The 54,285-nt window shown below is 63.7% G+C and carries 60 protein-coding genes (2 of these 60 running past the window's edge); 27 read left to right on the top strand and 33 right to left on the bottom strand.

What is annotated here, in order from left to right:
* The 5 genes in view from NKI22_RS19320 to NKI22_RS19300 are tightly spaced (at most 22 nt apart) and all read left to right on the top strand, a layout consistent with a single transcriptional unit that may run on beyond the window.
* Positions 1-1,090 carry the 3' portion of a bifunctional alpha/beta hydrolase/class I SAM-dependent methyltransferase gene (locus NKI22_RS19320; protein WP_352816534.1) on the top strand. 698 nt of this gene lie to the left of the window's left edge, so only the last 1,090 of its 1,788 coding nucleotides appear in the window; the start codon falls outside the window, past its left edge; the stop codon is at positions 1,088-1,090.
* A gap of 2 nt (positions 1,091-1,092) precedes the next feature.
* Positions 1,093-2,436, top strand: a complete 1,344-nt coding sequence (locus tag NKI22_RS19315; RefSeq protein ID WP_352816531.1) for a phosphatase PAP2/dual specificity phosphatase family protein — start codon at positions 1,093-1,095, stop codon at positions 2,434-2,436.
* Positions 2,433-2,861 carry a hypothetical protein gene (locus NKI22_RS19310; RefSeq protein WP_031195380.1) on the top strand — a complete coding sequence of 143 codons (429 nt, stop codon included), beginning with the start codon at positions 2,433-2,435 and terminating at the stop codon, positions 2,859-2,861. The genes NKI22_RS19315 and NKI22_RS19310 overlap by 4 nt, the downstream gene beginning before the upstream one ends.
* Before the next feature lie 8 nt (positions 2,862-2,869).
* Positions 2,870-3,532 (top strand): lysophospholipid acyltransferase family protein, encoded by a 663-nt coding sequence (locus NKI22_RS19305; protein ID WP_352816528.1) that lies wholly within the window; start codon positions 2,870-2,872, stop codon positions 3,530-3,532.
* Between the two features lie 22 nt (positions 3,533-3,554).
* Positions 3,555-4,490 (top strand): phosphatidate cytidylyltransferase, encoded by a 936-nt coding sequence (locus NKI22_RS19300; protein ID WP_352481711.1) that lies wholly within the window; start codon positions 3,555-3,557, stop codon positions 4,488-4,490.
* Between the two features lie 131 nt (positions 4,491-4,621).
* Here the strand turns inward: NKI22_RS19300 and NKI22_RS19295 are convergent, their stop codons facing one another.
* The gene (locus NKI22_RS19295; protein WP_502897704.1) at positions 4,622-6,619 is read right to left on the bottom strand and encodes an AI-2E family transporter; all 1,998 of its coding nucleotides are present in this window, start codon (positions 6,617-6,619) and stop codon (positions 4,622-4,624) included.
* 272 nt (positions 6,620-6,891) lie between these two features.
* Between NKI22_RS19295 and NKI22_RS19290 the strand changes: the two genes are divergently transcribed.
* The gene (locus NKI22_RS19290) at positions 6,892-7,185 is read left to right on the top strand and encodes a hypothetical protein (protein WP_352481646.1); all 294 of its coding nucleotides are present in this window, start codon (positions 6,892-6,894) and stop codon (positions 7,183-7,185) included.
* A 103-nt stretch (positions 7,186-7,288) separates the two neighbouring features.
* On the opposite strand, the gene NKI22_RS19285 is transcribed toward NKI22_RS19290, so the two are convergent.
* Positions 7,289-7,642, bottom strand: coding sequence for a cupin domain-containing protein (locus NKI22_RS19285; RefSeq protein WP_023722949.1), 354 nt, complete (start codon positions 7,640-7,642; stop codon positions 7,289-7,291).
* Between the two features lie 166 nt (positions 7,643-7,808).
* On the opposite strand from NKI22_RS19285, the gene NKI22_RS19280 reads away from it, so the two are divergent.
* Positions 7,809-8,030: an alkylphosphonate utilization protein gene (locus NKI22_RS19280; protein WP_023722948.1), complete on the top strand. Its 222-nt coding sequence runs from the start codon at positions 7,809-7,811 to the stop codon at positions 8,028-8,030.
* Between the two features lie 198 nt (positions 8,031-8,228).
* Positions 8,229-10,196 carry an acyltransferase family protein gene (locus tag NKI22_RS19275; RefSeq protein WP_031195376.1) on the top strand — a complete coding sequence of 656 codons (1,968 nt, stop codon included), beginning with the start codon at positions 8,229-8,231 and terminating at the stop codon, positions 10,194-10,196.
* Positions 10,197-10,447: 251 nt separating this feature from the next.
* On the opposite strand, the gene NKI22_RS19270 is transcribed toward NKI22_RS19275, so the two are convergent.
* Positions 10,448-10,648, bottom strand: coding sequence for a hypothetical protein (locus NKI22_RS19270; protein WP_023722946.1), 201 nt, complete (start codon positions 10,646-10,648; stop codon positions 10,448-10,450).
* A gap of 296 nt (positions 10,649-10,944) precedes the next feature.
* Between NKI22_RS19270 and NKI22_RS19265 the strand changes: the two genes are divergently transcribed.
* Positions 10,945-11,262, top strand: a complete 318-nt coding sequence (locus tag NKI22_RS19265) for a hypothetical protein (RefSeq protein WP_031195373.1) — start codon at positions 10,945-10,947, stop codon at positions 11,260-11,262.
* Positions 11,263-11,505: 243 nt separating this feature from the next.
* Positions 11,506-11,808: a hypothetical protein gene (locus NKI22_RS19260; RefSeq protein WP_352457316.1), complete on the top strand. Its 303-nt coding sequence runs from the start codon at positions 11,506-11,508 to the stop codon at positions 11,806-11,808.
* Positions 11,809-11,852: 44 nt separating this feature from the next.
* Here NKI22_RS19260 and NKI22_RS19255 read toward each other — a convergent pair whose 3' ends face one another.
* The 3 genes from NKI22_RS19255 to NKI22_RS19245 all read right to left on the bottom strand — a co-directional run bounded on the left by NKI22_RS19255 (position 11,853) and on the right by NKI22_RS19245 (position 13,450).
* A complete protein-coding gene (locus tag NKI22_RS19255) occupies positions 11,853-12,452 on the bottom strand; it encodes a DUF6456 domain-containing protein (protein ID WP_352937681.1) in 600 nt (199 codons plus the stop codon).
* A gap of 58 nt (positions 12,453-12,510) precedes the next feature.
* Positions 12,511-13,143: a GcrA cell cycle regulator gene (locus tag NKI22_RS19250; protein WP_352958693.1), complete on the bottom strand. Its 633-nt coding sequence runs from the start codon at positions 13,141-13,143 to the stop codon at positions 12,511-12,513.
* Between the two features lie 67 nt (positions 13,144-13,210).
* On the bottom strand, positions 13,211-13,450 hold the full coding sequence (locus NKI22_RS19245) for a hypothetical protein (protein ID WP_245278786.1): 240 nt from the start codon (positions 13,448-13,450) through the stop codon (positions 13,211-13,213).
* Between the two features lie 208 nt (positions 13,451-13,658).
* Here NKI22_RS19245 and NKI22_RS19240 point away from each other — a divergent pair, with 208 nt between their 5' ends.
* On the top strand, positions 13,659-14,354 hold the full coding sequence (locus NKI22_RS19240) for an XRE family transcriptional regulator (RefSeq protein ID WP_023722940.1): 696 nt from the start codon (positions 13,659-13,661) through the stop codon (positions 14,352-14,354).
* A gap of 222 nt (positions 14,355-14,576) precedes the next feature.
* Here NKI22_RS19240 and NKI22_RS19235 read toward each other — a convergent pair whose 3' ends face one another.
* Positions 14,577-14,873, bottom strand: coding sequence for a hypothetical protein (locus NKI22_RS19235; RefSeq protein WP_031195369.1), 297 nt, complete (start codon positions 14,871-14,873; stop codon positions 14,577-14,579).
* 185 nt (positions 14,874-15,058) lie between these two features.
* Here NKI22_RS19235 and NKI22_RS19230 point away from each other — a divergent pair, with 185 nt between their 5' ends.
* The 3 genes from NKI22_RS19230 (at position 15,059) to dinB (ending at position 17,593) form a co-directional block, all read left to right on the top strand.
* A complete protein-coding gene (locus NKI22_RS19230; protein WP_031195368.1) occupies positions 15,059-15,421 on the top strand; it encodes a hypothetical protein in 363 nt (120 codons plus the stop codon).
* Positions 15,422-15,490: 69 nt separating this feature from the next.
* Positions 15,491-15,949: a GNAT family N-acetyltransferase gene (locus tag NKI22_RS19225; protein WP_023722937.1), complete on the top strand. Its 459-nt coding sequence runs from the start codon at positions 15,491-15,493 to the stop codon at positions 15,947-15,949.
* A gap of 402 nt (positions 15,950-16,351) precedes the next feature.
* Complete coding sequence (dinB, locus tag NKI22_RS19220; RefSeq protein WP_023722936.1) at positions 16,352-17,593, top strand: DNA polymerase IV; 1,242 nt, start codon at positions 16,352-16,354, stop codon at positions 17,591-17,593.
* A 25-nt stretch (positions 17,594-17,618) separates the two neighbouring features.
* Here the strand turns inward: dinB and NKI22_RS19215 are convergent, their stop codons facing one another.
* The 3 genes from NKI22_RS19215 to NKI22_RS19205 all read right to left on the bottom strand — a co-directional run bounded on the left by NKI22_RS19215 (position 17,619) and on the right by NKI22_RS19205 (position 20,853).
* The gene (locus tag NKI22_RS19215; RefSeq protein WP_352937705.1) at positions 17,619-19,136 is read right to left on the bottom strand and encodes an FAD-dependent oxidoreductase; all 1,518 of its coding nucleotides are present in this window, start codon (positions 19,134-19,136) and stop codon (positions 17,619-17,621) included.
* 197 nt (positions 19,137-19,333) lie between these two features.
* The gene (locus NKI22_RS19210) at positions 19,334-20,212 is read right to left on the bottom strand and encodes a DUF2182 domain-containing protein (protein WP_352640952.1); all 879 of its coding nucleotides are present in this window, start codon (positions 20,210-20,212) and stop codon (positions 19,334-19,336) included.
* 8 nt (positions 20,213-20,220) lie between these two features.
* Positions 20,221-20,853: a DUF1326 domain-containing protein gene (locus NKI22_RS19205; protein WP_029351172.1), complete on the bottom strand. Its 633-nt coding sequence runs from the start codon at positions 20,851-20,853 to the stop codon at positions 20,221-20,223.
* A gap of 540 nt (positions 20,854-21,393) precedes the next feature.
* On the opposite strand from NKI22_RS19205, the gene NKI22_RS19200 reads away from it, so the two are divergent.
* A complete protein-coding gene (locus tag NKI22_RS19200) occupies positions 21,394-22,551 on the top strand; it encodes a sulfite oxidase (RefSeq protein WP_352640954.1) in 1,158 nt (385 codons plus the stop codon).
* 331 nt (positions 22,552-22,882) lie between these two features.
* Here the strand turns inward: NKI22_RS19200 and NKI22_RS19195 are convergent, their stop codons facing one another.
* Positions 22,883-23,758 carry a sigma-70 family RNA polymerase sigma factor gene (locus NKI22_RS19195; protein ID WP_352640956.1) on the bottom strand — a complete coding sequence of 292 codons (876 nt, stop codon included), beginning with the start codon at positions 23,756-23,758 and terminating at the stop codon, positions 22,883-22,885.
* A gap of 44 nt (positions 23,759-23,802) precedes the next feature.
* Positions 23,803-24,114, bottom strand: a complete 312-nt coding sequence (locus NKI22_RS19190) for a hypothetical protein (protein WP_352640957.1) — start codon at positions 24,112-24,114, stop codon at positions 23,803-23,805.
* Positions 24,115-24,258: 144 nt separating this feature from the next.
* Here NKI22_RS19190 and NKI22_RS19185 point away from each other — a divergent pair, with 144 nt between their 5' ends.
* Positions 24,259-24,624, top strand: a complete 366-nt coding sequence (locus tag NKI22_RS19185; protein ID WP_352481659.1) for a VOC family protein — start codon at positions 24,259-24,261, stop codon at positions 24,622-24,624.
* 231 nt (positions 24,625-24,855) lie between these two features.
* Positions 24,856-25,080: a hypothetical protein gene (locus NKI22_RS19180; RefSeq protein WP_352640959.1), complete on the top strand. Its 225-nt coding sequence runs from the start codon at positions 24,856-24,858 to the stop codon at positions 25,078-25,080.
* Between the two features lie 23 nt (positions 25,081-25,103).
* On the opposite strand, the gene NKI22_RS19175 is transcribed toward NKI22_RS19180, so the two are convergent.
* From NKI22_RS19175 to NKI22_RS19135, 9 genes are all read right to left on the bottom strand, one after another.
* A complete protein-coding gene (locus NKI22_RS19175; protein WP_352640961.1) occupies positions 25,104-26,345 on the bottom strand; it encodes an MFS transporter in 1,242 nt (413 codons plus the stop codon).
* Positions 26,342-27,718 carry an FAD-dependent oxidoreductase gene (locus NKI22_RS19170; RefSeq protein ID WP_352641027.1) on the bottom strand — a complete coding sequence of 459 codons (1,377 nt, stop codon included), beginning with the start codon at positions 27,716-27,718 and terminating at the stop codon, positions 26,342-26,344. The genes NKI22_RS19175 and NKI22_RS19170 overlap by 4 nt, the downstream gene beginning before the upstream one ends.
* Before the next feature lie 49 nt (positions 27,719-27,767).
* Complete coding sequence (locus NKI22_RS19165; protein ID WP_023722924.1) at positions 27,768-28,100, bottom strand: ArsR/SmtB family transcription factor; 333 nt, start codon at positions 28,098-28,100, stop codon at positions 27,768-27,770.
* 99 nt (positions 28,101-28,199) lie between these two features.
* Complete coding sequence (gene arsH / locus NKI22_RS19160) at positions 28,200-28,928, bottom strand: arsenical resistance protein ArsH (protein WP_502896916.1); 729 nt, start codon at positions 28,926-28,928, stop codon at positions 28,200-28,202.
* 93 nt (positions 28,929-29,021) lie between these two features.
* Entirely contained in the window at positions 29,022-29,444 is a 423-nt protein-coding gene (arsC, locus tag NKI22_RS19155) for an arsenate reductase (glutaredoxin) (protein WP_352640963.1), read from the bottom strand.
* Positions 29,441-30,127 carry an aquaporin gene (locus tag NKI22_RS19150; protein WP_352640965.1) on the bottom strand — a complete coding sequence of 229 codons (687 nt, stop codon included), beginning with the start codon at positions 30,125-30,127 and terminating at the stop codon, positions 29,441-29,443. The genes arsC and NKI22_RS19150 overlap by 4 nt, the downstream gene beginning before the upstream one ends.
* A gap of 1 nt (position 30,128) precedes the next feature.
* The gene (locus NKI22_RS19145) at positions 30,129-30,635 is read right to left on the bottom strand and encodes an arsenate reductase ArsC (protein ID WP_352494408.1); all 507 of its coding nucleotides are present in this window, start codon (positions 30,633-30,635) and stop codon (positions 30,129-30,131) included.
* A 14-nt stretch (positions 30,636-30,649) separates the two neighbouring features.
* Positions 30,650-30,982: an ArsR/SmtB family transcription factor gene (locus tag NKI22_RS19140; protein ID WP_352640967.1), complete on the bottom strand. Its 333-nt coding sequence runs from the start codon at positions 30,980-30,982 to the stop codon at positions 30,650-30,652.
* A gap of 347 nt (positions 30,983-31,329) precedes the next feature.
* On the bottom strand, positions 31,330-31,953 hold the full coding sequence (locus tag NKI22_RS19135; RefSeq protein WP_502895819.1) for an NAD(P)H-dependent oxidoreductase: 624 nt from the start codon (positions 31,951-31,953) through the stop codon (positions 31,330-31,332).
* Between the two features lie 337 nt (positions 31,954-32,290).
* On the opposite strand from NKI22_RS19135, the gene NKI22_RS19130 reads away from it, so the two are divergent.
* A complete protein-coding gene (locus tag NKI22_RS19130; protein ID WP_352716222.1) occupies positions 32,291-33,034 on the top strand; it encodes an SDR family oxidoreductase in 744 nt (247 codons plus the stop codon).
* Positions 33,035-33,075: 41 nt separating this feature from the next.
* On the opposite strand, the gene NKI22_RS19125 is transcribed toward NKI22_RS19130, so the two are convergent.
* Positions 33,076-33,666 (bottom strand): DUF922 domain-containing Zn-dependent protease, encoded by a 591-nt coding sequence (locus NKI22_RS19125; RefSeq protein ID WP_023722916.1) that lies wholly within the window; start codon positions 33,664-33,666, stop codon positions 33,076-33,078.
* Positions 33,667-33,781: 115 nt separating this feature from the next.
* Here NKI22_RS19125 and NKI22_RS19120 point away from each other — a divergent pair, with 115 nt between their 5' ends.
* The 3 genes from NKI22_RS19120 to NKI22_RS19110 all read left to right on the top strand — a co-directional run bounded on the left by NKI22_RS19120 (position 33,782) and on the right by NKI22_RS19110 (position 36,794).
* Positions 33,782-34,546 carry a pseudouridine synthase gene (locus NKI22_RS19120; protein WP_352640973.1) on the top strand — a complete coding sequence of 255 codons (765 nt, stop codon included), beginning with the start codon at positions 33,782-33,784 and terminating at the stop codon, positions 34,544-34,546.
* A 101-nt stretch (positions 34,547-34,647) separates the two neighbouring features.
* Positions 34,648-36,039, top strand: coding sequence for an NfeD family protein (locus NKI22_RS19115; RefSeq protein ID WP_023722914.1), 1,392 nt, complete (start codon positions 34,648-34,650; stop codon positions 36,037-36,039).
* Complete coding sequence (locus NKI22_RS19110) at positions 36,036-36,794, top strand: slipin family protein (protein ID WP_023722913.1); 759 nt, start codon at positions 36,036-36,038, stop codon at positions 36,792-36,794. Before NKI22_RS19115 ends, NKI22_RS19110 begins: the two co-directional genes overlap by 4 nt.
* A gap of 41 nt (positions 36,795-36,835) precedes the next feature.
* Here the strand turns inward: NKI22_RS19110 and NKI22_RS19105 are convergent, their stop codons facing one another.
* Positions 36,836-37,765: a LysR family transcriptional regulator gene (locus NKI22_RS19105; protein ID WP_352549412.1), complete on the bottom strand. Its 930-nt coding sequence runs from the start codon at positions 37,763-37,765 to the stop codon at positions 36,836-36,838.
* Positions 37,766-37,871: 106 nt separating this feature from the next.
* On the opposite strand from NKI22_RS19105, the gene NKI22_RS19100 reads away from it, so the two are divergent.
* Positions 37,872-38,882, top strand: coding sequence for a zinc-dependent alcohol dehydrogenase family protein (locus NKI22_RS19100; RefSeq protein WP_023722348.1), 1,011 nt, complete (start codon positions 37,872-37,874; stop codon positions 38,880-38,882).
* 229 nt (positions 38,883-39,111) lie between these two features.
* On the opposite strand, the gene NKI22_RS19095 is transcribed toward NKI22_RS19100, so the two are convergent.
* Genes NKI22_RS19095 through NKI22_RS19085 form a run of 3 tightly spaced genes read right to left on the bottom strand, consistent with a single transcriptional unit; the run spans position 39,112 to position 42,892 of the window.
* On the bottom strand, positions 39,112-41,433 hold the full coding sequence (locus NKI22_RS19095; RefSeq protein WP_023722349.1) for a xanthine dehydrogenase family protein molybdopterin-binding subunit: 2,322 nt from the start codon (positions 41,431-41,433) through the stop codon (positions 39,112-39,114).
* Complete coding sequence (locus NKI22_RS19090) at positions 41,430-42,410, bottom strand: FAD binding domain-containing protein (RefSeq protein ID WP_352816521.1); 981 nt, start codon at positions 42,408-42,410, stop codon at positions 41,430-41,432. The genes NKI22_RS19095 and NKI22_RS19090 overlap by 4 nt, the downstream gene beginning before the upstream one ends.
* On the bottom strand, positions 42,407-42,892 hold the full coding sequence (locus NKI22_RS19085) for a (2Fe-2S)-binding protein (RefSeq protein WP_352816518.1): 486 nt from the start codon (positions 42,890-42,892) through the stop codon (positions 42,407-42,409). Before NKI22_RS19085 ends, NKI22_RS19090 begins: the two co-directional genes overlap by 4 nt.
* 672 nt (positions 42,893-43,564) lie before the next feature.
* Here NKI22_RS19085 and NKI22_RS19080 point away from each other — a divergent pair.
* Positions 43,565-44,197 carry a TetR/AcrR family transcriptional regulator gene (locus NKI22_RS19080; protein ID WP_023722352.1) on the top strand — a complete coding sequence of 211 codons (633 nt, stop codon included), beginning with the start codon at positions 43,565-43,567 and terminating at the stop codon, positions 44,195-44,197.
* 18 nt (positions 44,198-44,215) lie between these two features.
* On the opposite strand, the gene NKI22_RS19075 is transcribed toward NKI22_RS19080, so the two are convergent.
* A complete protein-coding gene (locus NKI22_RS19075) occupies positions 44,216-44,656 on the bottom strand; it encodes a lipid-binding SYLF domain-containing protein (protein ID WP_023677323.1) in 441 nt (146 codons plus the stop codon).
* A 285-nt stretch (positions 44,657-44,941) separates the two neighbouring features.
* On the opposite strand from NKI22_RS19075, the gene NKI22_RS19070 reads away from it, so the two are divergent.
* On the top strand, positions 44,942-45,877 hold the full coding sequence (locus NKI22_RS19070; RefSeq protein ID WP_023722353.1) for a hypothetical protein: 936 nt from the start codon (positions 44,942-44,944) through the stop codon (positions 45,875-45,877).
* Between the two features lie 30 nt (positions 45,878-45,907).
* On the opposite strand, the gene NKI22_RS19065 is transcribed toward NKI22_RS19070, so the two are convergent.
* Together NKI22_RS19065 and NKI22_RS19060 are read right to left on the bottom strand one after the other, a co-directional pair.
* Entirely contained in the window at positions 45,908-47,431 is a 1,524-nt protein-coding gene (locus NKI22_RS19065; protein ID WP_502896280.1) for a serine hydrolase, read from the bottom strand.
* 164 nt (positions 47,432-47,595) lie between these two features.
* A complete protein-coding gene (locus tag NKI22_RS19060) occupies positions 47,596-49,029 on the bottom strand; it encodes a coiled-coil domain-containing protein (protein ID WP_352481675.1) in 1,434 nt (477 codons plus the stop codon).
* Positions 49,030-49,231: 202 nt separating this feature from the next.
* Here NKI22_RS19060 and NKI22_RS19055 point away from each other — a divergent pair, with 202 nt between their 5' ends.
* Positions 49,232-50,215, top strand: a complete 984-nt coding sequence (locus NKI22_RS19055) for a DUF930 domain-containing protein (RefSeq protein ID WP_352851131.1) — start codon at positions 49,232-49,234, stop codon at positions 50,213-50,215.
* A gap of 166 nt (positions 50,216-50,381) precedes the next feature.
* Positions 50,382-51,182, top strand: coding sequence for a class I SAM-dependent methyltransferase (locus NKI22_RS19050; protein WP_352816513.1), 801 nt, complete (start codon positions 50,382-50,384; stop codon positions 51,180-51,182).
* A gap of 109 nt (positions 51,183-51,291) precedes the next feature.
* On the opposite strand, the gene NKI22_RS19045 is transcribed toward NKI22_RS19050, so the two are convergent.
* The 4 genes from NKI22_RS19045 to NKI22_RS19030 form a co-directional block, all read right to left on the bottom strand.
* Positions 51,292-51,867 (bottom strand): dihydrofolate reductase family protein, encoded by a 576-nt coding sequence (locus NKI22_RS19045; protein WP_292662105.1) that lies wholly within the window; start codon positions 51,865-51,867, stop codon positions 51,292-51,294.
* A 101-nt stretch (positions 51,868-51,968) separates the two neighbouring features.
* A complete protein-coding gene (locus NKI22_RS19040) occupies positions 51,969-52,502 on the bottom strand; it encodes an SRPBCC family protein (RefSeq protein ID WP_352592691.1) in 534 nt (177 codons plus the stop codon).
* The gene (locus NKI22_RS19035) at positions 52,499-52,888 is read right to left on the bottom strand and encodes an ArsR/SmtB family transcription factor (RefSeq protein ID WP_023722360.1); all 390 of its coding nucleotides are present in this window, start codon (positions 52,886-52,888) and stop codon (positions 52,499-52,501) included. Before NKI22_RS19035 ends, NKI22_RS19040 begins: the two co-directional genes overlap by 4 nt.
* A gap of 147 nt (positions 52,889-53,035) precedes the next feature.
* Complete coding sequence (locus NKI22_RS19030; protein WP_031195087.1) at positions 53,036-53,671, bottom strand: ankyrin repeat domain-containing protein; 636 nt, start codon at positions 53,669-53,671, stop codon at positions 53,036-53,038.
* 229 nt (positions 53,672-53,900) lie between these two features.
* Between NKI22_RS19030 and NKI22_RS19025 the strand changes: the two genes are divergently transcribed.
* A protein-coding gene (locus NKI22_RS19025; RefSeq protein WP_031195088.1) for an aldo/keto reductase crosses the window boundary here: on the top strand, positions 53,901-54,285 show its 5' portion. Its footprint extends 470 nt past the window's final position; 385 of the gene's 855 nt are visible here — the first part of the coding sequence; its start codon is at positions 53,901-53,903; its stop codon lies beyond the right edge, outside the window.

The following is a 54,285-nucleotide window of genomic DNA, read 5'->3' as shown; positions in this document are numbered from 1 at the left end:
ACAGCTTCTGATCTCCGGCAGCGACTGGGTGGTGCGGCATGGACCGCAGCACGAGTTTTTCGTCAATCTGGCGAGCCCGGCCAAGGAGCGGCATGTGCTGCCCGGCTTCTTCCACGACACTTTGGGCGAGCGCGACCGCCACAAGGCACTCGACCTGATCAGGCCTTTCCTCGAAAAGCAGTTCGCGGCGCCGGAAAAGCCGCTCGACCTGACCGGGGCCGACCGCGCCGGCTACACACGCGACGAGGCCGACCGGCTGGCCTCGCCGCTGCCGCTACTGTCACCCAAAGGTCTCTACTGGGCAATGAGCCGCGCCTCGATCCGCATGGGCGCATGGCTGTCGTCCGGCATGAAGACCGGGATTGCCACCGGCTTCGATTCCGGCTCGACGCTCGACTATGTCTACGAGAACGATGCGCGGGGCATCGGCCCCGGCGGCCGCATGATCGACCGCACCTTTCTCGATGCTATTGGCTGGCGCGGCATCCGCCAGCGCAAGCTGCATCTGGAAGAGCTGATCGGCAGTGCCGCTGAGACGCTGAAGGCCGCCGGCCGGCCGGTCCATATCGTCGATATCGCCGCCGGCCATGGCCGCTACGTGCTCGATGCTGTGCAGAAATGCGCCGAGCCGCCGGCCAGCGTGCGGCTGCAGGATTTCTCCGAGCTCAACATCTCGCTCGGCCGCAAGCTGATCGCCGAGCGCAAGCTGCCGGCGAGCGTCTCGTTCCATCAAGGTGACGCCTTCGACGCCACGATGCTGGCCGGCCTCGACCCGGCGCCGGATCTCGCCATCGTCTCGGGGCTCTACGAATTGTTTTCCGACAATGCCATGATCGCCCGCTCGCTCGGTGGACTGGCCGGCGCCATGCAGCCCGGAAGCCTGCTCGTCTACACCAACCAGCCCTGGCATCCGCAGCTCGAGATGATCGCGCGCAGCCTGACCTCGCATCGCGGCGGCCAGGCCTGGGTGATGCGCCGGCGCACGCAGGCCGAGATGGACCAGCTGGTGGCGGGCGCCGGATTCGAGAAGCTCGACCAGCGCATCGACCAGTGGGGCATCTTCACCGTTTCGATCGCCCGGCGCGTCTGAGCATGGACTTGCCTGCCTCTGCCTTGCCTCGCGATGCCCCTGCCCTTCCGGCCTTGCCGCGCGAGCCGTATCCCGGGATAGTCCTGCGCGCCGCGCTGTGGCTGGCATTTCTGGCGCCGTTCTTCTACTCCACCTACGGCTTCGCCGACTGGCTGGCGTCGCGGCGCGACGATGTCGGCAGCATCGTCTTCGGCTGGGAGCATGGCATCCCGTTCCTTGCCTGGACGATCGTGCCCTACTGGTCGATCAATCTATTCTACGGCCTGTCGCTGCTGTTGAACAATTCGAAGAACGGCGTCGACCGCCTCGCCGGCCGCTATCTGACGGCGCAGATCATCGCCGTCGCCTGCTTTATCCTGTTCCCGCTGACGGCGACCTTCGTGCGTCCGCAGACAAGCGGCCTGCCCGGTTTCATGTTCGCCGTGCTCGGCGGCTTCGACAAGCCCTTCAACCAGGCGCCGTCGCTGCACATCGCACTACTGGTCATCATCTGGGACCATTGGCGTCACAGGTTGACCGGCATCGCCGGCGCCGCCTGGCATGTCTGGTGTTTCCTGATCGGCGCCTCGGTGCTGACGACGTGGCAGCACCATTTCATCGACATTCCGACCGGCGCGCTGCTCGGCCTTTTCGCTCTGTGGCTGTTTCCGCGCGACGGCGAGCTGCCATTCGACGGCTTCCGCCTGAGCGTTGACCCGAAAGCGCGGCGGCTGGCGCTGTTCTATGCGCTCGGCGCAAGCCTTGCGCTGGCCAGTGCCGCTGCCGGCGCGTTGGTCTCGGCGCTGTGGCTCATCCTGTTGTGGCCGGCACTGGCGCTGGCCATCGTCGCTTTCGCCTATGCCGGCGCCGGCGCCAAAGTGTTCCAGAAAACAGCTGATGGCCGCGTGTCGCTGGCCAGCCGTCTCCTGCTTTGGCCCTACCGCCTTGTTGCCAGGGTCAATGTGTGGGCGTGGACGCGAAAGCTTCCAGCGCAGATCGTCATCGCCGACGGTGTTTGCCTCGGCCGTTTTCCGACCGCCGCCGAGGCCGACGCCTTCGGCACGGTGGTCGATCTTGCCGGCGAATTGGAAAGGCCGCGTGGCGCCTCGATCCGCTGGGTGAGCCTGCCCATGGTCGACCTTTTGCCGCCGTCTCGCGAGGCGCGTGCGCAAGCGGTGGCGGCGATCGAGACGGCGCGGGGCCAGGGCACGGTGCTGGTCTGCTGTGCGCTTGGCTTCCAGCGCAGCGCCGCCGTCGTCGCCGAATGGCTGGTCGCCAGCGGCCGGGCCGACACGCCGGCTCAGGCGCGAGGCAAGCTCGCCGCCGCGGGCCGGCCGGTGCATCTTGGCGTGGACGCACCGGCATGACCGCCTTTCGAGATAGGGCCGAGACGTTCGCCGCCGGGCTGATGGTGCAGGTGGCATGGCCGCTGCTGCTGGTTGCCGCTGCCTTGCTGGCGGCGCCGGTCGTCGGCCTGGCGGCAGTGCCGCAAACATCGTCGCTGTCGGCGGTAGCCTGGCTGATCGCCGCAGCGGGTGCCATAGCCACAATCATTCTCTCGGCCCTGCTTTTGTTCGACGCGCTGCTGTTCCGGCTGATGGCCAGCCACGCCAGCGAGGCAGGCGGCGGTGCCGCGGTCGACGATGTGCTGGCGCGCATGCGGCTGAAACCCACGGCGGCCGGCGGCCGCTCGCTCGACCAGCGGATAGCCGGCACGCGCCGCCTGCTTGCCAAGCAGCGTATCACGTTCGGCCTGTTCGCGGCGGCCTCGGTCGTCGCGGCATTCTTTTGAGCCCGTACATGACAAAGCTTCGTGTCAGCACCTATACCTTGCTGCAGACGGTGACCTCGGTCGGCCTGTCGGCGCTGGCCTGGGCGGTCACCGGCGTGCGGCCGATCTGGAACGGCAGCCAGCCATCGGACCGGCAGCGCATCTACTTCGCCAACCATGCCAGCCACGGCGATTTCATCCTGCTGTCGGCCTGCCTCAGCGAGAAGGAACGCGCCAGTACCCATGCGGTGGCCGCCGCCGATTATTGGGGCAAGACGCGGCTGCGCCGTTTCATTGCCCAGGACATGCTGTCTTCCGTGCTGATCCACCGGCAGTGGACGGATGAAACGCAGCACCCGATCTCGATCATGCTGTCAGTGCTCGATCAGGGCCATTCGCTGATCCTGTTTCCCGAAGGCACGCGCAACATGACCGACGAACCGCTGCTGCCGTTCCGCTCCGGCCTCTACAATCTGTCGATGGCGCGGCCCGATGTCGAACTCATCCCGTGCTGGATTGAGAACATGTCGCGGGTGCTGCCCAAGGGGCAATTCGTGCCGGTGCCGCTGCTTTGCCGTGTCGTCTTCGGCGCGCCGATCGCTATTCAACCGGGTGAGGAACGCCGCGCCTTTCTCGACCGTGCCCGCGAAACGCTGCTGGCGCTGAACCCCCGGCCGCAACGAGACGATTGAGGACCAAGGCAAAATGCTGCCGATGATGCACGAAACCCTCATTCTGATTGTCGGCCTACTGGCGGTGCTGATCAGCGCCAGCGTCGTCGCCGGCGTCTTGTCATGGCGCGCGCCAAAACCGTTGTCGCCGACGCTGGTCAACCTCACCCAGCGCATCAATGCCTGGTGGGTGATGGTGGTGGCGATCACCGTTGCCTTCTTCTTCGGCCGCCCCGGCATGACCATCCTGTTCGCGCTGATTTCCTTCGCCGCTCTGCGCGAATTCGTGACGCTGACACACAGCCGCCGCAGCGACCACTGGGTGCTGCTCGGCATGTTCGGCATCGTCATCCCGTTCCAGTACTGGCTGGTGTGGACCGCCTGGTACGGGCTCTTCACCATCTTCATCCCGGTCTACTGCTTCCTGCTGATGCCGGCGATCACCGCACTGCACGGCGACACCGAACGCTTTCTCGAGCGCGTCTCGGCGCAGCAATGGGCGGTCATGATCTCGGTCTACTGCGTCAGCCACGTGCCGGCGCTGCTAACACTCGAAGTACCCGGTTTCGAAGGCCGCAACCTGTTGCTGATCGCCTTCCTGATCGTCACCGTGCAAGGCAGCGACGTGCTGCAATATATCTTCGGCAAACTGTTCGGCCGCCACCTCCTGGCGCCGACGGTCTCGCCGTCGAAGACTTGGGAGGGACTGGTCGGCGGGCTGGCGGCATCGAGCCTGCTCGGCGCGCTGCTGTCGTTCCTGACGCCGTTTTCGCCGCTGCAGGCGGCCGGCGTCGCTCTGGTCGCCTGCCTGATGGGATTCTTCGGCGGGCTGGTCGCCTCCGCCATCAAGCGCGATCAGGGCGTCAAGGACTGGGGCCACCTGATCGAAGGCCATGGCGGCATGATGGACCGTGCCGACAGCCTGGTCTTCGCCGCCCCGGTGTTCTTTCATACGGTGCGCTATTTCTGGACAGTATGAGGGTTGGCGCCGTTTGCCGCGGCACCGTCCGGACGGTTCAGCGCGACTTTGCGAAGATAACCTGATCCGTTTCGTTATTACCGTTTTCGCGAAAACGGTAATAACCCCACTGCCGCGGTCGTTGGCCGCGCTCATTTTGCCGCGGCGAGCGGCTCTTTCTTGCGCGCCTGCGCCAGGCGGCGCATGCGGCGTTTGGCGGTGGTCTTCAGCGCCACCGGCGGATTGCTGGACAACGCACCGAGCACCGCACCGACCATTCCGTGTGCGACGAAATCAGCGTTGATCTCATTGGCCAATTTGGCGGCTGCCTCCTGGTTGTCACTGTCGGGTTCCGACCACAACACGATACCCACCCGCAACCTTGGTTTGGCGCGTTTCAGCCGACGGACCAGGAACCGGCCGTGCTTGACGGAATTCCGGTTCAAAAATCCGACGACGGCGGTATCGATAGCGTCGAGCTCAAGGCGGCGAATGCTCCCCGGTTCCATATCGGCGAAGCTCGCTCTCAACACCGTGGCGCCCTGGACTTCGAGCACCTGTGCCAGCATGGCGGCAGCCGCGTCGTCGAGTTCGCCGCGCCCTCCGGCGCACAGCACCGACATGTCCGTGCCATCCGGTAGTTCGGTGTCGTCCCCGCCCTGAACCTCCCCCTGAACCTGCTTGTCCTCGCGTGAGCCGTTGTCCTCGGCCGCGGCAGTGTCGCCCGCTTCCGCCTCCTCCTGCGCGCTGTCGTCGAGGTTCGCCACCATCGTCAGCGCGCTGCCCGCGACCTGCTGTCGTTGCTCATCGCTCAACACACCACGCACACGGTCCTGCTCGCCGAGCAGAAGTGCGGGAATCGCGACCTTGTCGTAGAACTCGACCAGATATTCTTCCTCCAGCATCTCCTCGGCATGGTCCGTCGCTTCCTCGGGATCGCCGGCCAGCAGCCGCTGGTAAAGCCGGGCGTGCGGTTCGAGCACGGGTTCGTTGCCGAACAGAACGTCGAGGAATTCGAACTGCGGCACATGTCGGCCGAGCACGACGAGGCAGACCGTGAGCGGCGTCGACAGAACGAGGCCCAATGGCCCCCAGAGCCAGGTCCAGAAGATCGCCGCAACGATAATAGCCAATGGCGACAGCCCGGTGCGCGAGCCATAGAGCCAGGGTTCGATCACGTTGCCGGTGATCAGTTCCACCACCACGAAAAGCCCGGCGGTCCATAGCACGAGCGACCAGCCGGGCGCCACGGCTAGCGCCAGGAACAGAGGCAGCAGCGTCGCGATAACCGGGCCGATATAGGGAACGAAGCGCAGCGCCAGCGCCAGCAAACCCCACAGCAATGGATTGGGTATGCCCAGCAGCCAAAGTCCGATTGCAATCGGAACGGCATAGACGATGTTCACGACCAATTGCATGAGCAGATAGCGGCCGACGCGCTTGCCGGCATCCTGCAGCGCCTCGGTGGTTCGATGCAGATCGCCGTAGCCGACGAGGCGTATGAAGCGATCGCGCAGGTCCTCCCGCTCAAGCAGCATGAATATGACCACCACGACGATCAGTCCGGCCGATGCCAGCGGACTCAGCAGCGGGCCGATCAGATTCTGGAGAACCTCCAGCGGTCGTTCGCGCGCGACGATTTCGACCGGGATCGGCTCCCGCAGAGGCTGATCGGCGGCGGGTTGCGCGGGTTCCGGTCTGTCGAGTTCCTGGCCGACGCGTTCGATCACCCGGCTCAATCTGGAAACGATGCCTCCGCCGACGCCGGATTCCTTGAGCGACCGGACCTTGGCCAGGATATTCGCCTGGTAAAGCGGGATGTTCTGCGCCAGTTCACTGACCTGCGTGGCGACTATGAAGGAGAACAGCGCCAGCACCGTGAATGCGCCGAGCACGCTGGCGATCACGGCAGGAAGACGCGGAATGCCGGCTCGCTTGAGTGCCGACACCATGGGCACAAGCGCAAAGGTAAGCAGCAGGGCGATTGCGATCGGCAGAAAGACCTCGCGCCCGAAATAGAGCGCCGCGACGGCCGTCACGACCGACGCTACGCTGGGCAACGATGTGCGCGGAAGCGCCCTGGCCGCGGTAACAATGCTCGCTCGCCGGGTCTCCGACAGGTGCGCGCCGTTTCGACTATTTGCCGCCACTTGATACCTCCGCCCCGCCATCGCCATGATCGGGCATATTGAGCCGGCGTGCAACTTCGCAGCCTCTCCTACAGCGAAGCTTTGATTTGCCGTCGTTTGGCTTGCTGCCGGCAGCGCGGCAATTCCGTCACGGTAGAATTTTTTGCATAAATGGCGGCACCAGCAATCCTGTTCCATGCTTGCGCCAGAACGTGGAACTTTTGGGTCAAAACGCCGTTCCTTCGTAGATCGCTAATGGACAACCTCAAGGCAGCAGCTCAGGAGGAATGATCATGAACATCAAGATGCTTTGCATGGGCGCGATGGCGCTTTCAATGATGACCGGCGCAGCGCTTGCCGCCGGTGCCACTGGCACTTCGGCGCTCGACGATCCGCAGAAAATGTCGCCCTTCTTCACCGATGCCGGCATGAAGACCATGAAGCCGGCAGCCGAATTCAAGACCGCATGGATGGCCATGTCCAAAGAGGACCAGGCGATGATGATGAAGGAATGCGGCGACGAGGCCATTGCCAAGGAGCATGACGATTTCTGCAAGATGACCAAGCAACTCGGCGGCGCCAACTAGGCAGGTCGGTTCAGCACAATCGCAGTGGCGGGCAGATGCCCGCCATCTTCATTTTGGGACCTTCGGTTCAGTCGGGCGCAAACGTCAATCGCACTATTCGGCGTCAGCCGATCCTGACGACGAAGTGCTTGGTCACCGGCTCGATGATCTTCCACGTCCCCTTGAAATCGGCTTCCACCACGAAGGCATCGCCGGGGCCGACTTCGACAGGCGCGCCGCCGTCGGGCGTGATGACGATACGGCCGGCTATCATGTGCACGAACTCATAGTCGCTGTAGGTCGCGTGATAGGTGCCCGGGCTCGCCTGCCAGGTCCCCGACATGACCTTGCCGTCCTCGGTAATGTGCTGGACGGCGGTCTTCATGGTCGGCTCGCCTTCGACCACGACCCATCCCGCGAGATCGCCGGTCTCGGCGTTCTCGACGGCGCCGAATTTGAGGATGGTCTTGTCTGTCATGGTCGGCTCCGTCTTGAATTGTGCCGGGATGGCTGCCGGTCAATAGCTGATGCACCTGACCCCGGCAACGCGGCTTGACCCGGCCGCTTGACCTCCCCGCCAACCGTGGGATAGGCCGGGGACTGGCCCAACCACCTCCGCACCGGAGCCCCGCGAAAGACCTGCCATGACGGACACGATCGTAAGAGACAGCAATGGCACGGCGCTGCACGAGGGCGACTCCGTGACCCTGATCAAGGATCTCAAGGTCAAAGGCACCTCGGAGACGATCAAGCGCGGCATGCTGGTGAAGAACATTCGCCTCACCGGCAATCCCGGCGAGATCGAATGCAGCACCAGGCAGGTAAAGGGCCTGGTGCTGAAGACCGAGTTTTTGAAAAAGGCGTGATTGCCTCGGCACCCTTCGCTTCGCTTCAATATCAATCGCTCTCATGACTGAACCGCTCATGTGAGTGAATCGCCCACGCCAGGAGTTGGAGGAGCCGCGCCCTCCCCCTATGTTGCACTGCGTTAGATTTGTTGCATTGCAATATCAGCGCATCGGGTCGAGCCTCTGCGAGGTGGGTATTCCTTGCACGAGGTGACTGTGTCGGCATCATTTCGGCCTGACATCGAAGGGCTGCGCGCGCTGGCGGTGGCGGGTGTCATTGCCTTTCATTTTGGTCTCTCCGGTCTGCCCGGCGGCTTTGCCGGCGTCGACATCTTCTTCGTCATCTCCGGCTACCTGATTACAAAACACCTGGTTACGGAAATCACCGAAACCGGGCGGCTGAATCTCTGGCGCTTCTACGCCCGGCGCGCCCGGCGCCTGTTGCCGGCGGCACTGTTCGTCATCCTCGCCACGCTGTTCGCGGGTTATTTCATCCTGTCGCCGGAGGAACAGGCGCTCTATTCGAAAGGCGCCATGTTCGCCTCCGCCTACATGATCAACCTCTGGCTGATCCGCTGGTCGTTTGACTATTTCGCCGCCGACGCCACCAACAACCCTTTCATCCACTTCTGGTCGCTCTCGGTCGAGGAACAGTTCTACCTGGCATGGCCGGCGCTGCTTCTTGCCGCCGCATGGCTGCGCCCAGGCAAGCGCACCGCTATAATCGTCATCGGCGTCGCAGGCCTAGCCTCCTTCGCCGCCTGCGCCTGGCTGACCGAAGTGTCGCAGCCTTGGGCCTTTTACTTCTCGCCGCTCAGGGCCTGGGAATTCGCCGCCGGCGGCCTCGCCACCATGGCGCCAGCAAGGATCTGGCGCGACCGGCCGCTGCTGGCCACCCTCCAGGCATGCCTCGGGCTGGCGCTGATCGCGTGGGCCTATCTGATGCTGGACGAAGACTCGCCCTTTCCCGGGGTGAATGCGCTGGCGCCTGTCGCCGGCACCGTGCTGCTGCTGCTCAGCGGCAGCGGCCGCAACCTGCCAAGCGCCGTGCTGGCGCTGGCGCCCCTGCAATGGCTGGGCCGGCTTTCCTATTCGCTCTACCTCTGGCATTGGCCGGTCATCGTCTATGCGGCGATGATGGTTCCCAACCTGTCCACGCTTGACCGGCTTGCCTGCGCGGCGCTGACGCTGCTTCTGTCGATGTTCACCTATCATTTCATCGAGAACCCGATCCGCCGCAACGGCTGGCTGATGGCCGGAGCGGCGCGGGCGCTGGTGCCCGCCGTCGCGCTGACCGGCGCCGGCGTGGTCGCGGCCTATGGCAATGCGCGCTTTGCCGAGCACAATCTCAGCCCCGAACAGCACGTCATCGCCGACAGCGCCGCGCAGCTCTCCACCGTGCGCGCGAGCGACGGCGGCTGCGTGCTCGATTTCGAGACCGTCAAGCCGAAACCCTGCATGTTCGGCCGCAAGGACGCCCAGCGCTCGGTCGTGCTGTTCGGCGACTCGCATGCCGACCATTGGTCGACGCCGCTGATCAAGGCGGCCGAGAAGAACAACTTTCGCGTCGTCACCTTTCTCAAATCCTCCTGCCGGGCTTCGCGGGTGACGACCTGGAATTGGCGGCTGAAGCGCGACTACACCGAGTGCGACCAATGGCGCCAGCAGTCGGTCAAGGACATCATCGCGCTCAATCCGCAACTGGTGGTGATCTCGGAATTCTCGATCGGCAATGTGATCAAGGAATCGCCCGAGGAGTTAAAGCACGCCGATTGGCAAGAGCAGTGGCGGACGGGCCTGACCTGGACGCTTCAAGCATTCAGCCAGGCCGGCATCAAGGTCGCGGTCATCAGGGACGTGCCCTACAATGCAAGCTACGCCGACAAATGCGTGGCGCGGGCGCTGTGGCGGGGACAGACGCCCGCGACATGCGATACGCCGAGGATCATGGCGGCAAATGACGACATCGCCACGATCGAGCGCGACATCGTGCGCTCGACACCCAACGCCAGCTATATCGACATGACCGACCGCTTCTGCGACCAGACCACCTGCCACGTCTTCATCGACGGCAAACTCGCCTTCCGCGACCGCCACCATCTGGCAACGCCTTTTGCCGAGACGCTGGAGCCGGCGGTGGAGCGGGCGCTGTTTTCGGATGTGATGGCAGCGGCTGTGAAGTAACGGCGCCGGCAGCCTTTCCCTCCGAAATCCTTCAGGCGGGCTTTGGTGCCACGTTGACCGACACGGCAACCATGCGGGGTTAGCTAAGGATGAGACCCGCCAGGAAAACCGTAAGGATAAGCGACAGCGGAACTGCAAGAAGGCAGCACAGCTCGAAAGTATTGGCTCGCCAAGAAGTCATTGGTCGCTTTTCCATGTTGGCCTCCTCCCTCAACGGCCAGACCGGGATGGCGGTTCCGCTTAGATGGTGCTCATCCCCACCACTCATCATGCAATTGGCGCAACTCGTTCCGCTTCCTGGTTATCCATCGTGCACGCGCCAGATGTGTCGCCCACGCCCGGAAAGCCCTGTCCGGCTCCTGCTCCGGATCAATGTGCAGAACGATGCGGGCGACCTCACGCCAATCGGTCCCTTCAGCCGACGCGTCGAGCAGCCTGATGTAAGTAAGCATGCGATCTTCGTCATAACCGGTCGGCACTGAAGACGTCGGCGCTGCGTTCGCGATATGAGAGTTTGGCTGCTTTGGCATTGCGACCTACCAGCAATGGCGCACCGTAGCAGCCTATGAAGAAGCCGGCGCCCTTTGATCGGAGGATGCGGATCGAGATTCGCCTCGACGGTCGGCAAATGCGGGCCTCAGGCGGGAGTTCGCCGCCCAGGAGGGCCACGCCTCATCACATCGCGATTGGGTCGATGCATTCCATGTATTTTAGTGGAACCTAATTTAGTTGGCGCAATTATGCATGCGTGAAAAAGCGTGAAATCCAGACTGTCACTGAAAGCTGGCTATCGCGAGATCAGTTGGCCGATGATCCAGTGATTGCCGTCGATTTGACCGAACGAATATTACAGGCGGCCGAAAACGACAGGATCGTCTGCCTCGTCGTGGCAACGGAGCAGCTGGAAACCGACGGCATCGAGAAAGCGGAACCTCAGGAGACCAGGATTGCCGCAAGTTTCGTCCGGGACTTTGAGGTGATGCTGCTTGTTCTTTATGCGGCCTACGCCCTCGCTGTGCTGGGCGCGACGGCTTTCGTTTTGCTGGAACTGGGCCATGTTCTGTAGATCGGCAAGGTGACGGGACTGGCGCTGGCCAATTTGTCGCTGTTTGACGGGATACATAGGGCGCGGACCACAACCCGCTCGGGGCTTGCGTCGGCGGCCCCACCCTGGCGCACAGCCAGACGCGTTTTCGCCCCCGCCGGCGCTAATTTGGGGCTCTCGGTTCGTGGCATCTTGCAAATTTGTGGAACGAGCCTGCCCCTCGGGGGTTTTTCTATTAGAGGGACGTTAAAGAAGGAGGTAGCTATGAAGAAGCTCCTGCTTGCCTCGGTGATCGCCATCGCCTCGGCGGCTTCCGTGATCGGCCCGGCCAATGCCGGCGGTAGTGTCACGATCGGCATCGGCAACGGCTATGACGACGACTATTATTATCGCCATCATCGGTATTCCGATTACGACGATGAGTACGTCCCCCGTTACCGCTATGACGTCTATGACGAGGACTACAGGCCACGCTACCGGTATCACCGGCGCTGCCACACGGAAGTCGTCAAGCACTGGCGTCATCACCACCGGGTTATCGAAAGAATCCGTGTCTGCCGTCGTTGACGGATCGATCCGGCCGGCAGTGCCGGCCGGATCGGTGGAGCTCCTCACCGCGGCTTGCGCATCAGCATCATGCCGTAGTGCACGGCCAAAATGTCGAGCCCGATCTTGAGTAGTTTCACCACCACGTCGCGCGGCTCGCCGGCCTGTTCGGCCAGGCTCTTCACCGTTGCGTCGGCACAGCAGACCTTTTGCACGATGCCGGCGATCTCCCAATGGGCAAGCGCCCTCGTGGCCTCGGCATGGTCGCGGCCGGCGGACAGGATGTGATCGGCGACACCGCTGCCAGTGCGGCCGCCGTCGACGCGCTCGGCCCAGGCCATCGGCTTGGCGCTTGCCTCCGACGAGTTGCGGAAATCCTGGCGGTAGCGCATGCCTGCCTCGCGTTGCTGGCGCGACAACGAGGTGAGGCCGGTCAGCGGGTCGACATTGCGCACCCGCACGATGCCGCCGGTCGCGGTGTGGCCGTCAACCTCATAGAGGCGCGCCGCCTCCTGCGTTCCCTTGGCCAGCCGCTTGCGGCCGAACCGGTCGTCCTGCAGCGCGAAATCATGGCCGATCTCCTTGCGGATGCGCACCTGCTCGGCCTCGCCCTTCGGCAATCGCGGTAGCCTGGCTTTGGTCTTTTGGGCGGTTTTGTTGCTCATCGGCTCTGTCCTCCTGGTCTGTCGTCGGGCTCTGGCGAATTTCCGTATCCAGCGGGGCTCAAATAGCTTTGGCCGGCAGCGTGCGCAGGAAGCGCGCCGCGTGATAGGCGCAGTAGCTTTTCGAAGGCCTTGTGCGCAGCCCGCAGCACAGCATGTCCAAACCGGGGCGGCTGCCGGGGGCGTCGTTTCCCGCATCCTCCTGCGGCGTCGTGTCGAGCGGCGCGCGGCAGCGGTCGAACCGGCAATCGATGAAGCGCATGGCGACGAAGTGCGGCTGGCGGCCGCCGGCGGCGATCGGGCGCGGCGCCGGCATTTCGAGCGGCTCGCCATCGGACCCCGTGATCCGAACCGGACCCGGCTGCCAGGCCGGCGGCGCCAGCCTGGCCGACAGCCTTGCCGGGCGGCAGTGGTGCTCGGCCGGTACTGCCCCTGCCTGGCCGGCGGGGTTCGACGGCTCTGGCGCCGATTTTCCATGCCGGCCGCCCGACCGTCCGCTACACCAGCCCTTGGATCTGGCAAGGCCGATGGCGTGCAGACGGGCGGTGCGGTGGACGATGCCGATGATCGCCGCGCGCGAGGCCGGGCGGCCGCGCTGCGCACTCAGCCGGGCGGCGATCTTCGCGGCCGACAGCCCACTCATCAGCCAGTTCTCGATTTGTTCCAATTCGGAGGCGGAATAGCGGGCGGCCATGACGTTTTATTCCCTGCAAAGGTGGTTGTGTGGCGCCGGCTTCGCCGGCCTCAGGCTCGAAAGCCGGTCAGCCCTCGCGTGGCCTGCTATCGAGCTTCATCCCGGCCGCCTGCCTTGTTGCGCCGGAGACTGCCTTGCCCGCCCGCTTGTCGAAGGCGATGACCGTGCCGTCTTCGGTGCGGATGCAGGAAACTGCGGCATCCGCATTGCCGGCCGGCAGGCAATTCGTGGCCGGAGCCGTGAGGGGAACGGCTCCGGCCGTTCCGGCCGCTTGCGCTGCCGGATCCGAGGCGCGAGCCTCGGGCATCGTCCCGGCCGGGGAGGAGGACAGCCAGGACGAAGGCGAAAAGGTTGGCACATGACTGCCGCGGCCGCCTCCTTGGCGCTGAAGGGCGGATTCGAGGACCGAAAGCTGGCGGAGCGACTTGTGCATGGCCGCATAAGAGCATAACTCAATCCGTAATGCAAGTGATTCTTGCATAGACGAAACCGAATCTTGTGCCTCAGATGGAGCCATGGTGAAAACTGCACTGTCGATCAAGGTCGGGGCGGCGATCCGCCGGGCGCGCAAGCAGCGCGGCCTGGTGATGCGCCACATTGCCGAGCACAACGACACCGACGTCGCTGCCGTCGGCAATTGGGAAACCGGGCGCAACCTGCCCAAGACCGAGAACCTTTTGAAGACCGCCGCGTTCCTGCGCGTCGACCCGGTGGCGCTCGGCAAGGGCGAGGTCGTCTTCCTCGAAGATGCCGGGCCGGTTGCCGATGCCGAGATCGTCACCGATCCCGGCCCCCTGCCCGCCGGGCCGATGGACATCCAGCTTCTCGGCACCGCCGTCGGCGGCGACGATGGCGACTTCACCTTCAACGGCCAGCCGGCCGGCTATGTCCAGCGGCCGCCGGGGATCCGGCATCTGCGCAACGTGTTTGCGCTGCACGTGCTGAGCGATTCGATGGTGCCGCGCTACGAGCCCGGCGAGATGATCTATTGCGGCGGCCGCGAGGCCGTGCCCGGCGACCATGTGGTGATCGAGACGCTGCCCGAGGAGAACGAGCAAAACGGCAAGGCCTTCATCAAGAAGCTGGTCAAGCGCACCGCCGCCGAGCTGATCGTCGAGCAATACAATCCGCCCAAGACGCTGACCTTCAACCGCTACGCCATCAAGAACGTCTTCCGCGTCATCCCGCTCAAGGAACTGCTGGGGTATTGACGGGCGCTTGTTGCCTTCTCCCCTTGTGGGAGAAGGTGGATCGGCGCACAGCGCCGAGCCGGATGAGGGTGCTGGAAGGAACGCGGCGGAGGAAATGTAGACGCGATTTTAAGCACTTACGCCATCAAGGTAGCGATCCGTCCAACACCCCTCATCCGACCGATCTTCGCTCGGCCACCTTCTCCCACAAGGGGAGAAGGGAAGAGCAGCACGCCCTCCCCCTCAAGCCCGCCTCGATTGCTCCAGCTCTCGACCGTTGAGCAGGCGCGCCTCGGCGCGGGCCCGCTGCCGGTCGTCGATGAAGGCAGCCTGGATCGAAACGGCGGCGCCCGGCAGGCCGTCGGCCCGGCAGGCCTTGCAGATCAGGCGCCCGGAAAGTGCTGATAGCGGTGTCTCCGGCCTCACCCCATGCCGCTTGAGCTCGGCCGGCTTCCACCACCTGTTGCGGCCGCAATCGATGCACTCGACGGCAATCGAGACGACATCGGCGATCGTCGCTTCCTTGCCCGCTAATGCCATGGCCATCCCCATAGTTGTTCCTGCTTTGTTCACATTATCGGTTTTCGAGGCGGAGTCGAGTCGGTTCCGCTTACACCAACGTGAAAGTTTCACTTGTTCATTTATTTGAGTTATGCTTCTATGCCATGCAAGCTGGAATCGGCGCAGCCGCGGCCGCTCCGTCCACCGAATGCAAGGGAGTGACGATGGACCTCGCCCAGTTCGCCCAGGCCTGCGGTTATGCCGGCGACAGTCCGGCCATGCTTGCCGCCTTCGCGGCCATCCGCCAGGACGGCATCCGCACGGCGCGCCAGGGCCATCGCCAGCGCAAGGCGGCGATCGACCGGATGAAGCCGAGCCGCGCTTTGTTCCTGGCGGCGATCCGCCCGGCGCAGTCGGCCGAGGAGGCGATCGAGGACGCCGCCCGCTTCCTGTCGATGTTCCGCAACATGCCGCACTGGCGACAGGAAAGGCGCAGCGCCGACCTCGCCCGCGCCAGGCAGCAGCGCCTCTTCGCCCGCTTCTTCCGCCGCTACGGCTATCGCCTCTGGGCGTTGGAGGCCGCCTGAAGACGCGCGCCCCCTTGCAGTCAAAACGAATATTGCGATCGCCAACACTGCGCCGTATGTCTCCGCGCGATGAGCGAGATCGAATTCCGTCGTGCCCAGGCGCCCGACCTGCCGGCGATCGTTGCAATGCTTGCCGACGATGCGCTCGGCGCAGACCGGGAAGACCCGTCCACGCCGCTCGCGCCATCCTATCTCGATGCCTTCAGCGCGATCGATGCCGATCCCAACCAGTTGCTGGCCGTGGCCGTCGAGGCCGGGCAATTGGTCGGAACGCTGCAACTCAGCTTCCTTCCAGGCATTTCGAGGAAAGGCGCCTGGCGCGGCCAGATCGAAGGCGTTCGCGTCGCCCGGCAATGGCGCTCTCGCGGCGTCGGCAAGCTGATGATCGAATGGGCGATTGAAGCGTGCCGTTCGCGCGGCTGCAGCCTCATTCAGCTCACCACGGACAACAGTCGACGGGAAGCGCACACCTTCTACGAGCGCCTCGGTTTCACCGCCAGCCATCTCGGCTACAAGATGGCGCTGTAGGTCGCTGCAGCAGGCGCCGTCGGCGAAGCTGCCGATCTCCCCCCTTGCGGGGAGATGCCCGGCAGGGCAGAGGGGGGTGCTGTCCCTCCGACCTGTCAACCAATCGGAGCCAAACCCTCAGGCTGATTCGAGTTGGCAACAACTGAAGTCGAAGTTGGCGATCCGTCCCACCCCCCTCTGTCCTGCCGGACATCTCCCCCGCAAGGGGGGAGATTGGATGTTGCTTCGACTTTCGCCAACCACCAACGCTGGAACGCAGGCAGACAGAGGGCGCCAAACTGAAACAATTGCCCTTCACCTGCCCTCCGCGCCGCTTGACAATCCGCCCACAATGTTCTCTTTATGTTCTCATCAAAACTCTAGACAAGGCGGCGTTCGAACCGCCGCGGGCGAACGGGCCGGATGGAAGCCAACATCCTCCACGCGGATCTGGATGCCTTCTATGCCTCGGTCGAACAACTGCTCGACCCGGCCTTGCGCGGCAAGCCGATTGCCGTCGGCGGCGGGGTAGTGCTCGCCGCATCCTATGAAGCCAAGGCGTTCGGCGTGCGCGGCGGCATGCCGGGACGGCGGGCGCGGGAACTCTGCCCGCAACTCATTTTCGTCGGCGGCCATTTCAAGGACTATCAGCGGCTGGGCGATGCGGCAATCAAGGTGCTGGGCGATTTCACGCCGGTGGTCGAGCGAATTTCCATCGACGAGGCCTTTGCCGACGTCGCCGGCTGCACCCACCTGTTCGGCTCGCCGGCCGAGATCGCCGGCAAGATCCGCCACCGCGTGCGGGCCGAGCTCGGCCTGCCGATCTCGGTCGGCGTAGCCCGCACCAAGCATCTGGCCAAGATCGCCTCACAGGTCGCAAAACCCGATGGGCTGGTGGTGGTCGATCCGCGCCACGAGCTGGAGTTCCTGCACCACCTGCCGGTCGAGCTGATGTGGGGTGTCGGCCCGGTCACCAGGGAGCGGCTGGCCGGCATCGGCGTCAACACCATCGGCGAGCTGGCGAAGACCAACAATGGCGCGCTGGAGCGCCTGCTCGGGCCGGCGGCGGGAGAAAAACTCAACGCGCTGGCGTGGAACCGCGATCCGCGCAAGCTGGAGACGCAGCGCCGGGCGCGCTCGGCGGGCGCGCAATCGGCGCTCGGCAGGAAGCCGGCCGACGAGGAAGTCTTCGTGCCGGCTTTGCTGCATCTGGCCGATAGGGTCGCCACCAGATTGCGGGCGAAATCCCGCCCCGGCCGCACGGTGACGGTTCGTGTCCGCTTTGCCGACCTGCGCTCGGTGACGCGCTCGATCACGCTCGACCAGCCGATTTCGGCAACCGCCATGCTGGCCGAGATCGCCGAGGCGCTGGTGCGCAAGGTGCTCATCGACCATCCGCACGAAAAGACAATCTCGCTGCTGGCGATCGCTGTATCGCATCTGGAGCAGCATGCCGGCCTGCAACTGGAACTGCCGCTCGGGCTCGCCGACGACCGCCGCCGCCCGGGCACCAGCAGGGGCGCGGCGCGCTGGACCGCAGATCGCGCCGTCGACAAGATCCGCGACCGCTTCGGCTGGGAGGCGGTCGGCTACGCCTCGGTCGCGCTAGGCCTACAGCGGTCGGTTCCCGACGCGTTTCGCGAGCTCGCCGAAAAGGAGCTGTGAGCTGCGCGGCCGGGGCGAAAAAAGACTATCCGACAGGAGCCAGGGGCGATACTGCCGGCCCGTTCAAGGCCGTGCCATCGACGGCAAAATGCGAGCCGTGGCAGGGGCAGTCCCAGCAGCGTTCCAGCGAGTTCCAATGAACGTGGCAGCCGACATGGGTACATGCGGCCGAGCGTTTGTAGAGCGTGCCGTCCTCGTCGCGAAAAGCCGCGACTTTGGTAAGACCTTCGCGCACGATAGCGCCCTGCCCCGGCCGCAGCTTGTCGGCGGAATCGATTTCACCAGGCGCGACATACTCGGCAAAACTCCTGATCTCTGTCGCATTCTCCGCTAGATAATCGCCGATCGCCCGTACCGTCTTGCGGGAGGGTTCGTAAAGTTCCCGCCAGGGGCTTTGCCGCTTCAGGATCAGGTCCGAAATCAACAGGCCGGCCACGACCCCATGGGTGATGCCCTGGCCGGAATCGCCGGTAGCAACGAAGACTCGCCGATCACCGGGATTGCGGCCGATGAATCCGGCATAATCGACGGTCTCCATCACCTGCCCGGACCATCGATTGGCTTCCGCGCCGATATCGGGCACCAATTTTTTGATCCAGGCCGCCAGGGCCGTGAAGCGGTGGTCGGCGTCGTCGGCCTGCCCTGTCTTATGGTCTTCACCACCGACGATCAGAAAGTCGGTCTCGCCTTCGCCAGGCTGCAGACGAACGTAGTGATAGGGGTCCAGCGTGTCCCAATAGAGTGCATCCGGCAAAACGTCGCGCGCGATCTCGAACGACATCGCGTAGGTCCGATAGGGTGCTTGCTTGGTATGGAGCGCGACCCGATCGTTGATCGGCGAGTTGGTGGCGACAACGGCCGATTTGGCAGACACGGCAAAGCCCGAGACCGTGCTTACGCGCACGCCGTCGGTCTCCTCAACTTTGTCGACGATGGTCTCCGCATAAAGCGCGCCGCCGCGCGCGCGGATGCCGGCAGCCAGCCCGCGGAGATATTTGAGCGGGTGAAATGTCGCCTGATTGGCGTAGCGAAGGATCGGTGCATCCGAAAAGCCTGCAAGCGGCACGCCCACGGTTTTCTCGACGTCGACACCGATTTTCCGGGCGGCGTCCAGTTCGCGCTCGATGACGGATTCCTTCCTGCCCGACGCCGGAAACAGAAAACCGTCGAGGCGGCGGAAATCACACGCGATACCCTCCGCCTCCAGGATCGATTGGATACGGTCAATAGCGGCCGACTGGCTTTGATAGTAAATCCGCGCCAGTTCCTCGCCGCGCAATTTGATCAGTTCCGAAAAATAGTCATCGCAGATCGATGACAGGTGCGCGGTGGTGCGGGCCGTCATGCCGCTTCCGATCCGGCCGCGATCGAGCACCGCCACCTTTTGCCCGGCGATGGCCAGTTCGTAGGCGACCGACAGTCCGACAATGCCAGATCCGACGACCACGACATCGACCTGTTCACTCCGCTCGAGCGGAACCGCATCAGGCGCTACTTCGGTTCTCGCCCAAACGGATACAGTCCTTTCGTCGCCGACATTCATGGCGGAGCCCTTCATACTCGACATTCGGATAAACGGACGTCAGGATTCAAAGTTCCTCGACGCCTGAATGCCTGCGTAAGCTTGACGTCACCGCCGGTCCGCCCCGACGCGTTGTGAGCCGGCCTGGCTGGGGCGGTGCACTTGGCGCCAGGAGCGATCGTTTCCTGCAAATGCGACATTCGAGGCGGCCCTGGTCGTCAGACCAAAAGCGTTGCGCTGCCCCAGGCGATCAGGGCGATGCCGGCCGCCCGGCCAACCCACTGGCCGACAGGAAACACCTTTTCAACCAGCACCAGAATAGCGAGCCCGGCAACCCACACCAGATTCATTATGCCACCCACGAACAATAACGCCATCAGCATCCAGCAGCATCCGACACAGAACGCCCCGTGCAGCGCGCCCAAACGCAGCGCGCCAAGTGTGTGGGGACGCCAGTGGCGGGAAAGGAACGCCGTCGGCTTCCTGCAATGCGACAGGCAGGCGTTCTTGAGCGGCGAGAGCTGATACAGGCCCGCGGCGATCAGGACGATGCCTGAAAGCCAGCGGCTCTGCGAACTCATCGTCGCCGCGGTAACGAATGCCTCGCGTTCGAGCAGCCAATGCAACGCAGCTGCCGCGACGGAGAACCCCAGCCAGACCAGGAGATAGCCTGCCATGAATACGCCGGTGGGCGCGAGCTTGTCCTGGATCTGCCCTTGTGCGAGCGCATGGCGATGCACGCGCGCATAGAGCAGGACAGTCGGCGCCGCGCTCGGAGACATCATGGCGATCATCATGACCCACCACATGGCGATCATCAGCGCCCAGTTCGCCGCCCCCCAGACCCGCGGTTCCGTCGCCGTGGCCATTGCGCTCATGTCCATGCCGGGCATGTCCATGCCAGACATATCGGAGGTCATGTCGGCGGTTTGCTGGTGGGGGAATAGCGCGACCCTCGTCATCTCCCACGCATTCATGCCGAGCCCTGCACCGGCGACGATATAAAGCCAGCCCAGCAGGCACAGCGCCGCCACGCCCGCAATCGTGATGACGCGGTCGCGTCTGAGCAGCCGTTCCAGTGGCGACCCACCGTCCATGCGGCGCGTCAGGCCCGCACCACCCCGTGATTGTTGAGATGCAGCCGGGCGAACTGGCCGTAACTGTCCTTCATATTCACCTGAACCGGCCCGCTGGTTGTGCTTGAAGCGCTGCCGATCTCGGCGACCGCATATTCGAAGCCGTTCGGCAACACGATCTGAGCGCGCGAGTCCGCGCCCGTCACCTTGTTGCGAATTGGTTCGCCGACCGTTTCGATGTAGTCCTTGACGAAGATGCGGCCCCTGCGGCCGTCGATATCGAGGTCGAGATCGATCTTGGTGAAAACCGGCTCATTCATTTTTGTCACGGTTGAGGCGTAGACGGCGAACATCGTCGCGAACGGGTCGGTGTCCTGGCCGGTCATGATGCGCAGCAGCGCTTGACGCTGCCGGTCGGTTGCATTCTCGTCGACGAAAGCGATGGCTTCGCCATTGCCTTCGTGGATCGCGCCAGGCCATTTGAAGATCGCGGCGATCCGCAGGCCGTCGAGAGCGGTTTCGCCATGATGACCTTCGTCAATCTGGATGCCCGCCACCGCATGGCAATGGCCTTTGTCGGGCAGCGCATTGAATTGACAGTTGCAGCCATATTCGCAGGTGCAATTGACGAGTTCCCGTCCCTTGATTTCCCAAGACGTCATGCTGTCCTCCCTGATGCGAAGTATTAGACCATCATCATACACCTGCGCCGGCCGTGCCGCCATCCTGTGGCGCCAAGAGTGATCGCGACAAGAGGCGGCAGGCCAATGCGGTTTCTTGTCGAATTTGGGTGAACATACCCCCCGGAGATGGCGGGGCGATATCGGAACGGCAGACGTGGGTCGAAACAAGCGTTTCCGAGCGCAACCCGCCAAGGTCCGGAAATGACCCCAGAAGGGGCGTTCGGCAGCGATCCGAGCAGCAAGGATTTGGCAGGACCGGAAATCGGCATGGAATGCCGCAATCATCATCATGTCCCGTCCAAGTTGTGGACACTTCCTTCTCAAAGGCGCACTCTTGGCATGCGAAACGCGAGCCAGAGTTTCGTCCAACGCTTCACATGCCTGACTTGCGTCGGTGATTGTCTGACCTATCCGGATACTTCCGGATGGGCAGACCTCACATTGTGTCGCCTATCCGTGATCAGGCTACGGCCTAAGGCACGTTGCAGCCCGTTCCGGATCAACTGGGAGGTAAACAACATGCCTGATTTTCAGCGCAGAGAACTTCTTGTTCAAGGAAGCGCGGCTCTTGCCGCAATTGCTGCTCTCTATACCTCGCGTCGGGCTTACGCTTTTCCAACACGGCCGAGCGAGGAAGTTATTCCGTGGCTGGATCAGCCGACCAAAAATCCCGATCCGGTGGGTATCCAGAAGCAGCTTGTCTGGGAGGATTTGGATAGCTGGATAACGCCAAACGACAAGTTCTTCAGCATCTCGCATTTCAACCGACCAACGATCGACGAGAAGACATGGTCGATGGAGATCGGAGGCTTGGTCAAGAAGCCCTTGGAGTTAACGCTCGCCGACATCAGGGCGCGACCGCGGCAGGAGGTCGTTTTCACAGTGGAATGCTCGGGCAACCACGGATTTCCCTTTTTCACCGGCGGCATCGGCAATGCCCGTTGGGCAGGGACGCCGCTCGCCCCGATCCTCGAGGAAGCCGGTGTTCTGGAGAAGGGCATCGAGGTCGTCTTTTTCGGTACCGACACAGGCGAGGTCCCGATACGCGACGTCAAGATGCAGCAGAACTTCGCTCGTAGCATGTCGCTCGCCGACGCGATGAACCCCGACAATCTCCTCTGCTATGAAATGAATGGAGCCGCCTTGCCGGCGGCCAACGGCTTCCCGGTACGGCTCATTGCTCCAGGCTGGTACGGGATCGCCAACGTCAAGTGGCTAAAGCGCATCGAGGTTCGCGATACGCGGTTCATGAGCCTTCTGATGGCCCGTGACTATGTCACCATCCGGGAAGAGGACCACAACGGCGAGACCGTATGGGCCGAGACTTCAGTTGGGCGAGCGCTGATAAAGTCCGCGCCTGCGAAGGTTACCCGGAAAGACTCGGATTACCGCATCGTTGGGGCAGCCTGGGGGGCGCCGACCGACCGGGTCGAAGTGCAAATCGATCAGGGGCCTTGGGCACCAGCGACCATTGACCACAGTGAGGAGGCAGAACACGCCTGGAAAATTTGGTCCCTGGATTGGGCAAATCCCTCTTCTGGAGAACACACGGTGACCTCGCGCGCGGTCAGCACCACGGGACAAATTCAACCGGCGATGGACGATCCCTTGATTGCCAAGAAACACACATACTGGGAAAGCAATGGCCAGGTGACGCGCCGCGTGCGTATCGGCTAGCGAATTTTGCAGCCAAATAGATGCGGCAAAACAGATGGTTAGAGCGGGTTACCGGTTCCAGAGAACCGGAACCAGTCTAAGAACTTGCTGCCGTGTGACAATTTGCGTTTGGGTCACCCAGGAGGAGGCTGCCTGATCCGAAAGCTGGCACCGCTCTATATCGAGCATGACGGGTGTAGGCCGTAGATCCTCTTCGCGACGATACCGGTCCCCGAAATCGGGGGCGGAGCCCTTCAGCTTAGTGATCGAGGCGATGGCAGACTTGTCCGGTGGCGCAACCTTGGCCATGTCGCCTTCGCGCGCCATTTCCGCACCATTTCCAGCCTTCTGCTCACCTCTCCACGGCCCTGATCTCCGCGTCGACCAGGCACCAGGGCGCATAGCGGAAGTCGCGGATCTGGATGACCTCCTCGCCCGCCCATTCAACCAGCACGAAGCCGCGCACGGCGCCGTCGGCCGCTTGCGGGTCGCGGATGAGGATCGCCGGCCTGCCGTCGACGAAGCCGAGCGACAATGTCCAGTCGCTGATACGATCGTAATTGCCGAAATAGGTCGACGCCTGGGCCTTGCCGCGCAGGCGGACGCGGTTGACGACATCGAGCCGGACGTCCTCTGCGATCAGTGCCCTGACCGCGTCGAAGTCGCGCGCGTTGAACAGGTCGACATAGCGCCGCAGCCGGCGCTCGTCATCGGCGTCGAGCCTCGGCGCGAGCGCCTGCTCGGGCTGCAGCGCCAGCAGCTTGAGCTGCGCCCGCCCGCGATGCAGCGCGGCCTTGGTGGCGGCGAGCGTCGCGCCGGTCACCTCGCAGGTCTCATGCAGGCTGAGGCCGAGCACGTCGACCAGGATCACGGCGCTGCGCTGCGGCACCGAAAGCTGCATGAAGGAGCGCAGGCCCGTCTGGGCGGCGAGCCGGCTGTCGGCGCTGCCGGAGGGATCCTCGATGACGCTCATGTCGGCCTCGGTCATGCGCGACCTTTCCCGATTGCGCCGCCGCAGATGATCCTGCGCGGCATTGTGGGCGATGCGAAACAGCCATTGCTCCGGCCGTTCGACCATCGCACCGCCGTCGATCGCCTGCAGCGCGTTGATCAGCACCTCCTGAACGATGTCCTCGCCGTCGATCACCGAGCCGGCCATGCGCGCGCAGTAGCGATGCAGCCTTGGCCGCAACCCGACGAGCATCGCCTCCAAAGTCGCCCTGTTCATTTTCGGCGTAGCATCCCGTTTCTGCGCGAGCGGCATGGCAGGCGCTATCCCGCCTTCTGATCCGCCAGCATACGGTAATTGCCGATGACTTTGACAGGCGATCGCATTGCCGGGGTCGAACGGCGTTCGGCGTGGTTTTCCGCAAATGCCTTGAAGGCGGCAAGCTCGGTCAGCGCCGACGAAACGCCGTTCTGGCCGACGATGTGGACGAACGAGCCGTCGTCCAGCTCGAGCACGAGATAGCGCACCGTCGGCGGTGCCGCCTCGCCCAGCGCTTCGAACACTTTTTCGACCAGCGCGCGGTTATCTTCCAGGTCGGCTTGGTTCACACCGTATCGAATGAGCGCGTAGTCCATTGTCGTCTCCTGACTAGTTGGTATGAACGAAGGACGACCGGCTGCGCTGAAAAGATTCTCCTTGTGGAAGAATCTTTTCGGTTGCCCGCAACGTCTTTCCCGCGTGGGCGGCTGCGCGGCAGCCATCAAGCAGGAGCGACGATCATGCATATCCAGTTTGCCGAGCTTCCGGTATTCGACCAGGACCGCGCCAAGGCGTTCTACACCAGGCATCTCGCCTGTCAGGTCCTGGCCGACCAGAAGATGGGCGATGGCGGCTGGCGCTGGATCGAGCTGGCATTTCCGCATGCCGTGACGAACCTGCATTTCATCAGGCGCGCCGACGACGCCCCCGGCGCGGAGCCCGTATTGGTGCTGGTCGACGAAAATGTCGGAGCAATGAGCGCGGCGTTGAAGGCGGGCGGCGTCGAAATCATCACCGAACCGCATGATGCGCCGTGGCAGCCGGGGCGCACGGTGGCGGAGTTTCGCGACAGCGAAGGCAACCGCATGGTCCTCGCCAGCCGATAAGCCACCGGAGCCCTCTGTCCGGCGGGCGTCCTACCTAAGTCCTACCCTCCGGCCGGACCATCGGCCGTGCTTCCTTCGTATTATTATTTCGTGACCTCTGCGCGCCGGAACCTTCCCTTGCATCGGGCGTTCGGGCGCTGTATTCGCGATGCCTCATATTTAGGCAGGCGGAGGAAATGCGAACAAGGGCGGGTGGCAAAACAAACATGGGCCGGGGAGGAGCATCTTACCATGTCGAACCGTAAAATCGGAATGTCCCACAGTTTGGGGCTGCGCGTTGCTGACCTCAAATCCAGAATGCAAACTGCCCAGATTACCGAGCACGAGATCAAGACGTTTCAAAAGGTTGCCGCCATCATGGGCGGCGCCGAAGGCTCATTGCGCCTCGACTCGGACGATCTGATCGCCGCGTCTTTCCTCGTCGATCCCTTGGAAGATCTCCCGCTCTCCAGTTGAGGCGCTGAACGCGGGTCGAAATCCTATCGGGTTTGAACCTGCGATTGCCGCCAGCGGAGCATCCGCCAGCCGAGGCCGCATGCGAGGATGACGTTGGCCAGCGCCAGACCAGAAAGCGCGGCCAACGTCCCATGCGGGCCGAAGCGCTCCAGCAGCAATGCGCCGGCCGAGGGTGCCGCCGCCTGGGCGATCAGGCTCGGCATGGCGAGGCGGCCCATCAGCTTCGCGTAGCCGTTCGAGCCGAACAGCGCGAGCGGCAACGTCCCCCGCGCGATGGATTCCAGGCCGATGCCCGCGCCATAGAAGCCGAGCGCCAGCGGGATGATTGGCATGCCGGCCCAGAGCGCCGAAACGCCGATCGCCACAAACGTAACCGAGGCGAACTTGGTCAGGATCGGATGGTGGTAGCGCGCGATGGTCATCTCGATCGCGCGCGCCGCCACCTGGGACGGGCCGACCAGCGCGCCGAGCCCGACGGCCGCGGCCAGCGCCATGCCGCTGCCTTGCAGGATGGTGAGCAGATGCACCGACACCGTCGAGGAGATCACCGCCGCAAGCGTAAGGGTGGCGGCCAACACGATCATGATCGACGGATCGGGATTGCCTTCGCCGGCCGGCGTCGCCTGGTTCAATCCTGGCCCGACCGGCAATCCTGGCCCGACTGCCGGCTGCGGCGCCTCACGAGGCAGGATCACGAGATAGAGCGGAAGCGCAATCACCAGCTGAAAGACAGCGTAGGCCAGGCAGGTGCCGCGCCAGCCGACCTCCCCAAGAAGCCAGGCCGAAATCGGCCAGCAGATCGTACTGGCAAAACCGCCGAACAGCGTCAGCGTGGTAATGGCGGAGCGCGCGCCGTGGCCGTAGTGGCGCCCAAGCGTCGCGAAAGCGGCATCGTAGAGCCCAGCCCCCATGCCCAGTCCGATGACCAGCCAGGCTGCGATATAGGCCGCAAGATTAGGGGCGAGAGCCAGCCCGATCTGGCCGAGCCCGATGCATCCGGCGCTGAACGCCAGGACGTTGCGGCCGCCATGCCGCTCGATCGACGACCCGACGCGCGGCGAGATCAATCCTGCCGTGAGCAAGCCGAGAGACAGGCCGCCGACAACCCATGCCAGCGGCCAGCCGGTATCGGAGGAGACCGCCGGCGCAATGACCGCTGGAAGATAGTAGGAAGATCCCCACGCCATGATCTGCGTCAGGCCAAGCGCGGTGATGATTGCGCCGCGGCTGCGCAGGATGGTGGGCGAAGGCGCCAGAAGGCTCATGCCGCGACGCCGCAGCCACAGCCGCTTTTGCCGATCGCCTTTGCTTCGGCATCGGCGACACAGCAGGCATCCACCGCTACCGGCGCCGGACCGCCGCAGCAGCCCGTGTCGGCAATGCCGATCCGCGGCACGGTGCAGACGCCGGTCTCCGGCAACACGAGCTGGACATTGTCGGCGGCCACCATGTCGCCGGCGATCGCCGCGGCGACGGAGCGGACCTGCTCATACCCGGTCAGCAGCAGGAAGGTCGGCGCACGGCCATAGCTCTTGATGCCGACCGTATAGAACCCATGCTCGGGATGGCTGAGCTCGCGGTGACCGTGCGGCGGCACGTCGCCGCAGGAATGTTCGTTGGGATCGATCAGCGGTCCCAGTGCCCTGACACTTTCCAGCCACGGATCGAGCTCGAGCCGAAGCTCGCGCGTCAGCGACAGATCGGGGCGCTGTCCGGTCGCGGCGATGATGCGGTCGACCGGGCCAATCCGCTGCAAGCCGTCCTTGGTCTGGCCTTCGACGACCAGCCGGCCGTCGGCATCGCGGATCGAAACGGCTGCAAAGCCCGTCACCAGTCTGACGCCGCCGCTCTCGGCGAGTTCGCGCACTTCGGCGCCGAGTTCGCCGCGTGCCGGCAATTGGTCGGCATCGCCGCCGCCATAGATGCGCACCAGGTCGGTGCCGCGCGTTGTCCAGATGAAGGCCGTGCCGGGCTCCATATCCGCCAGCCTGGCGAGATCTAGCAAGGCATTAGCGGCTGAATGGCCGGAGCCGGCGACCAGCGTCGTCTTGCCGGCATAAAGGCGGCGGTCGCGGCCGAGGATGTCGGGGATGCCGTAGGCGATGCGATCGGCAAATTGCGCTTCGCCTACGGCATGAATTCCGCCGGCGCCGAGCGGGTTCGGCATCTGCCAGGTTCCCGAAGCATCGATGACGGCGCGGGCGCTGTCGCGCCGCGTGCCACTGGCGGTTTCGATCACCAGCATGAACGGCCGGTTTTCGCGTTCCTTGCTCAGCACCTTGTCGGCGCCCCAGCGCGAGATGCCGACGACCCGGGCACCGGTTTCGATCGACGGCGACAATTGCGGAAGCTTTGCAAGCGGCTCGAGGTAGTCCGCGACGAGGTCGTTCGCGGTCGGGAATGCCTCAGGCTCCGGCATCCGCCAGCCACGCGCCTCGAGCAGGCTTCTAGACGCCTGATCGACGCAATAGCGCCAAGGCGTGAACACCCGGACATGGCCCCAATCCCTGAGGTTGGATGCAACCCTATTGCCGGCTTCGTAGACTTTGACAGGAATACCTTGCGCGATGAGGTGGACCGCTGCCGCCAGGCCGACCGGCCCGGCGCCGATCACCGCGACGGGAAGCCTTTCGATCATCTCCATATCTTCCGTCCTTCCGGTAGTTTCGAATTATAATGCCAAAAAATTACGCCGCCGTCTTGGCCGTCGCTTCCACCGAAGCCGGCGCACAGGTGGCGTCGGCGCAGCATTCGTCCGCGAGGTATCCGATGAGCCCGTTCATGGCGGGATAGTTGGCCCGGCAGATCAGCGTCGTCGCCTGCCGCTCCTGTGTCACCAGGCCGGTGTCGACCAGCCGCTTGAGGTGATGCGACAGCGTCGAGGCCGCGATGCCGAGCCTGTCCTGGATGCGCCCGACCGGCAGCCCTTCATCGCCCGCCCGCACCAGGGTGCGGTAGAGCTGCAACCGCGTCGGGCTGCCGAGGGCTTCCAGTTGCGAGGCTGCTTTTTCGAGTATCATGGAAACACCTTAGCTCCGAGAGCCCACGACGTCAACGCTTATTTCGAACATTCTCGAATAACCGGACAATCGCCGTCTCGTTTGCGCCAACCGCCCGCCTCAAATCGACCGCTGATTTACCCGTCTGGCAAGCTCTTCCGCGCTTTCGACGCGTTCGGAATATCGGTTGGTGAGATAGGCCGACCGGTCGCGCAGAAGAAGCGTGAATTTCATCAGCTCCTCCATCACGTCGACGATGCGGTTGTAGTAGGGCGAGGGCTTCATGCGCCCGGCCGCATCGAATTCGTTGAATGCCTTTGCCACCGACGATTGGTTGGGGATCGTAAACATGCGCATCCAGCGGCCCAGGATACGCAGTTGGTTGATGGCATTGAAGCTTTGTGAGCCGCCGGAAACCTGCATGACGGCAAGCGTCCGGCCCTGGGTGGGACGCACCGAGCCCAACGACAATGGCAGCCAGTCGATCTGCGATTTCATGATACCGGTCATTGAACCGTGACGTTCGGGCGAACACCAGACCTGACCTTCGGACCAGAGCGAGAGCTCACGCAGCTCTCTCACCTTGGGGTGATCGGCGGGCGCCGAATCCGGCAGCGGCAGACCGGCAGGGTTGAAGATACGGACTTCAGCGCCAAGCCAGGTCAAGATACGTGCCGCTTCCTCAGTGGCCATGCGGGAATAGGAACGCTCCCGCAAGGAGCCGTAGAGCATCAAGATCCGAGGCTTGTGGGCCGAGGCGGCCACATCGAACAGCGCAGATGCATCGATTGCCGGGAGTTGCTCCATATCTATGTTTGGCAGGGACCCTGCGTGATCGACTGGTTTCATGGCTTCAAAGCTTTCTTATTTCGAGTTTCATCGAAATAGATAGGCGTGATACGTCGTGGCGTCAAAGCAAATTTCGAGAAATGTCGAAATACTCTAGGCGACGCGCTTGCCGCTGGCGTCGACGACGACCTCGCCTTCCTCCTTGGTGAAGGGGCCGATATCCGGATTGAGCAGGATATCGAGCACCGCTTCGGAGGGTCGGGCGAGCATGGTGCCGAGCGGCGTCACCACGATCGGCCGGTTGATCAGGATCGGATGCGCCAGCATGAAATCGAGGATCTCGTCGTCGCTCCACTTCGGGTCGCCCAGGCCAAGCTCGGCATAAGGCGTGCCCTTTTCGCGCAGCAATTGGCGCGGCGTCATGCCCATCGCTGCGATCAGTTCGACGAGCTTTTCGCGCGACGGCGGGGTTTTCAGATATTCGATCACCTCCGGCTCCTCGCCGGACTGCCTGATCATGGCCAGCGTGTTGCGCGAGGTGCCGCAATCGGGGTTGTGGTAGATGGTGACGGTCATTGCGCAGCTTTCATCTGTCCGACTGGTTTCGGTTGGGCGAGCAGCCACCCTGCCAATGCCATGGCGAGCAACGCGCCCAAAAGCTCGGCGGCGATGAAGCCCGGCAGATCGGTGGGACGGATCCCGGCAAAAGTGTTGGAGAACGCGCGGGCGATGGCGACGGCCGGGTTGGCAAAGGATGTCGACGCGGTGAACCAATAGGCGGCGGTGATATAGAGCCCAACCAGCCAAGGGATAGAATCCGGGCGCGAACGCAGGCCGGCAAGAATGGTGAAGACCAGCCCGAAGGCGGCGACCAGCTCCGCAATCCATTGGCCGCCTCCGGTCCGCACCGTCGCCGACACTTCCAGGATCGGCAATTCGAACATTGCATGCGCCAGGAACGTTCCAGCGATGCCGCCGGCAATCTGGGCGGCGACGTAGGCCAGCGCTGCGTTCGTTTCGATTTCACGCCGAAGCGCGAACACCAGCGTCACCGCCGGGTTGAAGTGCGCTCCGGAGATCGGCCCGAATATGGTGATGAGCACGACCAGGATCGCCCCGGTCGGCAAGGTGTTGCCGAGCAGCGAGACGGCGACATCGTTGCTCAGCCTGTCAGCCATGATGCCGGAACCGACCACGGTGGCGACCAGCAGAGCCGTGCCGAGGGCCTCGGCAACAAGGCACCGGGAAAGCTGAACCACCTCAGCCGGCCTTCGGCAGATTGCGGCCGATCTCGTCGAGGCGCTTCTGCAGCGCAAGTCTGTCGACCGCATTGATCGGCAGGCTGACAAAGATCGAAATTCGGTTGTTGAGCATGCGGTAGGCTTCGGCGAAGGCGAGATGCTTTTCCGCCTCGGTGCCTTCGACGGCTGCAGGATCAGGTACGCCCCAATGCGCCGTCATCGGTTGCCCGGGCCAGACCGGACAGGATTCGTTGGCGGCATTGTCGCAGACCGTGAAGACGAAATTCATCTCTGGGGCACCTGGCTCCGCAAACTCTTGCCAGTCTTTCGAACGGGCGAACGACGTGTCGTAGTTGAGGCTTTTCAAAAGCTGAAGGGCATAGGGATGAACCTCTCCCTTCGGATGCGATCCAGCCGAATAGGCCTTGAACTTGCCTGCGCCGACGCGGTTCAGGATCGCCTCGGCGAGAATCGACCTTGCCGAATTGCCGGTGCAGAGAAAAAGAACATTGTATGGCTCGCTCATCGCGCACCTCCCTTCTAGCAGTTGCAGGTCACAGCCTGGATCACAGGCTGGCAAAGTTCCGGCGCGCCATTGCAGCAGTCCTCCATCAGGTAGGCCAGCAGATCGCGAAAGCCGGTCATATCGGCGAAATAGCGCACGCTGCGGCCCTCCCGTTCGGTCCGCACCAGGCCGGCATGCGACAGGATCTTGAGATGGGCCGACATCGTATTCGGGAACGCGGCGAGCCGCGAAGCGATCTCGCCCGCCGGCACGCCGTCGGCTCCAGCCCGCACCAAAAGGCGAAAAACGTCCAGCCGGGTTTCCTGGCCGAGCGCGGCAAGCGCCGAAAGGGCGAGTGTCTTGTCCATAATTCCAGGATTCCAGAAATGGCGAAGAGAGTCAACGCGCCTCTGCCAGCGACCCAAGGCAATCTCTCAGTTTTGAATTCGCCCTTTAATCGTTTGCGTTGCCCCTCACCTGCCTGCCGGCATCCTCTCCCCGTATAGTGACGGGGAGAGGGGCCTCGTCATCGGTGATTTCGCCAAACATCAGCGGTGCAGAAACGACGCCAACGCTGCGGCCAGCCACTTCTCCCCGTCACTATACGGGGAGAAGTGCCCGGCAGGGCGATGAGGGGCGGCGCCGACTTGTACAACTGATCGTATCCGACACATCGAAGCGATGCCCGCTGCCCTCGGCGGCTCGCTCGACCAAATCAGCCAGGCACCGTGGCGGCAATGGCATCAGCGCGGCCAAGACCGGCAACCGCTTTCCTGACCCGCTGCAGATGCGCCTGGCGTCCGGCGGCCGAGACGCTGTCCATCCGGTAGAGCGCCAGGAATTTGGTCCGGCACAGCGGATGGCAAACGGAGCGGAAGCCGCGCAGCAGGGTCCGCCGGCCGGGCTGTCCCATGATCCACGACATCAGCGGCGTGGCACCGCATGTGGTCATCGCCATCACCCGGCGTATGTGCCGCAATTTGGGCCGCGGACCGCGTCGTGCGGTCGGCATCTCGAAAGCGAAGCCCGGCACCAGCACACGCTCCAGCCAGCCTTTCAGCATCGCCGGCACGCCATACCACCAGGTCGGGTAAATGAAGACGACCGCCTCGGCCCAGAGCAGCTCCTGCGCATGTTCGTGCACCGGTTGCAGGTTCGCCGCCTTGTCGTGGTAACCGCGCCATTCCTGCGTGCGCATGACTGGATCGAAGCCGGTCGCATGGAGATCGAGCAGGTGGACCTGATGCCCCCTTTCGGCAAGCGTCTCCAGCACCGTATCGCGCACGGCGCCGTTGAAGCTGTCGGTGCAGGGATGGCAATAGACGACGAGGACCTTCATCTTGCGCTCAGCCCGGTCGGTCGCCAGAGGATCGCGGTGCTGCATGCAAGCGCGTCGCATGCAAACAAGCCACCCGCAGACATAGTCGATCAGCTGTTTTCATGCGAAGCCCCGCAGCCCCATATCAAGACGCAACACCTCCAGTCGCGTCAAGCCCCGCTCGTTCGCTCAAGGAAAATTGCGCAGACATGGGCTTGCTGGAGGGCGCTGTCCCGCATGCCTTGAGCTACTCCGCGGATGCGGCGCTGCGGCGTATCATGCCCAAGAACTCCCAGCATTGTTCCCAGAATGTCTGCGCCCTAGCTTCAGGGCGTGTTCAAAGCGTCAGGAGAAAACGATGCAGACAGGAAAACTGAGCGGCAAAATCGCCTTGGTGACGGGCGCCTCCTCCGGCATCGGCGAGGCCACCGCCTTGGCGCTGGCGGCCGAGGGCGCCACGCTGGCGATTGCCGCGCGGCGCACTGAGCGCCTGGACGATCTGGCGAGGCGGATCCGTGAGACCGGCAGCACCGCGCTGCCGATTGCCGCCGACGTCACCGACGAAGCGCAAGCCACGGCGATGGTCGAACGGGTCCTGCAGGAGTACGGCCGGCTCGACATTCTGCTTGCGGTTGCCGGCGTCGGCGTCGCCGCGCCGTTCCGCAATACGACGCCGGAAGAATACCGCCGGATGGTCGACGTCAACATTCTGGGCCTGCTTTATCCGATCCATGCGGCGCTGCCGTCGATGCAACGGCAAGGCGCCGGCCACATCGTCGTCGTTTCTTCCGGCACCGGCCGTTATATCCACCCTTCGGTGGTCTATTCCGGCACCAAGCACGCGGTAAGCGCGATGGCGGAATCGCTTCGCCGCGAGATCGGCAAGGACGGCATCCGCGTGACCTGCATCGAGCCTGGCGCCGTCAAGACCGAGTTCACCCAGAATATGCGCGCCGATGTGCGCCAGGCGGTCGAGCTAAGGCTTGGCGACATGGAGCAGCTGGAAAGCGAGGACATCGCCGCCGCCATCCAGTATGCGGTGACGCAGCCGCCACGGGTCAACGTCAACATCCTGACGCTCTATCCGACCGAGCAGGCATGAGCTTGGCCGACAGATATGGTGCCCTGCGCCGCCCCGCAGCATCATCCCCCGGTCATCAGCGTGAACACAAGCTGCCGCAGCTTGCCGCCCGGGCCGAATTCGACCCGGTCGAAATCGCGGCTCGCCTGCCGCTGTGCCTGCGAAATTCCGGCGAGCCGTCTCGTCACTTCCGTCCTGATCTTGCTGCAGCCGCGGTCGTCGGGGACGGTCAGGCCGATCGTGGCCGCCTCGATCTTGTGCACCATGTCGATGATGCTGGCGCCGTGCACCTTCTCGTGGGCGGCGAGGCCGGTTGCGAAAACCTCCCAGTTCTTCTGGATGGCGCCCGGCAGCCGCGCGGCCGGCTTCGGCAAGGTGTAGGTGATGATCAGCTTCGGCCGCGCCGACACCAGCACGCAGGCGTCGCCTTGCGGCTGGTAGTCCCTCACCCAGGTCAGCTTGAAATTGGTATGCGCGATGACGCGGCGCTCGCCGAGCAGCGGCCCGCGCCCGCCGATCGAGGCATAGAGCTCCGGCCCGGATTGCCCTGAGACGGCATAGGTCTCGACCTTCTCGACTGCCTGCCAGCCGGCATGCGCCGGCGATGCCGGCAGAGAGGCGAGCAGCAGGCAAAGGCGAATGGCTGTTTTCATGCAAGTCCTCGCAGCCGCTGCGCACGATGCAAAAGACATGCAGTTCCCTTCCGTGGACATAGCCTGCGGCCGGCTATAGTGGGATGCTCGTATACAAGAATCCACAGGCAACGCCATGTCGCCGCGACCGAACATTGCCCGGCAACGCCCTGCCCCCGGGACCCAGCCTCCCGGCGTCAGCCTGTGCCGCGCCCTGTCGAAGCTTGGCCTGTGCTCGCGTAAGCAGGCCGAGCTTCTGGTTGCCGAGGGGCGCGTGCGGGTTGCCGGCAAGATCGTGCGCAACGGCTCGATGCGCGTCGATCCCGGCCGCGACCGCATCGAGGTCGACGGCCACCGCGTCGCTGCCGAGCGCAAGGTCTATCTGATGCTCAACAAGCCGCGCGGGCTGGTCACCACCCGCGACGACCCGCAGGACCGCGGCACCGTCTATGATTGCCTGGCAGGGCTCGACCTGCCCTTCGTCTCGCCGGTCGGCCGCCTCGACAAGGCGAGCGAGGGCCTGCTCGTGATGACCAACGACACGCGCTTCGCGCAGCGCCTGCTCGACCCCGCCTCGCATGTCGCCAAGACCTATCACGTGCAGATCGGCGCCCTGCCCGACGAGGCCATGTTGGCGCGGCTGCGCGCCGGCGCGACAGTCGATGGCGACTTGCTGACGGCCCGGTCGATCGAGCTGCTGCGCGGCGGCACCAGCACCGCTTGGCTGGAGATCGTGCTCGACGAGGGCCGCAACCGCCATATCCGAAGGCTGCTCGGCGCCCACGATATCGAGGTGCTACGCCTGGTGCGCGTTGCGATCGGCCCATTGCAGCTCGGCGACCTCGCCAAGGGCAAGACACGCCATCTGACCGCCGAAGAGCTGGCGCTGCTTCGGGCCTGAAGGACAGAGCGAAGCATCACCCCGCACCCAGGCCGGTTTGATGAGCGTTCTCATGGATTTCGGCAAAATCCAGCCCATATCCTAGATATGGAGCTTTGAGCGTGAAACTCGCGCGTGCGGTCCTGCTTGCCGCGGCTTTCGTGGCTGCTGCGGCCGTTTGTCCCTCTTCCGCAACCGGAGAGGCGAACGGCCGGGAGAAAATTGTGTTGCGCGTCGAGATGGACGGCGCCATCGGTCCGGCGAGTGCCAGGCAGCTCGAGGAAGCGCTGGCGGTGGCCGCGGACCGAAACGCCCAGGCTCTCATCCTGCAGATGGACACGCCCGGCGGGCTGGTCACCAGCATGCGCGAGATGATCGCCGCTATCCTCGCCTCGCCGGTTCCCGTCATCGGCTATGTCGCGCCCGCCGGCGGGCACGCGGCGAGCGCCGGAACCTACATCCTCTACGCTACCCATGTAGCGGCGATGGCGCCCGGCACCAATCTGGGCGCGGCAACGCCGATCGAGATGGGCGGGCCGCTGCCATCGTTTCCCGGCGACAAGAACGATGGCCCGGAGGCGGACAAGGACAAGAAGAACGCACCCGCGGGCGATGCGATGATCGCCAAGGCGACGAACGACGCCGTTGCCCTGATCCGCAGCCTGGCTGAATTGCGCGGGCGCAATGCCGAATGGGGTGAAAAGGCCGTGCGCGAGGCGGCCAGCCTGTCGGCCGGCGCGGCGCTGCAGGAGCATGTCATCGACTTCGTCGCCCGCGACACCACCGAGTTGCTTCAACTGGCCGACGGCCGGACCGTCGAGATCGCCGGCAAGAAAGAGGCATTGGCGACGAAAGGGCTGCCGGTTGAAACGCTCGAACCAGGCTGGCTCATCCGGCTTCTCGCCGTCATCACGGACCCAAACATCGCCGTCATCCTGATGCTGGTCGGCGTCTATGGCCTCGTCTTCGAATTCACGAGCCCGGGCGCGGTCGCGCCTGGCGTGATCGGCACGATTTGCCTTCTGCTCGGCCTCTATGCGCTCAATCTCCTGCCGATCAGCTATGCCGGCCTTGCCTTGATGCTGCTTGGCATCATCTTTCTCGTCGTCGAAGCCTTGAACCCGACAGTGGTCCTTGGGCTGGGAGGCGTGGCTGCGTTTCTGCTGGGCGCTGCCATGCTGCTCAAGATCGAGGGGCCCGGCTTCGAGATGTCGTGGGCCGTTATCGGCACCGCCGCCGTCCTGACGCTCGGCCTGGCGCTGTTGACCGGCAGCTATCTGTGGGCGGCCCGCAAGAACGTTCCGCGTGTTGGCGCACAGGCCATGCAGGGGCTGCCGGCGGAGATTCTCGACTGGCAGGGCAGCGAGGGCCACGTGCTCGCCCGGGGCGAGCGCTGGCGGGCAAAAGCCGACGAACCGCTTGCGGCGGGCGACAGCGTCGAGGTGGCTGATGTCAGGGGTCTTGTGCTGACGATACGGCGCCGCAATGTGGGAAGCGATGGAGCAAGGCAATGATCATCGGTTATGTGGCCTATCTGGCAGCAGCGCTCGTCGTGGTCATGTTCTTATCCGCGGCCATTCGCGTCCTGAGGGAATATCAACGCGGGGTGGTCTTCACGCTCGGCCGCTTCACCGGGGTCAAGGGCCCCGGCCTTATCATCCTCATCCCCTTCGTGCAGCAGATGGTGAAGGTCGACCTGCGAGTGGTGGTCCAGGACGTGCCGCCGCAGGACGTGATCTCGCGCGACAACGTCTCGGTGAAGGTCAACGCGGTGCTGTATTTTCGTATCGTCGACGCCGAGCGGGCGGTGATCCAGGTCGAAGACTTCATGACCGCCACCAACCAGCTGGCACAGACCACGCTGCGCTCGGTGCTCGGCAAGCATGAGCTCGATGAAATGCTGGCCGAACGTGACAAGCTCAACAGCGATATCCAGGAGATTCTCGACCAGCGCACCGATGCCTGGGGCATCAAGGTCTCCGATGTCGAGATCAAGCATGTCGACCTCAACGAGAACATGGTCCGCGCCATCGCCAAGCAGGCCGAGGCGGAACGGCTGCGGCGTGCGAAAGTGATCAATGCCGACGGCGAACAACAGGCGGCGGCAAAGCTCGTCGAGGCTGGCAAGATGCTGGCCGAAGCACCGCAAGCCATGCAGCTACGCTATTTCGAGGCTCTCCATGACATCGCCGGCGAGCGCTCGTCGACGGTCGTGTTTCCGGTGCCAATGGATCTGCTCGGTCATTTCATCAAGCAGGGCGGGAAGTGAGGGAGGAGCGCATAATCTCCCTCGTGGGGAGATCAGCACCCTCACCTCTGCCACGGCGGGACCGGCGCAAAGCGTTTGCCGATCCAGTCGGCGAAGGCACGTGTCTTGGCGGCTTGCCCCTTGGCCGAAGGCATGACGACATAGACGGCCCCTTCGTCGGCAAGGGTCCAGTCCTCCAGCACTGGCACCAGCCGGCCGTCGGCGAGCTCGCGTCCGACCAGCCAATCCGTGCTCATCATCAGCCCGACGCCTTGCACGGCGGCTTCGACCAGGACCTCGGCGTCGTCGGTGACCAGCGGGCCGGAGACCTCGATACTGACGCGGCGGCCCGTGGTGTCGGTCATCTCCCAGGCCGGAAAGGTCTGGAAGCCTGAGAAGCCGAGACAGCTGTGTTCCAGCAGCGCTTCCGGCGCAGCCGGCGTGCCCCGGCGGGCGAGGTAGGACGGCGCGGCGCACAGCAGCCGCCGCCGTGTCGCGACCTTGCGCGCCACCAGCCGCGAATCCTCCAGCGCGCCGAGACGAACGGCAACATCGAAATTCTCGGCGACGAGATCGACGAAGCGGTTGGAGAACTCGGCCTCGATACGGACGTCGGGAAATTCGGCGAGAAACTGTGGCAGCAGGGGGCCGATCCACATGCGCCCGAACGAGCCGGGCAGCGCCAGCCGCAGCACGCCGCGCGGCCCGCCGCCGGCATGCGCCGACGCGACAGCCTCGGCTTCGTCGACGGCGGCCAGGATAGCGCGGATGCGGACGAGGAACTCCGAACCCGCCTCGGTCAGCGACACGCTTCGCGTCGTCCGGTGCAGCAGGCGCACGCCCAACCGCTCTTCCAGGGAGGCAAGGCGCCGCGACAGGATCGTTGCGTCGCGGCCGATGCGAGCCGCCGCCTTGGTGAAGGAGCGTGCTTCGGCGATTGCCGCGAAGGCGGCCATTTCGGCCAATGCTGCCGGTTCGTGCGATTGCTGCATCTGGCGCAGAGCTCAAATGTAAAAGCCAAGGATTATATACCAATAGCGCAGCAGCTAGTTTCACTCAATCCCGGCCCGTCAATCGGCCCATCAACCGGAGTGAGACATGAAAGCGATCGAACTGACTGCCCCGAGACTGGACGCGTTTCGCGCGGCCACCGTTCCCACGCCTGAACCGCAGCGCGGCGAAGTGCTGATCCGCCTGCGCGCCGCAAGCCTCAACTTTGTCGACGTCGCGATCGCGAGCGGCAACTATCCAGGCCCGAGCTTTCCGCTCATTCCCGTCGTCGACGGCGCCGGCGAGATCGTCGGCATCGGCGAGGGCGTGTCGAGGCTCGCCGTCAACGACCGCATCATCGCCCATGCAAAACCGCGTTGGATCGGCGGCCGTCCGCGGCCTTATGAGACCAGAGAGATGCGCGGGCTGACACTGCCCGGCTCGCTCGCCGAATATGTCGTGCTGCCGGCCAATGCCGTCGTGCCGATGCCGGCTCACTTGTCCTTCGAAGCGGCAGCAACGCTGCCGATCGCTGGCACCACCGCCTGGAACGCGATCCGCGCCGCCGATGCCGGGCCCGGATCAGTCGTCGTCCTGCTCGGCACCGGCGGTGTGTCGATCTTGACCCTGCAGCTGGCAAAGGCAGCCGGCGCCACGGTCATCATCACCTCGTCGTCGGACGAAAAGCTGGCCCGCGCCAAGGCCTTGGGTGCGGATCATCTCATCAATTATCGTGAGACACCGGACTGGGACGCCAAGGTGCTCGAGCTGACCGACGGCCTCGGCGCCGATCTGATCGTCGAGACCGGCGGCTCGGCCACCTTCGCCCGCTCAATCAATGCCGCGGCGCCCGGCGGCACGGTGTTCGCGATCGGCTTCGTCACCGGCGCCGAGGCCACCACGAACCTGCTGCCGATCATCATCAAGGCGCTCAAGGTAGTGGGCAACAACACCGGTTCGGTATCCGACCTGCGCGACGCTGCGCGCGCTATCGGCGCCGCCCGTATCGATCCGGTCATCGACACAATCTACAGCCAGCACCAGGCGACCGAGGCCTACGCCCACATGGCGGCCGGCGGCCGGCATTTCGGCAAGCTTGCGTTCAGTCTGTCGTGGTGAGCCTGAAAAGGCAGGGCGTTCAAGCTGCCGATCTCCCCCCTCGTGGGGGAGATGTCCGGCAGGACAGAGAGGGGCGCTGTCCCTCCAGCCTATCAAGCAGTTCGCGCACCCACGTAAGGTTCTCAGCTCATCAAAGTTGAACTGAACGCTGGCGATCCTTCACGCCCCCCTCTGCCCTGCCGGGCATCTCCCCCACGAGGGGGGAGATTGGCAGTTCCACCGCGTCCGCCTAAATCAGCTTCTCCAGCGTGATCGGCAGATCCCGCACCCGTTTCCCGGTGGCGTGGAATACCGCGTTGGCGATCGCCGGCGCCACGCCGACGATGCCTAGCTCGCCGACCCCCTTGCCGCCAAGCACCGAGGAATGCGGGTCGGGAATACCGACTGAGATTACCTCGATGTCGGGAATGTCGGCATTGGTGGCGATGAGATAGTCGGCGAGGTTGTTGTTGACGATGCGGCCGTGGCGGCGGTCGACGATGCCTTCCTCGAGCAGCGCCTGGCCGATGCCCATGATGATGCCGCCCTTCCACTGGCTTTCGGCGAGCTTGGGGTTATAGAGCCGGCCCGAATCCAGCGCCGATACCACGCGCGACACACGAACCGTGCCAAAGTCTTCGTCGACGCGCACTTCGATGAAATGCGCGCACCAGCTGTGGCGGGAATAGTCGCCCTCGGTGTGCGGCAGCGCCATAGCTATGGTGGTGTAGTTCTTGTAGCGGTCCTCGACCGTCGAATTGGCCGGCATCGTGTCGCCCTTGGCCTCGATATGCTGGCGCCCGACGCTGCTGAGCAGTTCGGCGATGGAAACTTCAGGGCCGTTGCCGCGCGGCGACGAAATGCGGCCATTGGCGACGACGAGCGTGTTGGCCTGCAGCGTATGGAACGGCGAAGCCGGATCACTGATGGCGAGCCCGACCAACTGGTCGAGCGCGGCACTCGCCGCCTTGTGGACGGCGCCGGTCATCACCCCGGCCAGCCGCGAACCGCCGGTGACGCCGGCACGGGCATAGCGGGAATCGCCGAGCTTGACGATGACGTTTTCCGCCGGCACGCCCAGCACCTCGGCGGCGGTCTGCGCCAAGATCGTGTAGGTGCCCTGCCCCATGTCGATCGACGAGCTTTCGACCTCAACCGAGCCGTCGGCGAGAATGCGCACGACCGCCTCGCCATAGGCGCGCCGCACCGGGTAGGTGCCGGCGGCGACGCCCCAGCCGATCAACTGGTTGCCGTCGCGCATCGAACGCGGCTGGGGCGTCCGCTTCGACCAGCCAAAGGCTTCAGCGCCGGCCGCGAACGCCTCGCGCAGCTGCCGTGTCGACCACGGCTTCTTCGCATGCGGATCCTGCTCGGCATAGTTCCTGAGACGGATTTCCAGCGGGTCGATACCGACCTCATAGGCGAGCTCGTCGATCGCGCTTTCGATGCCGAAGGCGCTCGGGTTCTCGCCCGGCGCGCGCAATGCCCCCGGCACCACCGTGTTGACCCGCACGACGTTCTGCCGCGACGAGAAATTCGGCGTCGCGTACATGACCGAGGTGACCGAGCCGAGCGGCTCGACCCACATGCCGTCGACCGAGGTCTCGTTGACGCCGCGATGCACGATCGACTGGATCTGACCCTCTGCGTTGGCGCCGAGCGCCACGGTCTGGCGCGTCGCCGCCCGTCCGCCATAGGCGGTGAAGGTCTGCGGCCTGCTGACCGCCAGCTTCACCGGCCGTCCCAGCATTTTCGCGGCGACTGCCGCCACCGCGCCGTAGCCATAGGCGAACGCCTTGGAGCCGAAGCCGCCGCCAATATAGGGCGAGACCAGTCGCACATTCTCGAACGGCACGCCGAACCATTCGGCATAGGTCCGCGCCATGCCGTCGAGCCACTGGCTCGGCTCCCAGACCGTGAGTTGGTCGTCCTGCCACTTTGCGATCAGGCCATGCGGCTCCATCGGCGCCTGGTATTCGCGCGGCGTGTTGTAGGCGTTGCAGATCCTGACCGGAGCCGAGGCGAACGCGGTCTCCGCCTCACCCCACTCCTTGGTCATCGCATCGACCGCAATGCCGTCGCCGGCTTTCGGATCGCTGAGGTCGACGATCGCCGGCGCCTCGTCATAGGCGATCTTGACCAGCGCCGCGGCTGCGACCGCCTGTTCGAAGCTCTCGGCCACCACCGCCGCGATATGCTGGCCGCTGAAGGTGATGCTGCGCGCCAGCGGGCAATAGGCAACAGCCGGCGGCGGCGTGCCCAGCCAGTCCGTGGCGGTTCTCAGCGGCAGGAAATTGTCGGGCGTCAGCACCAGCAGCACGCCCGGCGCGGCTTCGGCCGCTGCCGTGTCGATCGACTGCACCCGGCCGGCGGCAATGGTACTCTCGACCAGCACCGCATAGGTGAGCCCCTCGAGCTGCTGCTCGACGGCGTATTTGGCGGCACCGGTGATCTTGGCCGGTCCGTCGACGCGCGACAGCCGGCCGCCGACCTGATCCGCGAGGACGGCGCCGTCCGAAGCGTCGCCGCGTTTGGCATCGCCAGGTCTTGTTCTCAACTCGTGAACGGTCATGCCGTTTCTCCCATTTTGAGGATGGCGCGGGCGACGACGCGCGGCGCCAGTTCGATCTTGTAGTGGTTGGCGCCATGGTCGACGGCGCCCTCGACGGCGAGCAGGCTGGCTTGCCTGACGACCTCCGGCTCGAGCACCTTGCCTTTCAGCGCCTCTTCGACGGCGCGGGCGCGCCATGGCTTGGTGGCAACGCCGCCAAGCGCGACGCGCAGATCGCGGATCGTCCTTCCGTCGGCCTCGAACTCGATACCGACCGCGGCACTTGCCGCGGCGAATTCATAGGACTGGCGGTCGCGGACCTTGAGATAGGTCGAGCGGCGGGCGGCCGAAGCGGGAATGCCGATCGCGGTGATCATCTCGCCGGGTTCGATCGCATGTTCCCGTTCGGGCGTGCTGCCCGGCGGCAGGAAAAAATCATCGACGGCGACCTGACGGTCGCCGAGATGGAGGATCGCGTCGAAGGCGACGAGCGCAACCGCCAGGTCGCCGGGATAGGTGGCGATGCAGGCTTCGCTGGTGCCGAGCACGGCATGACCACGGGTGACGCCGCCGATCGCCGAGCAGCCGCTGCCGGGCGAGCGCTTGTTGCAAGCGGGGAAATTCGCCGGATCGCGGAAATAGGGGCAGCGCGTACGCTGCATCAAATTGCCGCCGATCGTCGCCATGTTGCGCAACTGCGCCGATGCGGCCTGCCACAATGCTTCCGAGACGGCTGGGAACCGACTCTTGATATCGGCATGGTCGGCGACGCGGCTCATCCTGGCCAGCGCGCCGATCGTGGCGCCCCGGTCATCAACGGCAATCGTGTCCAGTCCCTTGAGATGGGTGATGTCGACCACGGTCTCGGGTTCGGCAACGCCGCATTTCGCGAGATCGACAAGCGTCGTGCCGCCGGCCAAAAGCATGGCGCCGGGAAGTGCTGCTGCCTCACGGGCTGCATCGACGGAGCCGGCGCGGAGATACGAAAAGTCCCTCATGACGCGGCCTCCACGGCCGCCTGGCGCACGGCGGCGATGATATGCGGATAGGCGCCGCAGCGGCAGAGATTGCCGGCCATGTATTCGCGGATCTCCTCGTCGGAACCGGCATGGCCCTCGCGAATGCAGGCGACCGCCGACATGATCTGGCCCGGCGTGCAATAGCCGCACTGGAAGGCATCCTGTTCGAGGAAGGCGGCCTGCACCGCATGCAGCGTGCCATCCTCCCCGGCAAGCCCTTCGATGGTGGTGATGTCCCTGCTCTCAGCCTGAGTGGCAAGCGTCAGGCAGGCCAGCACGCGCTGGCCGTCGATATGCACCGTGCAGGCGCCGCACTGGCCCTGGTCGCAGCCCTTCTTGGTGCCGGTCAGGCCGAGATGGTCGCGCAAGGCGTCGAGCAGGGTAACGCGCGGTTCGACCTCCAGCTCATGTGGATGTCCGTTGATTTGAAGTTGGATTGGAGTTCGGGTTTTGCTTGTCATGGGGCGTCTGGCTCCAGTTGCTTGACGCGGGAGGGGATGATCTGGTGCCCGGCCGGCGAGCGGCAAGGTCAGCTTATGGCTAGGTGAAGGCTATCTTCCCCTTGGGGGAAATGCCCGGCAGGGCAGAGGGGGTCTGCCTGACTTGGCGCGACCTCGGGGAGGCTGCGGCTTGCGAGGTCGAAAGACGTGACATACCCGATCCCGTGATTACATGAGAAAGGCGCTCCACAATCGGAGGCGCCTCCGCTTATTACCTAAGGACCTGCTCGGCCCTGTTCAAGCCCAGGATCGAAAATGATCAAAATTGGAGAAAATTGGCAGGGCAGCCAGCCGTCATGCCTGGAGACAAAAAAGCACCACCGGCCCAAGCCGGTGGTGCTCTCTGAACTGTCTGTAGGGGCAGGACAGTCCAATGATCCTGAGGGGATCGTGCTCAATGTCGGCTCATTTTTGCCTCAGGGCATCGGCCGAACAGATGAGGAGTGCCGGCCGCGCCAGGAAATATCCTCCGTCGTCATCCACCGGGACAGGCAAGATGCGGAACGCCGGCCCAGACTCGATCCTGTGATTGTATTTACTTGCGATTATATTTGTCGGAGGCGTAACGAAGTTGGAGGCGTCTCCGTTGTTGAAACGGGGCCTGCCCTATTCGGATCAACACTGGAGAAAAAATTGGCCGCAGAGCCGCCCGTCATATCTGGAGACAAGGCCGAAGCCGCCGCTGCAAAACCGCTGCGCGCCGACGCGCAGCGCAACCGCGACGCACTGGTCGAGGTCGCGGCGAAAGCCTTTGCCGCGCATGGCGTCGATGCCTCGCTGGAGGAGATTGCGCGTCAGGCCGGCGTCGGCATCGGCACGCTCTACCGGCATTTCCCAACGCGCGAGCATCTGGTCGAGGTGGTTTATCGGCGCGAAGTGGAAGGACTGTGCCAGGCGGCCGACGAACTCGCCCACGATCATGTGCCCGACGTCGCGCTCGAACAATGGATGCAGCGCTTCGTCGACTACATCGCCACCAAGCGCGGGCTGTCGACAAGCCTGCGCATCCTGCTCACAACCAACTCCACCCTGTTCTCCGACGTTTCGGGCAGGGTGACGCTGGCTTTGCGGCGGCTGATCGATGCCGCGGTCGCCAACGGCTCGATCCGCAGCGACGTCGATGCCTCCGACGTGCTGCATGCGCTGGGCGGCATCTATTCGGCCCCGGACACCAAGGACTGGCGCGACCGCTCGCGCCGATTGGTGTCGCTGCTGATGGATGGGCTGCGGTTTGGAGCGGCCAAATCCGGCCCATCCAGGGAATGACGAATGCAATGACTGCCCTTATTTCAGCGAGATGCTCATACCGCTGAGATCGGCGTTGACTTGCAGACCTACCTGCCTGCCTGTGAGTTCGAGTTGGGCACCCTTGTCATTGGTCATGACGATCACCTGGGCTCCTTTGCCAAGCGCGCCGCCACCGCCCGCTGCACCGTACACCCCCGTCACATCCCGGGCGCGGCGTATGTGGCGCACGGTACCTTTGAAATAGGTCTTGGAGGCGCCGAAGGCGAGGCCGCCCGAGATGCCGCCGACCGAGATGGGATATCGGCGACCATGGAAGGTCAGTGTGCCCTCGCCTCCGGAGCCGCCGATGAAAAAGGCCGCCTTGTAGATGGCGAAGCGGATCGTACCGCTGTCGGCATGCGCGACGCTGGCAAAGCTAACTGCCGCGGCGGCGATGACGGCAACCGCGACTGAACGAAATCTGGACGAAATCTTCATGATGAGAACTCCTCAAGATCGCCGCATGCCCAGCCGACCGGGCACATCGGCGTCGTATCAAAGTCATAGCTGAACAGTCTCGCCCGTCATTGGTTCCAAGCACGCGGCCTGAATTCGGCTGCGAGAAGACCGCTACGAAACGAGGCGGACGGCGAGCATAGACCTGGCTGTAAGAACAGCGGCCGAATGGTGGGAATCCTTCGCCGGCGCTCCTATGAAAACGTAGGTGTTGAAGCCGAACGGTATTAGTCTGCGCTGTCTGGGGTTTCGGGAGCGCGGCAAAGAATGGATTTGAACTCTGGCTACGGCTACCTGCTGATCGGCGGCCTGATCCTGGTCGGTGCCGGGCTCCTGGTCGTTTCGCTGATCGTCAATCTCCGTGTGGCGCACAGTGTGCGTGACGACGTACGCCATCGTGAAAAGCTGCTGGAATATTATCGCAACATCTTTTCGCAGCTGGGCGTGATCCTGATCGGCATTGGCGTGTCCCTGTTCATCTTCTTTTTCCAGCAGAACTATCAGGACCAGCGTAAACGCGAAACGGAGCTCCAGCAGGTTCTCGCCAAACTGGCGGCGCGTATTGCCCGCGGCGGCGCCGTCGTGGAGGCCCTTGGCGAATTCGATGCGCTGCTGGATGATGGCGGCGCCTATGTCAGTCCGGAACTCGGCGGCAACAATGCCGCGGTCAGCGCCCACGGGACGGCGCTCGCCAAGCAGGTTTCGCAGATCCTTCTGGTCGAACGCGACGTCGATGTTCAGGGGTTCGATACCCTGAATTTATCACGCGATTTCGAAGCATCGTTCGTCGTCAACGAGCTCAACCCAACGCTATGGTTCAACATCGTCCGGGACGAGAGCGACATCAAATATGCCACCACTCAGATCGCCCTGGATTACAAGGACCTGCAGGATGCGATCGGCGGCGAGGCGATCGAGGTTGCGATCGCCAATCCCGAAAAGGAGCGGAAGATCAAGCAGGAGGTGCTCGACATTTTTTATGATGCCGACCTCCTGCGCCAGCGCAGCAGGCGGTTTCTCGGCCGCGCATGCTGGCTGTTCAGCAAGGGGCGCGGTTTCGTCAAGCTTGCACCGGCCAATGAGATCGAAGCCGATGCCAGGTCGCACCAAGAATGGATCGACCGGTCGAAACCCTTCCTGACGCAAGCGACGCCGGGCAGCGGCGATTGCTTCAAATTGCTCCAGTTCGGCCCGGCATCCTGAACCGGCAAAGGCTCGCCCGCCCCGCGACGGCTAATCACCCTCGCGCTGCAGCGTGCCGAGATGATTGTCGTTGAGAAACTCGATGGTCACGGCCGACGCCTTGCCGTCGGGGTCGATGACAAAGCTGACGGCCGAGGGCCTGTCCGGCATCTCGGCATCGGGGAAGGTCACGAAGAGGTCGCGGTCGAAATGCTTCAGTGGATAGGACCGCGCACCGGCGGGCCCGACCTTGAGGACAAGAGCCTCTCCTTCGCCCGACACAATAGCATCGCCGATGAAGTCGTTGAAGTAACGGCCGGCATAGGCACTGGCTGGCCCGGCCGGACTTGCCGGAGAGGGCGGCACGGCATAGGTGGCCTTGGCCGCCGCAATCACCGGCCCGAACATGCCTGCATAGATATCATTCCATGCCTTTACCTTATCTTTCCCCAGCGTTCCGTCGAAGACGAGATCGGCGAAGCTGTCGGACAGTCCCTCCGGCACGCCTGTCGGAAAGGCGTTGGCGATGACGACGATGCCAAGCTTCTCCTCGGGGAAGAGCATCACCAGACTGCGTGCGCCGGTGCTGAAGGCGCCCGCATGACCCCAGACCAGCCCGTGCCGGCCGAATTCGACATTCCAGCCGAGGCCGTAGAAGGCCTCGCCTCCGGAGACGGGGTTCTTGCCGCGAACCATCAAGGGAATATGTGTCTGGTCCAGCGCATCGGCGGCAATGAGTCTCTTGCCGGCGTAGGCCCCGTTGCCGAGCACAAGGCGCATCCATTGAGAGAGATCGCGTGCGGTGGAACTGACGCCGCCTGCTGGCGCCTGCGCATCCGGATAGCGCTGGACCTTCGCGGCCCAGGCGCCATCGATCTTGGCGTGGAGTTCGGCGCGGTTGGCGTGCTTGATGAAGTCCGAATGACGCGAACTGGTCGAGGCCATTCCAAGCGGACGATAGAGCTTCTCTTCGGCGACCTCTTCCCAGGGCTTGCCCGTCGGCTTCGCGGCGGCGACGGCACCCTCGGTCAGTCCGAAATTACTGTAGGAATAGCCGGCACGAAAGCTCGACGACGGCGACACGAACCGCAGGCGGCGCAGGATCTCCCCGCGGTCATAGCCAATGTCCTCGAGGTCGTCGCCCGCCGTGCCGGGAAGCCCGCTGCGGTGCGCAAACAGGTCGCGGACCGTGAGTTCGCTGGTCGGATAGGGCTCGGCGAGCCGGAAAGCCGGATCGAGGTCGGCGATCTTCGAATCCCACGAAGCAATCCCGTCGCTGACCAGCGCCGCCACGACGGTGGCTGAGACCGGTTTGGAGAGCGAGGCGATCTGGAAGACCGTATCGGCGTCGACGGCCTCCGGCTTGCCGGTCTCGCGATGCCCGAACCCCTTGAGGAAGATCACCTCGTCGCCATGCACGACGCCGATGGCCAGACCGGGCACGCTACCATCCGCGACGACGCCTTCGGCGAGTAATTCGAGCTTCGCAAGGGCCGCGGCGATCCTGTCGGGTGGGATGGTATCGGCCGACGCCGCTTTCGGCAAAAGCACCATGATAGCGATGAAGGCCAACATCCTCCAACGGAGGTGGTTCCGCTTTATGAATAGCCGCATGCTCAGCCCCCTCCGCTTCACCGGCGTGCACTATTGCAGGCCGACGCAGGGAAGGCCAGCCTCACGCTCGACCCGCCATCCATTGACGGATGTCGGTTTCGCACCAGTCGAAATTCAGACAGCCGCTAGGATGCCGCGCGCAGGCGAAGGCGCCGCCTGCTGGCGCGGGCCTTCTCCGCCACCGCAGCGGTGATCTCGACCACGCCGTCTTCACGCGGTCTGGCGTTGGTGACCTTGTGGAGCCGCTCATAGGGCAACAGTTCCTTGACCCGGGCTTGAAGCGACGCGACTTCGGCACGCAGATCCTCGCATTCCTGCCGCTGGACGTCGAACTGTATCTGTTCGGATGCCTGCTGCAGGGAAAGCTGCGAAAAATTCGCGCTGACCGCGGAAAGGTTCATCTTGTCGCTTTCGCTCTCCTTCATGAGAGCAGACAATTTTTCCTCGGCGATTTGCTTTTCGGCCACCGCGTCGCTCGCTTGAGCCTTGAGCCTGGCGATCTCGCTGACGGCTTCGCTGTTGTGGTTCGAGGCGGCTTCCAGTCGCGATCGGAGATCCTCGATCTCAGAACGCAAGCCGGTCATCTCCGCGACACCGCGTGCAAGTTCGGCTTCCCTGTCCCCGTCCCTGATGCGGGCCGCTTCCGTCATTTCCGACAGCTTGGCCTGCGCCATGTCGAGCGATTTCTGCAGCCGCATTTCCTCTTTCTCGCTCTTGCCAAGCGCGGCCAGCAGTTCCGAAACCTGTGCGGCGTCATTGGCGTGGACAGTCGAGAGTTCGTCCAGCCTGTGCCGGGCCTCGGCCTCCCGTTTCAGCGCCTTGTCGAGGTCGATCGACAGGCTGACATGTTTCTCCCGCAGCATCTCGTTCTCGCGCGAGCGTCTGTTGGCCTCGACCGCTCTGGCCGAGAGCGTTTTGACAAGCTCGCCGAACTCGGCCTCGCGTTTTGCGCTCGCATTGCCTGCCACGACGAGTTCCAGCCTTGCTGCAGCCAGCGCGCCGCGAAGTGCTTCCTTGTCCTCGACCAGGCTCGCCTCGTGCTGCTGCAGCGCCTCGATAGCGCTGTCGCGCTCGCGCTGCTTTCTGGTTGCATCGTGGAGCTGTTCGGATAGTGCTCTTTGTTGCGCGGTCAAGCTGGTATTTGCCAGCTCCAATTCGTTGGCGCGAAGAATGTCGCCGTGGAGGAGTTTCAGGAATTCGCCTGTCAGATGATGCGAGGTCGCGATCTCCGACAGTTTCGCATGGATCTCCCCAAGATACTCCTGCGCGTCGTGAAAGAGCCCGTCGACCGCACTTAAGGCAGCGAGCCGGGTTTGCGTGTGGGGCGTCAGCCGTCGCGCGGTCTCGAAGGCATCCGCATTGGCCTCAAGTTGCGAGCTGTCATCCATTGCCGCGAGATTCCCATCCGACACAGTCTCATCCGGGACAGTGACGTCGTTCAACGGCGACTGATCGTCCACGTTGAGACATTCGCTAAACGCATCCGCCAAATCGGTTTCGAGCTCCTTGAACGCCCTCTCCACAGTCTCGGCACGCTTGATCAAACCTTTGAAATTCATGACTGAATATCCCTCTCGTGCAGCGCCGTTAAGGAGCGAACATTCGCCTCCCCCGAATACGGGTTCACCCCTGACCGTGCGCTCTGGCCGACGCCACGCTAGGGACAGGCTCGGCCACTGTCCTCGTGTATTTGAATGACGCGCCTCGCGGCAGTCGCCGATGGCGCGATTCGTAGCGACGGCGACAGTTCCAACGAACGCGTTGGGCGGCATCTGCTCGGCCGCCGCAAAACCGTCGAAGCTCGACATGAACCGGTTATTTCGACGTCTGGCGGCATCGGTGCTTGATGCCGCCAATATTTCATTCCACACACCGGTCACGATGACGGACGAGATACGGGATCAGCGCCAGGTATTCAGGTGGGCCTTGCCTGCCTCCGCGGTCCTGCATTTGCTCGCCGCGGCGCTTCTGTTGTCCGCGCTGCCGGTGTCGCCCCCGCAGCCGCAGAAGGAGCAGGCCATTGGGGTGGATCTGGTGCCGCCGCCCAAACCATCGGAGAAAGCCAAACCTCCGCCTCCTGCGAAACCGCCCAAGCCCGAAAAGCCGCCGGAAGCAAAGATCGAGACGCCGGCGCATCCGGAAGCCGGCCCTCAGAAGCCTGTCTTCCAATTCGGCGAGAAGGACGCCGGCCCTCGCAAGTCTCTGGACGGCAACAGTGCGGAGGATGGTTCGGAACAACCGACGGCGCCGCAAGATCCCGATAAACAGGATCTTGCGCAGCCGCCGGACGTGACTGCGGTAGACGGCAAAGACCCGGCTCCGCCGCCTGGCGCATCCGCGTCGCCTAAGCCCAAGCGAGCGGCCAAGGTGCAAAAGCCGCTGAAGCTTGAAGAAGCGAAAAGATTGTTCTCGCAAACAGCAACCGGTGATCCGATCGCGACAACCGCCATGAGAAATGTGCCGCGCCCCGATCGGATCGGTCAGCTCTGCTTCTGGGAAGTGCGCGAACAGTTGCGCCATGCTTCGCCCCCCTACTTTCCTGACGTCTTGCGTCCCTTCAGGTTGAAGGCCGGCAATATCATGCAAGTCTCCAGGACCGAGTTCCGCGCCGGCGGGCAGTGGTACGCTCTGAGCTTTCGTTGCGAGGTCGATCCGGATGCGACGAAAGTCGTGTCGTTCGCCTTCCGTGTTGGAGATCCAGTGCCAGCGCCGCGGACTGCCCGCCAAATAGGTGGCCCAGACTGATCGAGGTCGGCTCGCCGGCCGCATCAAATCCACGATGCCGGCGAAGTCTTCGCGCCCCGGCATCCGTAAGGTGGCTTTCGCCAGCGGCCGCCTCACGGTGGGACGAATGCTCGCCCGCCTTGGCAATCGCTGTGTCGAGGTTTAGCTTATGCTAAGGGAGGGTTCGATGACTTCAAGTTTCAATGTTCACCATGCTGCCGGCTATGAGCAGCTCATGGGTCGCTGGAGCCAAAGGCTCGGGCCGCTGTTCATCGACTTCGCGGGCCTTAAGGACGGCGAAAAGATCCTCGACGTCGGTTGTGGCACCGGCAGCCTGACCTTCGCGCTCGTCAAGGCCGCTGAACTCCGTGAGATCGCCGCGATCGATTTTTCGGCCGTTTTCGTCGAGGAGGCAATCCGGCGCAACACCGACCCGCGGATAAAAATCCGCCAGGCGGATGCCTGCGCTCTGCCCTTTGAGGACGGCGCGTTCGACCGTGCCCTGGCGCTGCTCGTGCTCCATTTCGTGCCCGAAACCGGCAAGGCAGTCGCTGAGATGCGACGCGTCGTGCGGCCGGGCGGCGTGGTCGCGGCGACCGTATGGGACCATCTCGGCGGCATGCCCGGAATGCGCATGATGATCGACACGGTGGCAGTGCTCAGTGAAGGCGGACGCCAGCTGCGCGCCCGCTATTGCACCCAGCCGATGATGCAGCCGGGCGAAATGAAACGGACCTTTGTCGAGCAGGGTCTCCGCGACGTTACGGAGACCGAGCTGATGATCCGCATGGACTACCAAAACTTCGACGATTACTGGGCGCCGATTGCCGCCGGCGAAGGGCCGCTCGGCAAGTATGTGGCCACGCTCGATCCAGAAGAGCGGGCGCGCACCGACGCCGCCATGCGCGACGCCTATGAGGCCGGCCGGCCCGACGGCCCGAGGTCCTTTGCCAATGTCGCCTGGGCCTGCCGCGGTGTCGTTGCCTGACGTTGGCGCTAATGCATGTCGCGCAAAAGTGTGTATCGGTTTGCGATAACGACATGCATAACAAAGAACCTAAAGCGCGTCGCATGAGGCCGATCGAACGCGACGCGCTTTAGCCAATCCCATAGACCAGCCCGACGCGGCCGTCCGACAGCTGCTCAACCTTGCGCAGTTCGAGCCCACGACGATTCTTCGCCGTTCCAAACAGCGCCTTTCCTTCACCGGCGAGCAGCGGATAGACGATCAGCCTGAGTTCATCCACCAGCCCGGCATCGATAAGGCTCGCGGTAATTCGGGCGCCGCCCATAAGGTAGATGTCCTTGCCGGGCTGCTGTTTCAGCGCAGCGATATCCTCGAAATTCCGCACGAAGCGCGTCTTTGGCCAGGCCGCCGAAGTCATTGTGTTCGACAGCACATAATGCGGCGTCTGGGCGGCGAAGCGGGCCCATTCGAGCTCGGCCGGCTTCGGCAATTTGCCGGTCATCGGCAGCGGCTTGTCGGGCTCGTTCTGGATGGCGCTCCAGTAGCGCTCGTAGCCAGCATACATGACGCTGCCAAGGAGGCAGGCATCGATTTGCGGCGTCAGGCCGTATTCCTCGGACCACGCATCGACCCAATCGGCGTATCCCTCGGGTCCCTCCATCTTGCCGTCCACGGAAATTTTCATTCCAGTGATCAATTTACGCATGACTTCCTCCATCAGGCTTGCGGGATGCAAGCACGTTTCATCGGTTCATCGTTGCTTCGTATGGCTGGCGGCGACCTCAGGGATGGCCGCCGCGAGTTACATCAGGCCGGCAAGCGGCGGTCGTATTCTTCCCGCAGGCGGCTCCAGCCGTCCCAGAACGAGGTCGGTGTCTTGCCCGCCAGACGGGCGGCCAGCAGGTCGAGGTGTATGTGCCAGCCGGCAGTGATGTTGAGCTGGATTGCACGTTCCGGCAGCCGCCGATGGACGACGGTGAGCAGCACATCGCTACCCTTCGCCTCCAGCAAGAAGGAGACGCCGCCGGTGTTTCCCCAGGTGATCGAAAGCTTGCGCGGCGGATCGAGTTCGGTGATCCGGCCCTCCATCCGATGCTCTTCGGGGAAACCCGCGGGGCGCTGGCCAGGCGGGTCGGTCAGCTCGTCGTTGCGCCAGACGAACTCGAACGAGCTGCCGGCCTTCATTTCCATTTGGCCTGCGGCCATCCATTGCCGTCGCAAGTCACTCTCGGTGAGATAGGCCCAGACGCGCTCGATGGGGCCGGGCAAAAGGCGCTGGATGGTGAACGTGGCGGGCTCGGTCAGCTCGCCATAGGCGCCGATGGTTCTCATCTGGTTCATTGCTCGTCTCCTTCTTTCGGATTGGGCGATTTCCTGGGCTCATCCTGGGCTTTGCGTGCGTCCTCTTCGCGAAGAAGGCGTTCGAGAACATCGAGACGACCGGTCCAGAAGCGCTCGTAGAAGCCGAGCCACTGATGTGCGCTGGCTAGGGGTCCAGGGGCTAGTCGGCACAAATGCGTGCGGCCCCTCACCTCTCGATGAATAAGCCCTGCGTTCTCCAGCGCCTTGATGTGCTTGGAGGCGGCCGCGAGCGACATCACGAAGGGTTCCGCCAGCTGGCTTACCGTTTTCTCGCCATCGGCGAGATCGCGAAGCATGTGCCGGCGGGTGGCGTCGCCAAGGGCGTGAAAGACCGCGTCCATCTGGTGTGTCTCTAATTCAACCATTTAGTTGAATATAGACGCGCGCTTTGAGATAGTCAACCGTTTGGTTGAATAATTTATGTGAAGCGCTGCGGGCCGTTTGCGCTCACCGAGGACGTCGAGGTGACAGGGGATGCGGACGCGCGCTCGGGAGCAGTGGAGCGCAGGCTCTTACTTGCCGTCGAAGAAAGTGTGGATCGCGGTTTCCAGCTTTTCGATAAGCTGAGGGTTGTGGCAGCTGCCAGCCCAGATCAGGGCGTTCAGCCTCATCTCCTTGTTGATAAAGCTCACCTTCCCAGAATCCAGCAGGTATTCCGCGATCTCGTAGTGCCGCCCTTTGATCGCCTCGATGAGCGCGTTGTTTCTCCCCGTCTTGTCGGTCAGATTTACTTCCGCGCCATTCTGCACGAGCAACTTGACGACTTCCAGATGCCCGTTCTTCGCCGCCTCGATAAGAGCCGTTCTGCCGTAGTAGTCAGCTCGCGCGTTGATCTCTATTTGGGGGTGTCTCACGAGGACTGAGATACACGCGTAATGTCCCTTGGCCGACGCAAGACTCAAGGGCGTGCTCTTCCACTTGTTTCTGGAATTCACGTCGATTTCCGGGTCTTCGATCAGCGCCTCCACCACAGCTGTGCGGTCATTGAGGGCTGAAAGGTGAAGTGCAGACCAGCCGCCGTCGTCCGACTGATTGATATCGGCGCCAGCCGCCAATTCCGATCGAACCGCCTCCGCATCGCCTTTTTCTGCCGCGATCAGCAGGTGAGACCAGTCTCTTGCCCCTTCGGCTTCCAAGCTGTTGGTCAACGCAGTCGCCTCCTCGGATAGTCGGCAGAATACCACATTATCGGCAATAGTGGCGGCTCCTGTACTCGAGTCCAATGGGTCAAAAGCTGGAACGCTGTCGGCCCGAACGGACATCGAGATCAGCGCTTCACGTCCGTCTCCTCACATTCTCCTGATATCGACTGGCTTTGCCGGCCATCCGGACTAGATAGAGCCTGCGCCGGGCGGAACGATGCAGAAGGACCTGAACATGCCTGAACAGATTACCCTGAATAGACCTGAACAGATCAGATTGAACGACGGCTCCGCCATTCCGCAAATCGGCCTCGGCGTGTGGCAGGTCGATCCAGCCATCACCGCCAAGGTAGTGCGCTGGGGAATCGAGGCCGGCTACAGACTGATCGACACCGCCGAAGGCTATCAGAACGAGGAAGGTGTCGGGCAGGCAATCCGCTCGGCCGGCGTGCCGAGAAGCGAGTTGTTCATCACCTCGAAACTGCGCAACGGCGCGCATCAGCGCGACGCCGCCTTGCGCGCCTTCGACGAGACGATGAGCAAGCTCGGCATCGAGCAGATCGACCTGTTCCTGATCCACTGGCCGGTGCCCAGCCAGGACAGATATGTCGAAGCCTGGA

Origin of the sequence: Mesorhizobium sp. M0778, from assembly GCF_040320105.1 — a bacterium.
Lineage (GTDB): Bacteria > Pseudomonadota > Alphaproteobacteria > Rhizobiales > Rhizobiaceae > Mesorhizobium.
Note: the sequence above shows the minus strand (reverse complement) of the source record. Positions and strands in the feature narration are given on the sequence as shown.

Excerpts from the sequence above, each read along its gene's own strand:
- arsH (WP_502896916.1), bottom strand. The coding sequence starts at position 28,928 with ATGAAACCAGTCGATCACGCAGGGTCCCTGCCAAACATAGATATGGAG.
- NKI22_RS19310 (WP_031195380.1), top strand. The coding sequence starts at position 2,433 with ATGACCGCCTTTCGAGATAGGGCCGAGACGTTCGCCGCCGGGCTGATG.
- NKI22_RS19285 (WP_023722949.1), bottom strand. The coding sequence starts at position 7,642 with ATGACAGACAAGACCATCCTCAAATTCGGCGCCGTCGAGAACGCCGAG.
- NKI22_RS19215 (WP_352937705.1), bottom strand. The coding sequence starts at position 19,136 with ATGAATGTCGGCGACGAAAGGACTGTATCCGTTTGGGCGAGAACCGAA.
- NKI22_RS19125 (WP_023722916.1), bottom strand. The coding sequence starts at position 33,666 with ATGAAAACAGCCATTCGCCTTTGCCTGCTGCTCGCCTCTCTGCCGGCA.
- NKI22_RS19120 (WP_352640973.1), top strand. The coding sequence starts at position 33,782 with ATGTCGCCGCGACCGAACATTGCCCGGCAACGCCCTGCCCCCGGGACC.
- NKI22_RS19110 (WP_023722913.1), top strand. The coding sequence starts at position 36,036 with ATGATCATCGGTTATGTGGCCTATCTGGCAGCAGCGCTCGTCGTGGTC.
- NKI22_RS19180 (WP_352640959.1), top strand. The coding sequence starts at position 24,856 with ATGTCGAACCGTAAAATCGGAATGTCCCACAGTTTGGGGCTGCGCGTT.
- NKI22_RS19225 (WP_023722937.1), top strand. The coding sequence starts at position 15,491 with ATGAGCGAGATCGAATTCCGTCGTGCCCAGGCGCCCGACCTGCCGGCG.
- NKI22_RS19250 (WP_352958693.1), bottom strand. The coding sequence starts at position 13,143 with ATGGCCGCCCGCTATTCCGCCTCCGAATTGGAACAAATCGAGAACTGG.
- NKI22_RS19070 (WP_023722353.1), top strand. The coding sequence starts at position 44,942 with ATGGATTTGAACTCTGGCTACGGCTACCTGCTGATCGGCGGCCTGATC.
- NKI22_RS19085 (WP_352816518.1), bottom strand. The coding sequence starts at position 42,892 with ATGACAAGCAAAACCCGAACTCCAATCCAACTTCAAATCAACGGACAT.
- NKI22_RS19045 (WP_292662105.1), bottom strand. The coding sequence starts at position 51,867 with ATGCGTAAATTGATCACTGGAATGAAAATTTCCGTGGACGGCAAGATG.
- NKI22_RS19140 (WP_352640967.1), bottom strand. The coding sequence starts at position 30,982 with ATGGACAAGACACTCGCCCTTTCGGCGCTTGCCGCGCTCGGCCAGGAA.
- NKI22_RS19270 (WP_023722946.1), bottom strand. The coding sequence starts at position 10,648 with ATGCTTACTTACATCAGGCTGCTCGACGCGTCGGCTGAAGGGACCGAT.
- NKI22_RS19170 (WP_352641027.1), bottom strand. The coding sequence starts at position 27,718 with ATGATCGAAAGGCTTCCCGTCGCGGTGATCGGCGCCGGGCCGGTCGGC.
- NKI22_RS19095 (WP_023722349.1), bottom strand. The coding sequence starts at position 41,433 with ATGACCGTTCACGAGTTGAGAACAAGACCTGGCGATGCCAAACGCGGC.
- NKI22_RS19135 (WP_502895819.1), bottom strand. The coding sequence starts at position 31,953 with ATGAAGGTCCTCGTCGTCTATTGCCATCCCTGCACCGACAGCTTCAAC.
- NKI22_RS19240 (WP_023722940.1), top strand. The coding sequence starts at position 13,659 with ATGGTGAAAACTGCACTGTCGATCAAGGTCGGGGCGGCGATCCGCCGG.
- NKI22_RS19210 (WP_352640952.1), bottom strand. The coding sequence starts at position 20,212 with ATGGACGGTGGGTCGCCACTGGAACGGCTGCTCAGACGCGACCGCGTC.
- NKI22_RS19060 (WP_352481675.1), bottom strand. The coding sequence starts at position 49,029 with ATGAATTTCAAAGGTTTGATCAAGCGTGCCGAGACTGTGGAGAGGGCG.
- NKI22_RS19230 (WP_031195368.1), top strand. The coding sequence starts at position 15,059 with ATGGACCTCGCCCAGTTCGCCCAGGCCTGCGGTTATGCCGGCGACAGT.
- NKI22_RS19075 (WP_023677323.1), bottom strand. The coding sequence starts at position 44,656 with ATGAAGATTTCGTCCAGATTTCGTTCAGTCGCGGTTGCCGTCATCGCC.
- NKI22_RS19050 (WP_352816513.1), top strand. The coding sequence starts at position 50,382 with ATGACTTCAAGTTTCAATGTTCACCATGCTGCCGGCTATGAGCAGCTC.
- NKI22_RS19280 (WP_023722948.1), top strand. The coding sequence starts at position 7,809 with ATGACGGACACGATCGTAAGAGACAGCAATGGCACGGCGCTGCACGAG.
- NKI22_RS19195 (WP_352640956.1), bottom strand. The coding sequence starts at position 23,758 with ATGAACAGGGCGACTTTGGAGGCGATGCTCGTCGGGTTGCGGCCAAGG.
- dinB (WP_023722936.1), top strand. The coding sequence starts at position 16,352 with ATGGAAGCCAACATCCTCCACGCGGATCTGGATGCCTTCTATGCCTCG.
- NKI22_RS19175 (WP_352640961.1), bottom strand. The coding sequence starts at position 26,345 with ATGAGCCTTCTGGCGCCTTCGCCCACCATCCTGCGCAGCCGCGGCGCA.
- NKI22_RS19100 (WP_023722348.1), top strand. The coding sequence starts at position 37,872 with ATGAAAGCGATCGAACTGACTGCCCCGAGACTGGACGCGTTTCGCGCG.
- arsC (WP_352640963.1), bottom strand. The coding sequence starts at position 29,444 with ATGACCGTCACCATCTACCACAACCCCGATTGCGGCACCTCGCGCAAC.
- NKI22_RS19255 (WP_352937681.1), bottom strand. The coding sequence starts at position 12,452 with ATGAGCAACAAAACCGCCCAAAAGACCAAAGCCAGGCTACCGCGATTG.
- NKI22_RS19035 (WP_023722360.1), bottom strand. The coding sequence starts at position 52,888 with ATGGTTGAATTAGAGACACACCAGATGGACGCGGTCTTTCACGCCCTT.
- NKI22_RS19235 (WP_031195369.1), bottom strand. The coding sequence starts at position 14,873 with ATGGCATTAGCGGGCAAGGAAGCGACGATCGCCGATGTCGTCTCGATT.
- NKI22_RS19065 (WP_502896280.1), bottom strand. The coding sequence starts at position 47,431 with ATGTTGGCCTTCATCGCTATCATGGTGCTTTTGCCGAAAGCGGCGTCG.
- NKI22_RS19130 (WP_352716222.1), top strand. The coding sequence starts at position 32,291 with ATGCAGACAGGAAAACTGAGCGGCAAAATCGCCTTGGTGACGGGCGCC.
- NKI22_RS19260 (WP_352457316.1), top strand. The coding sequence starts at position 11,506 with ATGAAGAAGCTCCTGCTTGCCTCGGTGATCGCCATCGCCTCGGCGGCT.
- NKI22_RS19315 (WP_352816531.1), top strand. The coding sequence starts at position 1,093 with ATGGACTTGCCTGCCTCTGCCTTGCCTCGCGATGCCCCTGCCCTTCCG.
- NKI22_RS19305 (WP_352816528.1), top strand. The coding sequence starts at position 2,870 with ATGACAAAGCTTCGTGTCAGCACCTATACCTTGCTGCAGACGGTGACC.
- NKI22_RS19105 (WP_352549412.1), bottom strand. The coding sequence starts at position 37,765 with ATGCAGCAATCGCACGAACCGGCAGCATTGGCCGAAATGGCCGCCTTC.
- NKI22_RS19290 (WP_352481646.1), top strand. The coding sequence starts at position 6,892 with ATGAACATCAAGATGCTTTGCATGGGCGCGATGGCGCTTTCAATGATG.
- NKI22_RS19145 (WP_352494408.1), bottom strand. The coding sequence starts at position 30,635 with ATGAGCGAGCCATACAATGTTCTTTTTCTCTGCACCGGCAATTCGGCA.
- NKI22_RS19185 (WP_352481659.1), top strand. The coding sequence starts at position 24,259 with ATGCATATCCAGTTTGCCGAGCTTCCGGTATTCGACCAGGACCGCGCC.
- NKI22_RS19205 (WP_029351172.1), bottom strand. The coding sequence starts at position 20,853 with ATGACGTCTTGGGAAATCAAGGGACGGGAACTCGTCAATTGCACCTGC.
- NKI22_RS19090 (WP_352816521.1), bottom strand. The coding sequence starts at position 42,410 with ATGAGGGACTTTTCGTATCTCCGCGCCGGCTCCGTCGATGCAGCCCGT.
- NKI22_RS19200 (WP_352640954.1), top strand. The coding sequence starts at position 21,394 with ATGCCTGATTTTCAGCGCAGAGAACTTCTTGTTCAAGGAAGCGCGGCT.
- NKI22_RS19165 (WP_023722924.1), bottom strand. The coding sequence starts at position 28,100 with ATGATACTCGAAAAAGCAGCCTCGCAACTGGAAGCCCTCGGCAGCCCG.
- NKI22_RS19245 (WP_245278786.1), bottom strand. The coding sequence starts at position 13,450 with ATGCCCGAGGCTCGCGCCTCGGATCCGGCAGCGCAAGCGGCCGGAACG.
- NKI22_RS19040 (WP_352592691.1), bottom strand. The coding sequence starts at position 52,502 with ATGAACCAGATGAGAACCATCGGCGCCTATGGCGAGCTGACCGAGCCC.
- NKI22_RS19300 (WP_352481711.1), top strand. The coding sequence starts at position 3,555 with ATGATGCACGAAACCCTCATTCTGATTGTCGGCCTACTGGCGGTGCTG.
- NKI22_RS19190 (WP_352640957.1), bottom strand. The coding sequence starts at position 24,114 with ATGGACTACGCGCTCATTCGATACGGTGTGAACCAAGCCGACCTGGAA.